This window comes from Campylobacter sp. 2457A, assembly GCF_020135895.1.
Taxonomy (GTDB): domain Bacteria; phylum Campylobacterota; class Campylobacteria; order Campylobacterales; family Campylobacteraceae; genus Campylobacter_D; species Campylobacter_D taeniopygiae.
Genome location: NZ_JACHTO010000002.1, coordinates 57,672 through 114,774, shown reverse-complemented (window position 1 = coordinate 114,774; position 57,103 = coordinate 57,672). Strand labels below are relative to the sequence as shown.

At 30.0% G+C, this 57,103-nt stretch carries 61 protein-coding genes and 1 tRNA gene (2 of these 62 only partly in view); 41 read left to right on the top strand and 21 right to left on the bottom strand.

Annotated features, from left to right (window positions below; genetic code table 11):
• Positions 1–481, top strand: partial view of an SDR family NAD(P)-dependent oxidoreductase gene (locus H2280_RS01425; protein ID WP_337215452.1) — the 3' portion only. 272 nt of this gene lie to the left of the window's left edge; the window shows 481 of its 753 coding nt (coding positions 273–753); its start codon lies off the left edge, out of view; it ends in the stop codon at positions 479–481.
• Here H2280_RS01425 and H2280_RS01420 read toward each other — a convergent pair.
• The 5 genes from H2280_RS01420 to dcd all read right to left on the bottom strand — a co-directional run bounded on the left by H2280_RS01420 (position 478) and on the right by dcd (position 5,360).
• Complete coding sequence (locus H2280_RS01420; RefSeq protein WP_337215451.1) at positions 478–1,254, bottom strand: AAC(3) family N-acetyltransferase; 777 nt, start codon at positions 1,252–1,254, stop codon at positions 478–480. The genes H2280_RS01425 and H2280_RS01420 overlap by 4 nt on opposite strands.
• A gap of 21 nt (positions 1,255–1,275) precedes the next feature.
• The gene (locus H2280_RS01415) at positions 1,276–2,601 is read right to left on the bottom strand and encodes a DUF4910 domain-containing protein (protein WP_337215450.1); all 1,326 of its coding nucleotides are present in this window, start codon (positions 2,599–2,601) and stop codon (positions 1,276–1,278) included.
• Positions 2,594–3,724 (bottom strand): UDP-4-amino-4,6-dideoxy-N-acetyl-beta-L-altrosamine transaminase, encoded by a 1,131-nt coding sequence (pseC, locus tag H2280_RS01410; RefSeq protein WP_337215449.1) that lies wholly within the window; start codon positions 3,722–3,724, stop codon positions 2,594–2,596. Before pseC ends, H2280_RS01415 begins: the two co-directional genes overlap by 8 nt.
• Positions 3,724–4,728, bottom strand: coding sequence for a UDP-N-acetylglucosamine 4,6-dehydratase (inverting) (gene pseB / locus H2280_RS01405; protein WP_337215448.1), 1,005 nt, complete (start codon positions 4,726–4,728; stop codon positions 3,724–3,726). Before pseB ends, pseC begins: the two co-directional genes overlap by 1 nt.
• Before the next feature lie 71 nt (positions 4,729–4,799).
• Positions 4,800–5,360, bottom strand: coding sequence for a dCTP deaminase (gene dcd / locus H2280_RS01400; RefSeq protein ID WP_137623587.1), 561 nt, complete (start codon positions 5,358–5,360; stop codon positions 4,800–4,802).
• 137 nt (positions 5,361–5,497) lie between these two features.
• Between dcd and accB the strand changes: the two genes are divergently transcribed.
• Together accB and H2280_RS01390 are read left to right on the top strand one after the other, a co-directional pair.
• Complete coding sequence (gene accB / locus H2280_RS01395) at positions 5,498–5,953, top strand: acetyl-CoA carboxylase biotin carboxyl carrier protein (protein ID WP_137623586.1); 456 nt, start codon at positions 5,498–5,500, stop codon at positions 5,951–5,953.
• A gap of 2 nt (positions 5,954–5,955) precedes the next feature.
• Entirely contained in the window at positions 5,956–7,287 is a 1,332-nt protein-coding gene (locus tag H2280_RS01390; RefSeq protein WP_337195940.1) for an acetyl-CoA carboxylase biotin carboxylase subunit, read from the top strand.
• A 29-nt stretch (positions 7,288–7,316) separates the two neighbouring features.
• Here the strand turns inward: H2280_RS01390 and H2280_RS01385 are convergent, their stop codons facing one another.
• The gene (locus H2280_RS01385; RefSeq protein WP_337215447.1) at positions 7,317–8,132 is read right to left on the bottom strand and encodes a hypothetical protein; all 816 of its coding nucleotides are present in this window, start codon (positions 8,130–8,132) and stop codon (positions 7,317–7,319) included.
• A 64-nt stretch (positions 8,133–8,196) separates the two neighbouring features.
• Here H2280_RS01385 and gltX point away from each other — a divergent pair, with 64 nt between their 5' ends.
• From gltX to H2280_RS01365, 4 genes are read left to right on the top strand one after another with little or no spacing between them, the layout of a single operon-like run.
• Positions 8,197–9,588, top strand: coding sequence for a glutamate--tRNA ligase (gene gltX / locus H2280_RS01380; RefSeq protein WP_137623583.1), 1,392 nt, complete (start codon positions 8,197–8,199; stop codon positions 9,586–9,588).
• On the top strand, positions 9,585–10,820 hold the full coding sequence (locus H2280_RS01375; RefSeq protein ID WP_337215446.1) for a malic enzyme-like NAD(P)-binding protein: 1,236 nt from the start codon (positions 9,585–9,587) through the stop codon (positions 10,818–10,820). Before gltX ends, H2280_RS01375 begins: the two co-directional genes overlap by 4 nt.
• Positions 10,817–11,446, top strand: a complete 630-nt coding sequence (gene upp / locus H2280_RS01370) for a uracil phosphoribosyltransferase (protein WP_137623581.1) — start codon at positions 10,817–10,819, stop codon at positions 11,444–11,446. The genes H2280_RS01375 and upp overlap by 4 nt, the downstream gene beginning before the upstream one ends.
• A gap of 2 nt (positions 11,447–11,448) precedes the next feature.
• The gene (locus H2280_RS01365; protein WP_337215445.1) at positions 11,449–12,120 is read left to right on the top strand and encodes an MqnA/MqnD/SBP family protein; all 672 of its coding nucleotides are present in this window, start codon (positions 11,449–11,451) and stop codon (positions 12,118–12,120) included.
• Here H2280_RS01365 and H2280_RS01360 read toward each other — a convergent pair.
• Positions 12,117–12,767 carry a potassium channel family protein gene (locus H2280_RS01360; protein ID WP_137623579.1) on the bottom strand — a complete coding sequence of 217 codons (651 nt, stop codon included), beginning with the start codon at positions 12,765–12,767 and terminating at the stop codon, positions 12,117–12,119. The genes H2280_RS01365 and H2280_RS01360 overlap by 4 nt on opposite strands.
• Before the next feature lie 9 nt (positions 12,768–12,776).
• Positions 12,777–14,120 carry a TrkH family potassium uptake protein gene (locus H2280_RS01355; protein WP_337215444.1) on the bottom strand — a complete coding sequence of 448 codons (1,344 nt, stop codon included), beginning with the start codon at positions 14,118–14,120 and terminating at the stop codon, positions 12,777–12,779.
• Positions 14,121–14,275: 155 nt separating this feature from the next.
• On the opposite strand from H2280_RS01355, the gene H2280_RS01350 reads away from it, so the two are divergent.
• From H2280_RS01350 to mnmH, 8 genes are all read left to right on the top strand, one after another.
• Positions 14,276–14,351, top strand: a tRNA-Phe gene (locus H2280_RS01350).
• Between the two features lie 93 nt (positions 14,352–14,444).
• Positions 14,445–14,588: a hypothetical protein gene (locus H2280_RS01345; RefSeq protein ID WP_171000070.1), complete on the top strand. Its 144-nt coding sequence runs from the start codon at positions 14,445–14,447 to the stop codon at positions 14,586–14,588.
• Position 14,589: 1 nt separating this feature from the next.
• Complete coding sequence (locus H2280_RS01340; RefSeq protein WP_337215443.1) at positions 14,590–15,294, top strand: tRNA1(Val) (adenine(37)-N6)-methyltransferase; 705 nt, start codon at positions 14,590–14,592, stop codon at positions 15,292–15,294.
• A complete protein-coding gene (locus H2280_RS01335; protein ID WP_137623576.1) occupies positions 15,284–15,658 on the top strand; it encodes a YkgJ family cysteine cluster protein in 375 nt (124 codons plus the stop codon). Before H2280_RS01340 ends, H2280_RS01335 begins: the two co-directional genes overlap by 11 nt.
• Positions 15,631–16,908: an ATP-dependent nuclease subunit B gene (locus H2280_RS01330; RefSeq protein WP_337215442.1), complete on the top strand. Its 1,278-nt coding sequence runs from the start codon at positions 15,631–15,633 to the stop codon at positions 16,906–16,908. The genes H2280_RS01335 and H2280_RS01330 overlap by 28 nt, the downstream gene beginning before the upstream one ends.
• Positions 16,893–17,603 carry an indole-3-glycerol phosphate synthase TrpC gene (locus H2280_RS01325; RefSeq protein ID WP_442862334.1) on the top strand — a complete coding sequence of 237 codons (711 nt, stop codon included), beginning with the start codon at positions 16,893–16,895 and terminating at the stop codon, positions 17,601–17,603. Before H2280_RS01330 ends, H2280_RS01325 begins: the two co-directional genes overlap by 16 nt.
• Before the next feature lie 9 nt (positions 17,604–17,612).
• Positions 17,613–18,098: an HIT family protein gene (locus H2280_RS01320; RefSeq protein WP_137622903.1), complete on the top strand. Its 486-nt coding sequence runs from the start codon at positions 17,613–17,615 to the stop codon at positions 18,096–18,098.
• Positions 18,088–19,092 (top strand): tRNA 2-selenouridine(34) synthase MnmH, encoded by a 1,005-nt coding sequence (gene mnmH / locus H2280_RS01315; RefSeq protein ID WP_337215441.1) that lies wholly within the window; start codon positions 18,088–18,090, stop codon positions 19,090–19,092. Before H2280_RS01320 ends, mnmH begins: the two co-directional genes overlap by 11 nt.
• On the opposite strand, the gene hemH is transcribed toward mnmH, so the two are convergent.
• The 3 genes from hemH to H2280_RS01300 are packed head-to-tail and all read right to left on the bottom strand — an operon-like array spanning position 19,082 to position 21,921.
• Entirely contained in the window at positions 19,082–19,987 is a 906-nt protein-coding gene (gene hemH / locus H2280_RS01310) for a ferrochelatase (protein ID WP_337215440.1), read from the bottom strand. The genes mnmH and hemH overlap by 11 nt on opposite strands.
• The gene (locus H2280_RS01305; protein WP_337215439.1) at positions 19,984–20,844 is read right to left on the bottom strand and encodes a Gfo/Idh/MocA family protein; all 861 of its coding nucleotides are present in this window, start codon (positions 20,842–20,844) and stop codon (positions 19,984–19,986) included. The genes hemH and H2280_RS01305 overlap by 4 nt, the downstream gene beginning before the upstream one ends.
• A 3-nt stretch (positions 20,845–20,847) precedes the next feature.
• Complete coding sequence (locus tag H2280_RS01300) at positions 20,848–21,921, bottom strand: DegT/DnrJ/EryC1/StrS family aminotransferase (protein ID WP_337215438.1); 1,074 nt, start codon at positions 21,919–21,921, stop codon at positions 20,848–20,850.
• Between the two features lie 113 nt (positions 21,922–22,034).
• Here H2280_RS01300 and alaS point away from each other — a divergent pair, with 113 nt between their 5' ends.
• The 3 genes from alaS to H2280_RS01285 are packed head-to-tail and all read left to right on the top strand — an operon-like array spanning position 22,035 to position 27,033.
• The gene (alaS, locus tag H2280_RS01295) at positions 22,035–24,569 is read left to right on the top strand and encodes an alanine--tRNA ligase (RefSeq protein WP_337215437.1); all 2,535 of its coding nucleotides are present in this window, start codon (positions 22,035–22,037) and stop codon (positions 24,567–24,569) included.
• Positions 24,563–25,114 (top strand): septum formation inhibitor Maf, encoded by a 552-nt coding sequence (maf, locus tag H2280_RS01290; protein WP_337215436.1) that lies wholly within the window; start codon positions 24,563–24,565, stop codon positions 25,112–25,114. Before alaS ends, maf begins: the two co-directional genes overlap by 7 nt.
• Positions 25,111–27,033 carry a penicillin-binding protein 1A gene (locus tag H2280_RS01285; RefSeq protein WP_337215435.1) on the top strand — a complete coding sequence of 641 codons (1,923 nt, stop codon included), beginning with the start codon at positions 25,111–25,113 and terminating at the stop codon, positions 27,031–27,033. Before maf ends, H2280_RS01285 begins: the two co-directional genes overlap by 4 nt.
• A gap of 139 nt (positions 27,034–27,172) precedes the next feature.
• Here H2280_RS01285 and H2280_RS01280 read toward each other — a convergent pair whose 3' ends face one another.
• Genes H2280_RS01280 through H2280_RS01270 form a run of 3 tightly spaced genes read right to left on the bottom strand, consistent with a single transcriptional unit; the run spans position 27,173 to position 29,529 of the window.
• Entirely contained in the window at positions 27,173–28,519 is a 1,347-nt protein-coding gene (locus H2280_RS01280; protein ID WP_337215434.1) for an ANL family adenylate-forming protein, read from the bottom strand.
• Positions 28,512–29,234 (bottom strand): SDR family oxidoreductase, encoded by a 723-nt coding sequence (locus H2280_RS01275; RefSeq protein ID WP_137622912.1) that lies wholly within the window; start codon positions 29,232–29,234, stop codon positions 28,512–28,514. The genes H2280_RS01280 and H2280_RS01275 overlap by 8 nt, the downstream gene beginning before the upstream one ends.
• A 1-nt stretch (position 29,235) precedes the next feature.
• Positions 29,236–29,529, bottom strand: coding sequence for a hypothetical protein (locus H2280_RS01270; protein ID WP_337215433.1), 294 nt, complete (start codon positions 29,527–29,529; stop codon positions 29,236–29,238).
• A gap of 622 nt (positions 29,530–30,151) precedes the next feature.
• Between H2280_RS01270 and H2280_RS01265 the strand changes: the two genes are divergently transcribed.
• The gene (locus tag H2280_RS01265) at positions 30,152–30,421 is read left to right on the top strand and encodes a hypothetical protein (RefSeq protein ID WP_337215432.1); all 270 of its coding nucleotides are present in this window, start codon (positions 30,152–30,154) and stop codon (positions 30,419–30,421) included.
• Between the two features lie 12 nt (positions 30,422–30,433).
• On the opposite strand, the gene H2280_RS01260 is transcribed toward H2280_RS01265, so the two are convergent.
• Together H2280_RS01260 and H2280_RS01255 are read right to left on the bottom strand one after the other, a co-directional pair.
• Positions 30,434–33,013, bottom strand: coding sequence for an ATP-dependent Clp protease ATP-binding subunit (locus tag H2280_RS01260; RefSeq protein ID WP_337215431.1), 2,580 nt, complete (start codon positions 33,011–33,013; stop codon positions 30,434–30,436).
• Positions 33,014–33,139: 126 nt separating this feature from the next.
• Positions 33,140–33,427 carry a metal-sensing transcriptional repressor gene (locus tag H2280_RS01255; protein ID WP_246023734.1) on the bottom strand — a complete coding sequence of 96 codons (288 nt, stop codon included), beginning with the start codon at positions 33,425–33,427 and terminating at the stop codon, positions 33,140–33,142.
• A 172-nt stretch (positions 33,428–33,599) separates the two neighbouring features.
• Between H2280_RS01255 and H2280_RS01250 the strand changes: the two genes are divergently transcribed.
• The 10 genes from H2280_RS01250 (at position 33,600) to H2280_RS01205 (ending at position 41,400) form a co-directional block, all read left to right on the top strand.
• Positions 33,600–34,916, top strand: coding sequence for a S41 family peptidase (locus H2280_RS01250; RefSeq protein WP_407920019.1), 1,317 nt, complete (start codon positions 33,600–33,602; stop codon positions 34,914–34,916).
• Positions 34,913–35,623 (top strand): phosphoribosylaminoimidazolesuccinocarboxamide synthase, encoded by a 711-nt coding sequence (gene purC, locus H2280_RS01245; RefSeq protein WP_137623565.1) that lies wholly within the window; start codon positions 34,913–34,915, stop codon positions 35,621–35,623. The genes H2280_RS01250 and purC overlap by 4 nt, the downstream gene beginning before the upstream one ends.
• A gap of 9 nt (positions 35,624–35,632) precedes the next feature.
• On the top strand, positions 35,633–35,878 hold the full coding sequence (purS, locus tag H2280_RS01240) for a phosphoribosylformylglycinamidine synthase subunit PurS (protein ID WP_337215430.1): 246 nt from the start codon (positions 35,633–35,635) through the stop codon (positions 35,876–35,878).
• Complete coding sequence (gene purQ, locus H2280_RS01235; RefSeq protein ID WP_137623563.1) at positions 35,878–36,522, top strand: phosphoribosylformylglycinamidine synthase I; 645 nt, start codon at positions 35,878–35,880, stop codon at positions 36,520–36,522. The genes purS and purQ overlap by 1 nt, the downstream gene beginning before the upstream one ends.
• Positions 36,519–37,715 (top strand): SH3 domain-containing protein, encoded by a 1,197-nt coding sequence (locus H2280_RS01230; RefSeq protein WP_337215429.1) that lies wholly within the window; start codon positions 36,519–36,521, stop codon positions 37,713–37,715. The genes purQ and H2280_RS01230 overlap by 4 nt, the downstream gene beginning before the upstream one ends.
• On the top strand, positions 37,693–38,397 hold the full coding sequence (locus tag H2280_RS01225; RefSeq protein WP_337215428.1) for a lysophospholipid acyltransferase family protein: 705 nt from the start codon (positions 37,693–37,695) through the stop codon (positions 38,395–38,397). The genes H2280_RS01230 and H2280_RS01225 overlap by 23 nt, the downstream gene beginning before the upstream one ends.
• The gene (crcB, locus tag H2280_RS01220; protein ID WP_337215427.1) at positions 38,385–38,753 is read left to right on the top strand and encodes a fluoride efflux transporter CrcB; all 369 of its coding nucleotides are present in this window, start codon (positions 38,385–38,387) and stop codon (positions 38,751–38,753) included. Before H2280_RS01225 ends, crcB begins: the two co-directional genes overlap by 13 nt.
• Positions 38,754–38,816: 63 nt before the next feature.
• Positions 38,817–40,646, top strand: a complete 1,830-nt coding sequence (gene htpG / locus H2280_RS01215) for a molecular chaperone HtpG (RefSeq protein WP_337215426.1) — start codon at positions 38,817–38,819, stop codon at positions 40,644–40,646.
• A complete protein-coding gene (locus H2280_RS01210; protein ID WP_337215425.1) occupies positions 40,643–40,951 on the top strand; it encodes a rhodanese-like domain-containing protein in 309 nt (102 codons plus the stop codon). The genes htpG and H2280_RS01210 overlap by 4 nt, the downstream gene beginning before the upstream one ends.
• An 8-nt stretch (positions 40,952–40,959) precedes the next feature.
• Positions 40,960–41,400, top strand: a complete 441-nt coding sequence (locus tag H2280_RS01205) for a hypothetical protein (RefSeq protein WP_337215424.1) — start codon at positions 40,960–40,962, stop codon at positions 41,398–41,400.
• On the opposite strand, the gene H2280_RS01200 is transcribed toward H2280_RS01205, so the two are convergent.
• The 5 genes from H2280_RS01200 to mltG all read right to left on the bottom strand — a co-directional run bounded on the left by H2280_RS01200 (position 41,397) and on the right by mltG (position 45,518).
• Positions 41,397–43,202 carry a peptidoglycan D,D-transpeptidase FtsI family protein gene (locus H2280_RS01200; protein WP_337195340.1) on the bottom strand — a complete coding sequence of 602 codons (1,806 nt, stop codon included), beginning with the start codon at positions 43,200–43,202 and terminating at the stop codon, positions 41,397–41,399. The two genes, H2280_RS01205 and H2280_RS01200, sit on opposite strands and share 4 nt — an antisense overlap.
• Before the next feature lie 6 nt (positions 43,203–43,208).
• Positions 43,209–43,508, bottom strand: coding sequence for a flagellar hook-basal body complex protein FliE (fliE, locus tag H2280_RS01195; protein WP_137623556.1), 300 nt, complete (start codon positions 43,506–43,508; stop codon positions 43,209–43,211).
• A 6-nt stretch (positions 43,509–43,514) separates the two neighbouring features.
• Positions 43,515–44,009: a flagellar basal body rod protein FlgC gene (flgC, locus tag H2280_RS01190; protein WP_137623555.1), complete on the bottom strand. Its 495-nt coding sequence runs from the start codon at positions 44,007–44,009 to the stop codon at positions 43,515–43,517.
• Between the two features lie 9 nt (positions 44,010–44,018).
• Positions 44,019–44,450 (bottom strand): flagellar basal body rod protein FlgB, encoded by a 432-nt coding sequence (gene flgB, locus H2280_RS01185; RefSeq protein WP_137623554.1) that lies wholly within the window; start codon positions 44,448–44,450, stop codon positions 44,019–44,021.
• Between the two features lie 66 nt (positions 44,451–44,516).
• Complete coding sequence (mltG, locus tag H2280_RS01180) at positions 44,517–45,518, bottom strand: endolytic transglycosylase MltG (RefSeq protein WP_337195339.1); 1,002 nt, start codon at positions 45,516–45,518, stop codon at positions 44,517–44,519.
• Here mltG and H2280_RS01175 point away from each other — a divergent pair.
• The 12 genes from H2280_RS01175 to H2280_RS01120 all read left to right on the top strand — a co-directional run.
• Positions 45,433–47,979: a YhdP family protein gene (locus H2280_RS01175; protein ID WP_337215423.1), complete on the top strand. Its 2,547-nt coding sequence runs from the start codon at positions 45,433–45,435 to the stop codon at positions 47,977–47,979. The two genes, mltG and H2280_RS01175, sit on opposite strands and share 86 nt — an antisense overlap.
• Positions 47,980–48,266: 287 nt before the next feature.
• A complete protein-coding gene (locus H2280_RS01170) occupies positions 48,267–49,166 on the top strand; it encodes a malate dehydrogenase (RefSeq protein WP_337215422.1) in 900 nt (299 codons plus the stop codon).
• An 89-nt stretch (positions 49,167–49,255) separates the two neighbouring features.
• On the top strand, positions 49,256–49,567 hold the full coding sequence (locus H2280_RS01165) for a 4Fe-4S binding protein (protein ID WP_137623550.1): 312 nt from the start codon (positions 49,256–49,258) through the stop codon (positions 49,565–49,567).
• Between the two features lie 9 nt (positions 49,568–49,576).
• Positions 49,577–50,701: a 2-oxoglutarate synthase subunit alpha gene (locus tag H2280_RS01160; RefSeq protein WP_337195338.1), complete on the top strand. Its 1,125-nt coding sequence runs from the start codon at positions 49,577–49,579 to the stop codon at positions 50,699–50,701.
• Positions 50,702–51,547: a 2-oxoglutarate ferredoxin oxidoreductase subunit beta gene (locus tag H2280_RS01155; RefSeq protein WP_337195337.1), complete on the top strand. Its 846-nt coding sequence runs from the start codon at positions 50,702–50,704 to the stop codon at positions 51,545–51,547.
• The gene (locus H2280_RS01150) at positions 51,544–52,104 is read left to right on the top strand and encodes a 2-oxoacid:acceptor oxidoreductase family protein (RefSeq protein WP_337215421.1); all 561 of its coding nucleotides are present in this window, start codon (positions 51,544–51,546) and stop codon (positions 52,102–52,104) included. The genes H2280_RS01155 and H2280_RS01150 overlap by 4 nt, the downstream gene beginning before the upstream one ends.
• 107 nt (positions 52,105–52,211) lie before the next feature.
• Positions 52,212–52,475 carry a DUF2018 family protein gene (locus H2280_RS01145; protein ID WP_137623546.1) on the top strand — a complete coding sequence of 88 codons (264 nt, stop codon included), beginning with the start codon at positions 52,212–52,214 and terminating at the stop codon, positions 52,473–52,475.
• A complete protein-coding gene (locus tag H2280_RS01140; protein WP_337195335.1) occupies positions 52,475–53,005 on the top strand; it encodes an exporting protein in 531 nt (176 codons plus the stop codon). The genes H2280_RS01145 and H2280_RS01140 overlap by 1 nt, the downstream gene beginning before the upstream one ends.
• An 18-nt stretch (positions 53,006–53,023) precedes the next feature.
• A complete protein-coding gene (locus H2280_RS01135; RefSeq protein ID WP_137623544.1) occupies positions 53,024–53,917 on the top strand; it encodes a polyprenyl synthetase family protein in 894 nt (297 codons plus the stop codon).
• The gene (gene hemA, locus H2280_RS01130; protein WP_337195334.1) at positions 53,917–55,212 is read left to right on the top strand and encodes a glutamyl-tRNA reductase; all 1,296 of its coding nucleotides are present in this window, start codon (positions 53,917–53,919) and stop codon (positions 55,210–55,212) included. Before H2280_RS01135 ends, hemA begins: the two co-directional genes overlap by 1 nt.
• A complete protein-coding gene (locus H2280_RS01125; RefSeq protein WP_337215420.1) occupies positions 55,199–56,908 on the top strand; it encodes a proline--tRNA ligase in 1,710 nt (569 codons plus the stop codon). Before hemA ends, H2280_RS01125 begins: the two co-directional genes overlap by 14 nt.
• Positions 56,905–57,103, top strand: partial view of an integral memnbrane protein gene (locus tag H2280_RS01120; RefSeq protein WP_337215419.1) — the 5' portion only. It continues 185 nt past the right edge of the window; the window shows 199 of its 384 coding nt (coding positions 1–199); the start codon lies at positions 56,905–56,907; its stop codon lies beyond the right edge, outside the window. The genes H2280_RS01125 and H2280_RS01120 overlap by 4 nt, the downstream gene beginning before the upstream one ends.

Here is a 57,103-nt window from a genome sequence, read left to right as displayed (position 1 = left end):
TGGAACTTCATGTGTTAAACCGCTAAGAATGATTGATATAGAAGAGGCGAAAAAAGTATTTGATGTAAATTTTTTTAGTTGTTTAGAATTGTTAAAATGTCTTTGCGATAAAAGAAAATCAGAAAATTTAAGTACGGTTTTAATTAGCTCGGCTTCTTTAAAAATGAGCATATCTTCAATGAGTGTTTATGATGCTTCAAAAGGTGCTCTTAATACCCTTACTACTAGTCTAGTAAAAGATTTTGCGAAATTTAACTTTAGGATTAATAGCATCTTACCTGCTCATGTTGATACAGAAATGACTCATAAGGCTTCTAATACTCGAAGCGATGGTTATAATCTAGAGCTTGAAAAATTATATCCTTTGGGTGTGGGCAAAGAAGATGATATTGCCAATCTATGTGTTTTTTTACTCAGTCCTTTAAGTGCTTGGATGAGTGGGCAAAGCATTGTTATGGATGGTGGCAGAGCTTTGTATTAATTAGCTCTAAAAATATGACCATCCTGTTTGTAAGCTTGAATTAAATCTTCATAAAACGCTTGAGCATCAATTAAATTTAAAAAAGTTCCACCAAAGGCTATTTTATTAAAATAAGATTTGTTTTCTAAAAATTTTATGATTTTTTCATCCGTTTCATAAGCATCAAGCTCTCTTACATAATATTGAATGCTTTTATGATAACTTTGGCCTTTTTCATCAATAATTAAGCCTTTAAATTCTTTAAAATACCTATAATCAACTCCAACTTTTTCCATAGGATAATGTGCAAAGGTAAAACAATCTTTATTTCCAAAATTTAAAATTTTCCCCTTATTTTTTACAAGAATAGCATAAAGACAATTTTCATCAAAACAAGATTCTTGTTCTTGATTTAAAAATAAATCTTCTTTAGCACCTTTAATCGCAAAGGAAAAAATAGGATCATTGGTTCTTTTTACCCCAGCTTGTTTTCTAAAAAATTCTCCTAAAGCTCCTACTGTACATTTTGAATTTAATTTATCATAAACTTCATTATTGCAAAAACTGTAAGTAAAAGTAGGCATTATCAAAGTTCCATTTTCTCCTATAGCTTCAAATAGACATTCTATCAGAGCATTTAAAAAATCTTTAATAGGTAAAAGCGGTATGCCAAAACTATAAATTTCATTGTGAACACAGATAATATCACCTTTTTTTACGCCTAAATTATATAGGGTTTTAATCAGATCATCTTGGGTGTATTTTTTATCTTGATATTTAAATAAATCTTTCATAAGAGTTCCTTTAGATGTAAATCAAGTCTTCATATTTGATGTTTTCAAAAGCTTAAATTCTAATATTTTCTCCAAAAGATCTTTAAATTCGTAAGCTTGCATATTTAAAATTTCAGCGATATCGATGATATCATTTTTACCATCACAATAAGCTAGAAAATTACAAGCTAAGGGGATATCATTGGCTGTGCTTAGTGTATGATAAAGCCCTCGTTTTCCAAGATTGGGTTCGCAAAAAATCGTATTTTCATAAATTTCATTGATTTCTAGATTTAAAATGATTTCTTGCATGGCTTTAAGTCCGCCTGCTAAACCTTTAGGACTGATGAAATTTAAATCATCTTTAGAATTATGATATCCACTATAATCACTATATCTTGTGCGACAAACTCCTACAACACCTAAATTCACAAGAGGAGCATTGTATTGTCTTTCATCAGATCCGCGGTATAAAAAGCTATATTCTTTAAAATTTTCTTTATTTTTTAAAGTGTGTAAAGCAACTTTATCTGAAAGGGTGTTTTGAGAGGGAGAATGCACGAGTGAATAAGCGTTATCATCACCTAAGCAAGAGAGCACAAAACCTGCCTTAGTGTGTTTTTGTAAATGTTTTAAATGTTTATGGATATAAACGATAGAACCTATGGTTTCAGGGATGATGACAAAACGATAATTATATTTTCTTTTTTTTAAATTTAAAAGCCATTTAGCAAGATAGATCGCTACTATTGGGCCACTTAATTCATTATTTGCCATTGATGGATGACAAAGATAAGAAGAGATTAAAATCTCTTCTTTAGAGTCTTGGGTGCTAGGGATGATAAAATCTGCGTAATTTAAAACACCATTTTCATCGTGCTTAGCATCAATAAAAACGCGGTATTTTCCTTGTTTGAGTTTTTTTCTTTCATTGTGTGTGATGCAAAATCCCCAACGCTTTTTATAATAACTCGTTACATAAGGAATAGCATCAGGTTTTTCTTCAAGTGAGTAAAGATGATTTTGCAATTCATTAAGTTCTATTTCTTTATCGATACCTTCACTGTAGTTTAAAACATGCAAATTATGCTTTTTAAAATCACAAATTTTTTCTCCATTAGGAGTGATGATATAGGCATCTTTTATATGCCATTCAGGTGGAACTATCCAGTCAAAAACTTTTGTTCCACTTTTAATGGAGTGAATTTGTAAAATACCCCCCCCCAGAGCATCATTTAAAATTTGCAAACTATCTCTAAAGCCTTGTCCTGTTATACTTCTGCAGATTGGGAAAAGTTCTTTAGCGAGTTCATACATCGCTTTGCCAGTATTTTCAAAATCAGCACTTTTAAAATCAAGGTTATCCACAATATCCCTTTTTAGTTTTTTCAAGTATATCAAACAAAGTATCTTTTACGAATTTGGCATCTTGCAAATTCATTTCTTGATGACAAGGGATGCTAAGTTCTGCTTTGTAAAAATTATCCGCATTTTCAAGTCTTATTTGCCCTAAAAGTTTTTGGTAAAAACTAAATTCATAAGTAGGTTTGTAATGCACCTGTACACCAATACCTTTATCTAGTAAAGCTTTAAAAATATCTTCTTTTTGACAATAAAATTCAGGAAAAAGCAAAATAGGATATAAATGCCTTGAGCTTTTTTTATAATCTTTGATTTTAATAGTAGAAAAATAAGGATTTCTTTCAAATTCTTTATCGTAAAATTGGGCAATTTTCTCTCGTTTTTCTAAATTGTGGTCTAATTTTTTAAGTTGATTGATCCCCAAAGCACAAGCGACATCGCTTAAGCGATAATTATAACCAAGATCAATCATATCGCTATTCCAAAGTCTTTTTTTAACTATACCATGACTTCTTAAAAGTTTGATTTTTTTTATAAGCTCTTCATTGTCACTTACAACAGCACCGCCTTCAAAGGTAGTGATAGGTTTTACCGGATGAAAAGAAAAAATGCTTAAATCGGCTTTTTTACCGACTTTTTCGCCTTTATAATAAGCCCCTAAGGCGTGACTTGCATCATCGATTAAGGGAATATTATAATCTTTACAAAGCTTATAAATTTCATCCATTTCGACACTATTGCCCGCGTAATCAACAACGCAAATCGCCCCTATATCATCGCTTTTTGTTTTCAATCTTTGTTCTATTTTTTTTTCATCGATATTGCCATCGCTTTTAATATCGATAAATTCAATCTTTGCTTCAGCCATTAAAGCTGCATTAGCTGTTGCCGCAAAAGTAAGAGGTGTAGTAAGAACGGTTTTATTTTTTACATTTAAAGCGCTATAGGCTAGATGCAAAGCTGAGGTGGCAGAATTTAAAACACAAGCATATTTTACACCCACATACTCACATAAAGCTTGTTCAAATTCTTCAACCTTTTTTCCACCGGTTAAAATTTCTCCCTTTAAGGCATCAATAACCGCTTCAATGTCGCTTTGATCGATATTTTGATGAGAATAGGTAAGCATTATTCAAATTCCGTATGATCGATGATATCTAAAAGATCTTTTTCACTCACCCATTCTTTATTGTTATCTGAGCTATAAGAAAAACCATCTTTAACTTTTTGTCCTTTTTCTCCTTTAGCATTAACGCTAAAATCACTTTTAACATTTGTAAATTGAATACTTGGGCTAATGACATAGTATTTGTTAAATTCATAAGTTAAATGACTATCATCGCTTGAAATCATTGTTTCATGCAGTTTTTCTCCAGGTCTAATGCCAATGATTTTTGTTTTCAAATCAGGCGCTAAGGCGTGGGCTAAATCTGTAATTTTCATTGATGGAATTTTTGGAACAAAAACTTCTCCACCATGCATAATTTCAAAATTGTTTAAAACGAATTTAACCCCATCTTCAAGGCTGATCCAAAATCTTGTCATTCTCTTATCTGTAATAGGCAATTCTTTAGCACCTTCTTTAATCAGCTTTTTAAAAAATGGCACTACAGAGCCTCTAGAACCTACGACATTTCCATATCTAGCGACGCTAAATTTTGTATTTTTATTTCCCGCGATATTGTTAGCTGCAACAAAAAGCTTATCACTTGCAAGCTTGGTTGCACCATATAAATTAACCGGATTGCATGCTTTATCTGTAGAGAGTGCGATACATTTTTCAACATTATTTTCTAAACAAGCATCGATAACATTTTGCGCACCGTTAATATTAGTTTTTATACATTCCATAGGATTATATTCAGCCACAGGAACATGTTTCATAGCAGCTGCATGGATAACAAAATCAACATCATTCATAGCATAACTTAGTCTTTCTTTATCCCTTACATCACCTATAAAATATCGCATACAAGGCTGATTAAAAGATATTGCCATTTCAAATTGTTTTAATTCATCTCTTGAAAAAATAATGATTTTATTCGGCTTGTAATTTTGGAGTAAAATTTTAGTATAAGCCTTTCCAAAGCTTCCTGTTCCACCTGTTATAAGAATATTTTTTCCGTTAAACATTTATCCTCCTTTATAAATATTTTTATTTCAATGTTTTTTAAGAATTTTAAGCAATAAATGTTCCATAAAATTTATTTTAAAATTCTAGGCAAGGTTATACCTGTTTGGGCTTGGTATTTACCTTTTTTATCGCGATAAGTTGTATCACACGCTTCATCACCTTGTAAAAATAAAACTTGGGCTATGCCTTCATTGGCATAAATTTTAGCAGGTAAAGGAGTAGTGTTTGAAATTTCTATGGTGATATGCCCTTCAAAGCCAGGCTCAAATGGGGTTACATTGACTATAATTCCACATCTTGCATAAGTGCTTTTGCCAAGACAAATAGCCAAAACATCATCAGGCATTTTAAAATACTCTATTGTTCTTGCTAATGCAAAAGAATTAGCCGGAACGATGCATTCATCACCTACAAAATCAACCACATTTTCCTCTAAAAAATTTTTAGGATCAACCACTGTAGAATTAACATTAGTAAAAATTTTAAACTCACGTCCCACGCGTATATCATAACCATAGCTTGAAAGTCCGTAGCTTACAACCCCTTTGCCTATATTTGCTTCACAAAATGGCTCGATCATTTTATGCTCAAGTGCCATTTTTCTGATCCAATTATCCGCTTTTAAACCCATATTTAACCTTAATTAAATTCTTTTAAGAGATTATAGCTTATTTTTTTATATTTTTAGGAATTTTTTGTTTTTTTAAAGTTAAATTTTAAGTTTTTCAATATAATACTAGATTAAGTTCTTAAAATCAGGAGAAATTTATGACAAAAGAAGAGATTAAAGAATTAGTCAATTTATTTGCAGAAGCTAATATCAGTAAAATTAAGATTAAAGAACAAGATGGTTTTGAAATTGAACTTGAAAGGGATATGTGTTGTGATATTCCAGCACCGGTTTGTCCTACGACTCCAGCTCCACAACCTATCAATGTGAATGTTGTGAATGAAACACATTCTTCTAATCATACAAAATCCAATAATCCAACCATTAATAGCCCTATGGTAGGGACATTTTATCAAGCTCCAAGCCCAGGTGCTGCTCCATTTGTAAAAGTGGGTAGTACTGTAAAAAAAGGCGATGCGATTGCTATTATTGAAGCTATGAAGATTATGAATGAAATCGAGGCTGAATTTGATTGTAAAATTGTAGAAATTTTAGTTGCTGATGGACAGCCTGTAGAATTTGGTATGCCTTTATTTACAGTGGAGAAATTATAATTATGGAAATTAAAAGCGTTTTAATAGCCAATAGGGGAGAGATTGCTTTAAGAGCTTTAAGAACCATTAAAGAAATGGGTAAAAAAGCGATTTGTGTGTATTCTGAAGCGGATAAGGATGCTTTATATTTAAAATATGCTGATGCGAGTATTTGCATAGGAAAAGCAAGAAGCTCTGAAAGCTATTTAAATATTCCAGCTATTATTACTGCAGCTGAAATTGCTGAAGCAGATGCCATTTTTCCAGGTTATGGTTTTTTAAGCGAAAATCAAAATTTTGTTGAAATTTGCACTAAACATAATATTAAATTTATAGGTCCTTCCGTAGAGGCTATGAATTTAATGAGTGATAAAAGTAAAGCAAAACAAGTGATGCAAAGAGCAGGTGTGCCGGTAATTCCAGGAAGTGATGGAGCTTTAGCAGGTGCTGAAGCGGCTAAAAAACTTGCTAAAGAAATCGGTTATCCTGTGATTTTAAAAGCTGCAGCGGGTGGTGGTGGCCGCGGGATGAGGGTTGTTGAAAATGAAAAGGATCTTGAGAAAGCTTATTGGTCTGCTGAAAGTGAAGCGATGACGGCTTTTGGAGATGGCACTATGTATATGGAAAAATATATTCAAAATCCACGCCATATAGAAGTGCAAGTGATCGGAGATAGTTTTGGAAATGTGATCCACATAGGAGAAAGAGACTGCTCTATGCAAAGACGCCATCAAAAATTAATTGAAGAGTCTCCAGCAATTTTACTTGATGAAAAAACACGTTCAAGACTTCATGAAACCGCAATTAAGGCGGCTAAAGCGATTGGTTATGAAGGAGCAGGAACTTTTGAGTTTTTGGTGGATAAAAATTTAGATTTTTATTTTATAGAAATGAATACACGTTTGCAGGTTGAACATTGCGTGAGTGAAATGGTTAGTGGTATTGATATTATCGAGCAAATGATTAGAGTTGCGGAAGGTTATACATTGCCAAAACAAGAGGATATTGTTCTTAAAGGACATTCTATAGAATGTAGAATCACAGCTGAAGATTCTCAAACCTTTTTACCTTGCCCAGGTAAGATCACAAAATACATCGCTCCAGCTGGACGTAATGTCAGAATGGAAAGTCATTGCTATCAGGATTATTCTGTGCCACCTTATTATGATTCTATGATAGGAAAACTTGTAGTTTGGGCAGAAGATCGCAATAAAGCCATCTCTAAAATGAAAGTAGCTTTAAATGAGCTTATTGTTGGGGGCATTAAAACGACTAAAGATTTTCATCTTGCTATGATGGATAATGAAGATTTTATTAAAAACAATTACGATACAAATTATCTCTCTAGACATTGATTAAATTTAGGATTTAATCCTAAATTTAATCATCTTAAATATTCTATATTTATCTTTGAACGTAATTTATCAAAATAATCTTGAATGTAATTTTGTCTTTGTTCGCTAACATAAGCGTTTAAAACATCATTTTTAACTTGTTCAAATTCTGGTGCTTGTATGCCACTTTTGCTTTCTACTTTATAAATTTGATAGCCATTTTTAGAATTTAAAATCGGAGAAAAATCACCCGTAGAAACTTGAGATAAAAGGCTTAAAAGTCTAGGATCTGCATTTTCTGGAGTTAAAATAGCATTTTCACCTTTAAGCATAGTTTTTTTACTACTTTTTAAAGATTCTAAAAATTTTATATTTTTAGAGGTGTAAATTTTTACAGCAATTTCTGTAAAAATACTGAATTTATCTTGATGCTGTTCAAAGAATTTTTTAGCACCTATATCGCTATAATCTATCTTAGCTGTACTAATTATTTGATCGTATAGTTTTCTTTTTTCTAAATCTTTTTTAAAATTTTCTCTAAATTGTTCGTAAGTTTGCCCTTTAGTTTTTAGATCAGCCTTAAGCATATCAAGTGTAATATTGTTTTGAGAAAGCATGTTATTAATAGCATTATCAAGCTCTAATTCACTTGTAAAAATTCCAAATTTTTTCATTTGAGATTTTTCCATTTTTTCATTGATTAAAACTTGCAAGGCTTCATTTTTAGAAAGATGCAATTTTTCCATTTTTTCATTGATATCATAAGTTGTAATTGGCTCTTTATCAACAACTATGGCAATAGCATCAATAGTGTTTGCACTTGCTAAATTTGCAAAAAAACAAAAACTTAATAAAATTTTTTTCATTTCAAACCTTTATTTAAGTGTAAATATCGCATTATATCAATAAAAATTTAAGAAAAGGCAAAAAATGGAAGAAAAACTTGTAACTCGTTTTGCACCAAGTCCTACTGGATATCTGCATATAGGAGGATTAAGAACCGCGCTTTATAGTTATTTGTATGCTAGAAAAAATAAGGGTGAATTTTTACTTCGTATCGAAGATACCGATCTTAAAAGAAATTCTAAAGAAGCCACACAAGCAATTCTTGAGGCTTTTAAATGGTGCGGGCTTGATCATGATGGAGAAGTGACTTATCAGTCTGAACGTTTTGATATTTATAAAAAATATATTCAAAAGCTTTTAGATGAAGGCAGGGCCTATTATTGCTACATGAGTAAAGAAGAATTAGAAGAATTACGCGCCAAACAAGAAGCAGCTAAAGAGCGTCCAAAGTATGATGGAAGATATAGAGATTTTAAAGGTACGCCGCCTCAAGGAATAGAGCCTGTTGTTCGCATAAAAGCACCGCAAAGTGGAGAAATTTGTTTTATGGATGGCGTTAAGGGTGAGGTTAAATTTAAGGTCGAGGATATTTTAGATGATTTTATTATTGCAAGAAGTGATGGAACGCCTACTTATAATTTTACCGTTGTCATTGATGATGCTTTAATGGGAGTTAGTGATGTTATTCGCGGGGATGATCATCTTTCTAATACCCCAAAACAAATCATTCTTTATGAAGCTTTAGGCTTTAAAATTCCAAAATTTTATCATGTGGCTATGATTCACGGAGAAGATGGAAAAAAACTTTCAAAACGTCATGGAGCTACTGATGTTATGGAGTATAAAGCTATGGGAATTTTGCCTCAAGCTTTACTGAATTTTCTTGTGCGTTTGGGTTGGAGCCATGGAGATGATGAAATTTTTTCACTTGAAGATTTAAAAAAACTTTTTGATCCAAATCACATCAATAAAAGTGCATCTTGCTATAATTTTAAAAAGTTAGAGTGGCTTAACGCACATTATATTAAAACTTTGCCTTTTGAAGAGATCAATCACCAACTTAAAGAGCTTGGATTTGATTTGTCAGTTTATGAAAAAGCAGAATTTTTACTTGATCTTTTAAGAGAACGTGCTAAAACTTTACTTGAAATTATCAGCGGGGCTAAAAGCATTATAGAAGTTCCTAAAAGTTATGATGAGCAAGCTGTCAATAAATTTGTAAATGAAAAAAATCTTGATTTATTAAAAAAATATGCAAATGAGTTAAGCAGCCAAAGTCTTGCGAGTGATTTTGAAAGTTTTACTAATGAATTCTTACAAAAAAATGATGTAAAATTAAAAGAACTTGCCCAACCTATACGCATTGCTTTAACCGGTACGGCTGTAAGCCCTAGTATTTTTGAGGTTTTAGAGTTTTTAGGGGTTGAGGAATGTAAAAAGAGAATGGAAATTTTTTCAAAAAGGATAATAAAATGAATTTAAAAGAAGAGGCTTTAAAATATCATTTGGGTGGTAAAGTTAGTATCACTCCTTTAAAATCAATGGACACAAGTCACGATTTATCTTTAGCTTATAGCCCAGGTGTAGCTGAGCCTTGTTTGGAAATTGCTAAAGATAAAGAATTAGCATATCTTTATACAAATAAGGCAAATTTAGTGGCTATTGTAAGTGATGGTTCTGCGGTTTTAGGACTTGGAAATATTGGAGCACAAGCTTCTAAGCCAGTTATGGAAGGCAAGGCTTGCTTGTTTAAAAAATTTGCTAATGTTAATGCTTATGATATAGAAATTAATGCTCATAGTGTTGATGAAATTGTTACTTTTTGTAAGGCTTTAGCCCCAACAGTTGGTGGAATTAATTTAGAAGATATTGCAGCACCAAAATGTTTTGAGATAGAAGCGGCTTTACAAGATCTTGGAATTCCTGTCATGCATGATGATCAGCACGGAACAGCGATTATATCGACTGCTGGGCTTATGAATGCGATGGAAATTAGCGGAAAAAAATTTAAAGATATTAAAGTGGTGGTAAGTGGTGCAGGAGCTGCTGGAATTGCTAGTGCTAAAATGTATCGAAATTTAGGAGTTGAACATATTGTTTTAGTCGATAGCAAAGGTGTGGTTAGTAAAGATAGAAATGATTTAACCCCGCAAAAACTTGAATTTGCTGTGGATTCTAAAGAAAAGACATTAAAAGAGGCCTTAAAAGGAGCGGATGTATTTTTAGGACTTAGTGCTCCAAAAATTCTTGATGATGAGATGATTTTATCAATGGCTAAAGATCCTGTTATTTTTGCCTTGGCAAATCCTATTCCAGAGGTTATGCCTGAAGATGTTGCAAGGCTTAGAAAAGATGCGATCGTGGGCACTGGAAGAAGTGATTACCCTAATCAAATCAATAATGTTTTAGGCTTTCCTTTTATTTTTAGAGGTGCTTTGGATGTAAGAGCGACTAAGATCACTGAAAATATGAAAATAGCCGCAGCAAGAGCCTTAGCTGATTTGGCAAAATTACCTGTGAGTGATGCGGTTAAAAAGGCTTATGAAATTGACTTTTTAGAATTTGGTAGAGATTATGTGATCCCAAAACCTTTTGATGAAAGAGTAAGGGCAGCAGTAAGCACTGCAGTAGCTGCAGCGGCGGTTAAAGATGGGGTGACTTTGATTAAGGAGTTTGACGAAAAAGCCTATTTTGAAAGTCTAAAATGAATAAAGTTTTTTGCACAAATCATCCTTTAATAGAACATAAATTAGGCCTTTTACGTGATCAAAGTACTAAGCCTTTTCAATTTAGAATGTTGATTGATGAAATTTCAACTTTTTTACTTTTTGAAGCAACTAAGGATTTGAATTTAAAAGAAATTCAAATCCAAACTCCTGTTTCAAATGCTAAGGTAAAAAAGCTAAATGAAAAAATTATGATTTGTCCTATTTTAAGAGCTGCTTTGGGTATGCTTGAGAGTGTTTTTAGATTGATTCCTGATGCTAGTGTAGGTTTTTTGGGTTTTGCAAGAAATGAAGAAACTCTTGAGGCGGATTTTTATTTTGAAAAAATTCCACAAGATGCAGCTAAACGCGTAGCCATTGTTATAGATCCTATGTTTGCCACGGGTGGAACCGCAATAGAGGCTTGTAAATTTTTAAAATCAAAAGGCGTGAAAAAAATTAAATTTATTTCAATACTTGCCACGCCTAAAGGAATTGAAAATTTTAGAAAAGTGCATGAAGATATAGAAATTTATGTGGCCGCTATTGATGAAAATTTAAATGAAAAAGGTTATATAGTACCAGGACTTGGAGATGCAGGAGATAGAGTTTTTAACACTCTAGGCTAATTATGATTTTTGGTAAATTTGATTATATTAATTTGTTGCCTTTAAGTGTTTATCTTAAAAAATATCCTTTACCTAATGGCTTTAAAGCAACGCTTTTTTATAAAAAAGGTGAGCCTAGTCATTTTAATAAGGAATTATTCTATCGCAGGGTTGATGGTTCTATGACTTCAAGCATTGAAAGCGTTAGAAAAAAATATAAAAATTTAGATGTTGGAATTTGTGCCAATAAAAAAGTTTTAAGTGTTTTGGTTGAAAAAAATTCATCCAAAGCTAAAGATCCTAGCTCGGCTACGTCAAATGCACTTTCTCAAGTTTTAGGCTTAAAGGGTAGGGTTATCATAGGTGATAAGGCTTTAAAACTTTATATAAAAGATCCTAATGCTTATATAGATTTGTGTGATTTGTGGTATAAAAAGACTAATTTACCTTTTGTTTTTGCCCGTTTTTCATGTATGCAAAAAAAGATTTATTTTTCTAAAATTTTAAATAAATTTGCTAGAGAAAAAATCAAAATTCCACAATACATACTTCAAAAATATGCTCAAAAAAAGGAAATATCAGCTAAAGATATTAGATATTATTTAAGTGAGATTATTTATTATAATATAACTCATAAGGAAAAAAAGGCCTTAAAACGTTTTGTTGATGCGGTTAAATTTAAAAAAGAAATTTAATACTCAAAATTTCTTAATTCCTTGACTGTTCCTAGTAGTATAATCACATCGCCACTATAGGCTATTGTTGTTTCAAAATCAGGCAATATTTCCCAATCATTATTTAATTTTTTATAAGCGATCACTCTCATATTTTGTGCAATATGCTTAAGTGAATTTCCAGCTAATTTTTCATCTACATTGATTTTAATAGCTCGAATGGTATTTGCTGATAAATCAAACACTTCAAATTCACTTTCTCTAACAAGAAATTCTTTAACCAATCTTTTTGCGCTTTCTTTTTCAGGATAAATGACTTTTGTAGCTCCAAGTTTGGATAAAATTTGCCCATGGATATTTGAAGTAGCTTTTGCGATGATATTATTAACCCCTATATCTTTAAGAGCCATTAAAGTAAGAATTGATTTTTCAACATTATCTCCAATACTTACAATAACCACCTCAACATCGTGAAACCCTGCTTCTTTTAAAGCTGTCACATTTGTAGAATCAAGTATATACGCATAACTTGCAGGATTAGATATATTTTTTAAAGCTTCTTCATCTTTATCAGCAACGATTACAGTATTTCCTGCAGAGATCAATTCTTCTGCAACGACTGATCCAAATTTTCCAAGACCGATAATTCCATAACTATTATTTTTCATAATTTGCCTTTATAGGTTGATTTTTCCTTCAGGAAATCTAATATGCATTGCTTTATCTTGTTTAAAAACAGAGAGTAAAAATGCAAAAACCCCAATCCTTCCGCTAAGCATCATAATAATGATAATGATTTTGCTTGGATTGGAAAACAAGGCACAAAGAGAAAGTGTTCCTCCATTGCCAACTGAAATTCCAACGGTTGCAAACGCTGACGAGGTTTCAAATAATAAAGGAAGGAAATTAAAATGAGATTCTAATAAAGAAAGCAAAATAACAGCGACTATGATATAAACTGCTGATCCTATTGCTATAACAAAAGCTCTTGATATAGTTTCTTGTGAAATTTCATATCCAAAGATCCTTACCCTTCCATCTCTAATACTCCAATATGCATAGAGTAAAAGTGTGATGACTGTAGTGATTTTCATCCCTCCAGCTGTGCCTCCAGGTGCTCCACCTATAACCATAAATAAAGAACCAAAAAATAAACTCGCATCGTTTAAATGATTGATATTTAGAGTGTTAAAACCTGCTGTACGGTAATTGATCGCGGTAAAATATGAACTTAAGATTTTATCAAATAAAGAAAAATGCCCCATTGTTTTAGGATTAGAATATTCTAGAGCAAAGATGATTAAAGTTGAGGAAATAATTAAAATAATAGTCGATAAAACAACAACTTTTGTATGCAAACTAAGACTAGGCAAACGTTTTTTTTGAAAAAAATAAAGCTCCACTAAAACAAAATATCCAAGACCTCCAATGATAATTAGACTAGTAATAATGAAGTTAATTGCAATATCATTTTTATAGGTGGAAATTCCATGTTCAAAAATACTAAAACCAGCATTATTAAACGCACTAATGGAGTGAAATATTCCAAACCAAAGAGCTTTTTTAAAATTCATATCAAGGGCAAATCGCATGGTTAAAAGCAAAGCACCTGCTAATTCTATAATAAAAATAAAAAGCAAAACTTTTTTAAAAAATTTAAAAAGTCCATCCATACTCGGATAAAATAGGGATTCTTTTAGTAAATTTCTACCACTAAATCCCACTTTTTTTCTTATGAGTAAATATACAAAAAAACCTATACTCATATATCCTAAACCGCCAATTTGGATGAGTATTAATATAATAATTTGTCCAAGAAGTGTAAAATCTGTCGCAGTATTTTTTACAACTAGTCCTGTCATACTGATAGCTGAAGTGCTTGTGAAAAAGGCATCAAGAAAGCTAATAGGAGTTGTACGAGCCCAACTTGAATACAAAAAGGCAGCTCCAATTAAAGCGATAATAACATAACCAGCTAATAAAATTTTAAAAGTTCGCCTATCTAGTCCAAATTGTTTCAAAAAAATCCTCATTCTAAATTTTAAAGCAAGAATTCTATCTGATAAAAACTTTAAGGCAAATAAATTTTAATCTTATATTTAAACTTAGATTAAAGAAAAAAAGATAAAATTACATTTTTTAAAACTTCAGCTTTAAAAAAGCGAAAATATTTTTTGGTTGGATAGCTCAGTCGGTAGAGCAGCAGACTGAAAATCTGCGTGTCGGCAGTTCGATTCTGCCTCTAACCACCATTTTCTTTTTACAAATCTTTCTTTAAATTTTTTAGCATAAATTTTAAATTTCTAGTGTATGATTTTAAGAAAATAAAATTTCAAGGTTTATTAATGAGATTATTGTTTCTTATTTTATTTTTAAATTTTAATCTTTTAGCGGAAAATTTTTTAGATTTTGCTAAAAACAATATTAAAAAAGAACAAAATACAAGTCAAGAAAATCCTACAAAACGTATTAAAATTCCTACTCATTAAAATGAAACAAGAAAATATTTTATTAGCACAATTAAAAGATGGCTATCGTTACAATAGTGATTCTTTAATTTTAGCTGATTTTATTTTAGAATGTGGGATAAAAAATGAATTATTGGATGTTGGATCTGGATGTGGAATTTTAGGCATTTTACTTAAAAAATTTAATGAAAAAATCAAGTTATCAATGATCGATATCCAAGAAAGAAATATACAACTTATCAAGCAAAATTTAAAATCCAATCATATAGAAGCTGAGGTTTTTTGCGATGATTTTTTAAATTTTAATACCCAAAAAAAATTCGATTTTATAGTCTCTAATCCTCCTTTTTATAGACAAGAAGCTTATAAGAGTCAAAATTTACATAAAAATATCAGTAAATTTCAATCCTATTTACCTTTGGATGAATTTATTTCTAAGGCAAATTCTATGCTTAAACCTAGGGGTATTTTGTGTTTTTGTTATGAGGTTTTAGCGTTTGATAAAATTTGTGTGACTTTAGAAAAGAAAAAGCTAAAAATGACTAAAATTTGTTTTGTGCATAGTGATAAAAATGAAAAAGCTAGACTTGTTTTGATTGAGGCTAGAAAAAGCGTAAAGTCTTTTTGCGAGATATTGCCCCCATTTTTTGTTTATGAAAATGGAAATTTGAGTCAAAAAATGCAAACAATTCACTCTAGGTTTATATTGGAAAGTTATGATTTTTAAAAAAGATTTTTCTTATTGCTTTGATGAAAATGCGTGTCAAAAATGTGGCGGAAAATGTTGCATTGGAGATAGCGGTAATATTTTTGCAAGTAAAGAGGAGCTTAAAAAATTAAGAGAATATTTAGGCTTAAGTGAGGAAGAATTTGCTTTAAAATATCTTAGAAAAGTGGGTTTTAAAATGAGTTTTAAAGAGGTTGAATTTGAAGGCGGATACGCGTGTATCTTTTTTGATCCTATAAATAGAAATTGTTCAATTTATGATTATCGTCCAATGCAATGTCGCACCTTTCCTTTTTGGGAATATTTTAAAACACATCAAGAGGAATTAAAAAAAGAATGTATAGGAATTACTTATTTATCTTAATCGCTATTTTATTGAGTGCTTGTGCCGGTTCTAAAACCGTCGTTGTTTATCCTGATTATAAAAAATTTAAAAGTAATGAATTTGATTTAAGGGTGATGAAAGCTTATAATTATGAGTATTTTCACCAAAATAAAGAAGCTAGAGATGAGTTTTTAAAGCTTTTTAAGGATTATAATAATACTCATTTTTTAGAAAATGCATTTTTAATTACTTTAGTCAATGATCTTGATCAAAAAAAAGAAATCAACAAAATAGCAAAGCCTTATTTAAATCAAAATGATAATCTTAAGCGTCTTAGTGCCCTTTATGATCTTAATTCTCATGATCTTAAAAATGCTAAAAAATTAGTGCAAGAGCTTTTAAAAAAGGAAAATAATGATCCAAGAAATTTAGAATTATATGGTGATATTTTAGTGAAGCAAAATGATCTTAAAAATGCTGCAAAATACTATCGTTTAGCTTATAATTATGCTTCAAATGAGGAAATTTTATTAAAACTTGTAAGCGTTTATGCGATTTTAAATAATACAGCTAGCATTAAAGAATTGCTAGAAAATTCTAGAAAAACAAATGGATGCACTTTAAAAACTTGTATTTTGCTTGCAAAAATTTATAACGATGAAAAAGATTATAAAGCTTTAGTAGAGGTTTATCTTCAGCTTTATGAAATCACTAAAAGTAAGAATTTTATTTTATCCGCGGTTGAGTTGCTTAATTCTGAAAATCAAGTCAAACAAGCTTTAAATATCGCTTTAGAATACAATTTGGATGATGATATTAAATTGTATTTATATCAAAAATTAAAATATTATAATCAAGCTAAAGATTTAAGTATGCAGGTTTATCAACGCACTCACAATAAAGAATACCTTTTGCGTGCTGCAGTTTTTGAATTTGAAGATGCGAGTTTAAAGAAAAAAATTACACCCAAAATCATACAAGCTGTAAAGGAAAAATTTGAAAAAGCGATTGATGAAAATACTAATGATTTGTATTTAAATTATTATGGATATTTACTGATTGATTATGATTTAGATGTTAAAAAAGGGATTAAATTTGTAGAACTTGCTTTGAAAAAAGATCCGCAGAATTTGTATTATTTGGATTCTTTGGCTTGGGGATATTATAAGCTTGGAGATTGTCATAAGGCTTGGGAAATTTTGAAAAAAACTTTTAAAGATAAAGAGTTTTCAAATTCTGAAGAAAGTAAAGCTCATATAAAGGCAATAAAAAAATGTTTAAAGCTATAAAACGAGATGAAATTTATAAAAAAATTCAAAAAGAACTTGAAGAGAGAAAAAAGATTTTACCCTATGATATGCTGGGTCGATCTTTAGCTTCAAATCCTTTTTTTCCTAAAGATGTGCATAAGGCTTTAAAAAGAATAGATCAAGAGATAAAATTGATCCCTCAAATTAAAGAGGATTTAAATCAAAATTTACCCTTGGCTCTAGAGAGTGAAAAAAAAGGAGCGGCTGCTCTTTCTATATCTACTTGGCCGTATTTTAATGGCGTGCTTGAAAATTTAAGTATGATACGTCGCTACACTCAAATTCCTTTATTAAGAGAAGATTTTATTATCGATGAGTATCAAATTTTAGAAACCTTAGTCTATGGTGGAGATTTTATTTTATTGATCGCTAAAATGCTAAGCGCTAAAGAGCTTAAAAAATTGCTTGAATTTGCAAGACATTTAGGACTTGAAGCTTTGGTTGAAATTTGCGATAAAGAGGATTTAAGCAAGGCGATTTTAGCTGGATCTGATCTTGTAAGTATTTGTAATGAGGATGAAAATTTTTCAAACTATGTGCAAGTATGTGAAAAACTCATAGGTCAAATTCCAAATTCTAAAATCATTATTGCTAGTGTTAATGATGAAGAAAATTTACAATACTTGCAAAAATTAGGTATAGATGCTTTTTTAATAAGCAATGTAAATCATTAAGGAAATTCAATGCAATACTTATACGCGCCTTGGAGAAGTGAATATTTTGAGAAAGAAAAGAGCAAATGTCCTTTTTGCGATTGTGCTAATAAAATAGATGATGATGAAAAATTAGGCGTTATTTTTAGAGCTAAGCATTGTTTTGCTGTGATGAATCGCTATCCTTATTCTGCGGGACATTTTATGATCATACCTTATTTACATGAAGAGCATATAGAAAATTTAGATGAGGCGATTTGGCAAGAAATGAGTTATTGGGTAAGAGAGGGGGTTAAGATTTTAAAAAACGAACTTCATGCAAGCGGTGTTAATATCGGGATGAATTTAAGTAAAGATGCGGGAGCAGGTATTGCGATGCATTGTCATTATCATTTGGTGCCTCGTTGGTTTGGAGATACTAATTTTATTACAACTATAGGAGAAACTAGGGTTTGTGGTACAGATTTAAAAGATGTGTATTATAAATTAGTTAATGCTTTTAACAATGTTAAGTGAATTAGAATTTGAAAATTTTAATCAAGAAAAATTTGATCTTTTAATCGATGCAAGAAGTCCGAAAGAATTTACCCATTCTCATCTTCAAGGAGCTTTAAATTTTTATGCTTTAAACGATGATGAACATAAAAAAATAGGGACACTTTATAAACAAAATCAGGCTTTAGCTAAAGCAGAGGGTGCAAGCTATATTTGTGCCAATATGGCTTGTCATATTCCTACTATCACTCAAGAATTTCGCATAGGATCTAAGGTTGGAATTTATTGCGCTAGAGGTGGATTGCGTTCTAAATCTATAGCGGTTATTTTAAGTGAATTAGGCTATAGAGTAGTACGTTTAAAAGGAGGTTTTAAAGCTTATAGGGCTTTTTTACTGAATTTTTTTGATCAAACTTTAAATTTGAAGTTATTTTCGCTTTGTGGAAATACTGGATGTGGAAAAAGTGAGCTTTTAGAATCTTTACCTCATGCCATTCATTTAGAAAAAATGGCAAATCATTTAGGATCTTCTTTTGGAAATATTTTGGGTGATCAACCCACTCAAAAAGCTTTTGAATCTTTACTTTTTGATAAGATTAGCAAGATTAATGATTTTGCTTTTATTGAAAGTGAAAGTCGTAAAATCGGAGAAATAATCTTACCTTTAAAGCTTTATGAGAGTATGAAAAATGCTTTTAAAATTTATTGTTTTTGTTCTTTGGAAAATCGCATTAAAAGAATTGAAAAATTTTATAAAAATAAAATGACTTCTTTAAAATTTAAAGAATGTGTTGCAAAAATTACTCCTTATATTAGTGCCAATTTCAAGCAAGATTTGCTGCAAAATTATGAAAAAAAAGAGTGGAATAAACTTATCACAATGCTTTTAGAATATTATGATAAAACTTATAAACAGCCAGAAAAAATAGATTTTAAACTCAATACCGATGATATTTCAAAGGCTAAAGAAGAGCTTTTGAATTTTTTAAAAATTAAACATAGAATTAATTTTTAAGAGATTTTAAAATAAAATCAATAAATTCATCACTATCGTTTGGACAAGAAATTAATGCATAATCTTTAGCAGCTAAATGTCTGTATTCCATACCTAGTTCAAAGATAGTTTCAGAGCAATCAATACAAAAAGATATAGGATAAATTAAGGCTTTATTTTTAAGTTTTGCCAAAATATCGCTTGTGCTAGGTTCTAGCCATTTTACAGGCCCTAGCTTAGACTGATAAGAAAGAATGATTTCGTCAAAATGATTTTTGAGTTTTTCTTTTAAAATTTGAATATGCTCATTAATATGCTTTTCATACAAATCTCCTTTTTGTATAAGAGAAATTGGCAAAGAATGGGCTGAAAAAATAAGAGTTTTGGTATCAAATTGATTTTTTTTATCTAAGATATGAGAAATAATCATTTGATTATAATTTGCATCTTTATAAAAAATATCCATTATTTTAATCTTGCTAGTGATGTTTAATTTTTCAATTTCTCTTTGCAAAACTTCAAGTGAAGAAGTTACCGTGGTGCAAGAGTGGTGAGGGTAGAGTGGATAAAGGATGATTTCATCTTTTGAATTTAAGGAATATTTTTTTAAAACCTCATTAGCGTAAGGCGGGACGTATAAATTGACAAAATCAAAATTAAATTCATTTTGTAAGGAATTGAGTTTGTGACATAAATTTTGTGTAATTTCGTTTAAAGGAGATTTCCCGCCCATTTTAATATAATTTTTTTGCATGGTTTTGGTGCGTGATAAGGTTATCATCCAAGCCACAAATCGCCTTAAAAATCTATTTTTAATTCCTAAGATATAAGGATCATTAAACATATTTTTTAAAAAAGTTTTACAATCTTCTAAATGAGTGGCTCCGCCCATGTTTAAAAATAAAACTAATTTCAATTTTCTTCCTCTAAGATTTTTTGGACTTCATAGGCATCATCAATGTTTGCTAGGAAATGTTCTTTATTGTTGATTAAATTCGCTAAAGCTTGATGCTCACTAAATAAAGGAGAATTTTTTTCTATTTGAATTTCTTTGCCGTCTTTAAGCAATTTAAAATCAGCCAAATTAGCCTCAAAAAAATGATTTTCTGTTATAAGATGAATTTTTCTAAGCTTTAAAGAGCAATTCCAACTTTGATGCAAAGAAGCTATAATCCCTTCAAGCTCACAAGCTAAGATACTTTCACTTTCTCTATTTTTATCTTGAGTAAAACGTTTGATAATCTTGGTTTTTGTGATATTTTTTTGGCTTAAAAAGCGAATCAAATCAAGATCATGCACGGCTAGATCATGTAAAATCCCAACATCATTAATTCTTTGTGGATAAGGTGAAAATCTTTGTATGTTTATACTGATAATTTTTTCATCTTTTAAATTTTGTTTTAAGGCTAAAATAGCAGGATTAAAACGCTCACAAAAGCCCACAGCTATTTTTTTATTTTGTGCTATTTGTTTTAATTCTTCAATTTGTGCTAAATTTAAAGCCAAAGGTTTTTCTATAAGCAGTGCTTTTGCAGAGTTTAAAACTTTTTTTGCAATATCTAAATGTGAATTTGTAGGCGTTGCGATAATAATAATATCATTATTTTGTTTTATAAATTCATCTAGATTATCGAAAAAAATATTGTCAAATTGGCTTAAATTTGAATTTTGATAAAGATCAAATAGGGCATTGATTTTAAAATGAGAATTTCTAGCAAGTTCATTGAGATGATTTTGCCCCATTTTACCAAGGCCTATTATACCGATTTTCATTTTTTAATCCTTGAAAAGATCAATAACTTGCTCTTGTTCTTTTTCTTCTAAAAAAGCTGAAAAAGGTAAAGATAAAATACGCTCACTCACATAGCTTGAATTTTTAATTTCTAAATGATTTGTCTCTTTAAAGCAAGGTTGTTTATGAAGCGGGGTTGGATAATGAATAGCATAAGGTATATTGGCTTTTTCAAATTTTTGCAAGATATTTGCTCTATTTTCCACTAAAATGCTATATTGTGCATAAACACTTTTAGCATTGCTATCGATTTTTGGAATCACGCAGTTTTTTAAATTTTCATTATAGATTTTGGCTAGAATTTGTCTTTTTTCAATTTCTTGTTCAAGATGTTTTAATTTCACATTTAAAATAGCTGCTTGAAGGGTATCAAGACGTGCGTTTATACCTATAAATTCATGCTTGTAACACTCGGTTTGTCCGTGATTGAGTAAAATTCTTATTTTTTGTGCTAAAGCATCATCATGGCAAAAAATGGCTCCTCCATCTCCATAAGCACCCAAAGGTTTAGATGGAAAAAAGCTGGTGCAAGAAATAGGTGCAATAGAGCAAGATTTTTCTCCTTTAAAATTTGCACCAAAACTTTGTGCCCCATCTTCTATAAGAGTGATATTTTTACTTTTTAGCATTTCATTTAAATTTTTTAAATCACTCATTTGCCCAAACATACTCACAGCAATAACCGCTTTTGTTTTAGATGTGATAGCTTGTTCTACGGCTTTAAAATCAAGATTGTAATTATCAAGGTTGATATCCACAAAAACAGGTTTTGCGCCCACTAATGCTACAGCTTCAGCTGTTGCAATAAAAGTAAAATCAGGAACAATCACTTCATCATTTTCTTTAATATCTAAGGCTCTTAAGGCTAAATACAAAGCGCTAGTTCCACTTGAACACCCTATGGCGTGTTTAATGCCTACAAAATTGGCTAAATTCTTTTCAAATTCATTCAGTTTGAATCCGCCTATAAAAGAAGAGCTTTGTAAAACGCTTTGAATTTCAGCATCAATTTCATCTTTATAAGTTAAATATTGTGCATTGAGATTAATGAAATTCATATATACCTTTGCATTTTTAAGAGTTTTTAAATATTTATTGTAGTTTAGTTTTACTTAATTTAAAGTAATTTTGGTATTATATGATTTTATAAAAATTCTTTTAGGAAGTCTTTATGGATATTAGAAAAGCTTATTTGGATTTTTTTGCTTCTAAAGGACATGAAATCACCCCTTCAAGCCCTTTAGTTCCTGATGATGCAACTTTACTTTTTACTAACGCAGGTATGGTACCTTTTAAAAGTATTTTTACTGGAGAAATTCCGCGTCCAAATCCTCCAAGAAAAACAAGCTGTCAAACTTGTATTAGAGCGGGTGGAAAACACAATGATTTAGATAATGTTGGCTATACAGCACGCCACCATACTTTTTTTGAAATGCTTGGAAATTTCAGCTTTGGAGATTATTTTAAAGAACAAGCGATTTCTTATGCTTGGGAATTTGTTACTCAAATTTTAAAACTTCCTAAAGATAGACTTTATGTAACCGTTCATCAAGATGATAATGAAGCTTTTGAAATTTGGCAAAAGCACATAGAAAAAGAAAGAATTTATAAATTTGGAGATAAGGATAATTTTTGGCAAATGGGCGATACAGGCCCTTGCGGTCCTTGCAGTGAAATTTTTTATGATCAAGGCGCTGAACATTTTAATAGCGCTGAAGATTATATGGGTGGGGATGGAGATAGATTTTTAGAGATTTGGAACCTTGTTTTTATGCAGTATGAAAGAAGTGCTAATGGAACTTTAAGTCCTTTACCAAAGCCAAGTATTGATACAGGAATGGGTCTTGAAAGAGTTATGGCGATCAAGGAAGGAAAATTCAGTAATTTTGATAGTTCTTTATTTATGCCAATTATTGATGAAATTTCCAAACTTTGTAAAAAAGAATATATATATGAAAGTGGTGCAAGTTTTAGAGTGATCGCTGATCATATACGCTCTAGTGTGTTTTTACTTGCCCAAGGGACAAATTTTGATAAAGAAGGTAGAGGCTATGTTTTAAGACGAATTTTGCGTCGCGCTCTAAGACATGGTTATTTGTTGGGATTTAAAAAGCCTTTTATGTATAAATTAGTTGATATAGTTTGTCATTTGATGGGAGATCATTACACTTATTTAAATGAAAAAAAAGAATTTGTTAAAGAACAAATTAGGCTTGAAGAAGAAAGATTTTTAAGCACTATAGAAAATGGAATTGAAATTTTTAACGAAGAGCTTAAAAACACTCAAGAAATTTTCAGCGGAGAAGTTGCTTTTAAGCTTTACGATACTTATGGTTTTCCGCTTGATCTAACTCAAGATATGCTTAGAGAAAAAAATCTTAAAGTGGATGAGGAAAAATTTGAAACCTTAATGCAAGAGCAAAAAGAGCGTGCCAAGGCTTCTTGGAAAGGAAGTGGAAGTAAAAATGCGAGTGGTGATTTTAAGATTTTACTTGAAAAATTTGGAGAAAATGAATTTGTTGGTTATGAAAAAATAGAATGCGAAACTAAAATTCTTGCTCTTTTAGATGAAAATTTTAAAGAAATTTCATCCCTTCGGGGTAAAGGTTGGGTGATGCTTGAAAAAACGCCTTTTTATGCAACGAGCGGTGGACAAAGTGCTGATGTGGGATTTTTAGATGATTGTGAAGTTTTAGACACTCAAAAATTCTTTGGACTTAATCTTAGTTTTGTAAATGCTAATAAAGAATTAAAAATCAATGATAATATAAAAGCAAAGATTGATTTTGAAAAAAGAGAGCAGATTGCACGTCATCACTCAGCAACCCATCTTTTACATCATGCTTTAAGAGAAATTTTAGGCAGTCATGTTTCTCAAGCAGGTTCTTTGGTAGAATTTAATAAATTAAGATTTGATTTTACCCATCCTAAAGCCTTAAGCAAAGAAGAGCTAGAATGCATTGAAAAAAGAGTCAATGAAATGATTATACTTTCAAGCGATGCAGTGCTTGAAAGTATGTCTTTAGATGAAGCAAAAAAGAGCGGAGCTATAGCTTTGTTTAATGAAAAATATCAAGATAATGTTCGCGTATTAACTTTAGGAGAAAGTAAAGAGCTTTGTGGTGGAACTCATGTTTTAAATACAGCACAGATTGGTAGTTTTTATATCGTTAAAGAAAGTGGCGTGAGTGCGGGCATAAGACGCATAGAAGCGGTTGTATCTAAAGCGGCTTTAAAATTTGTAAAAAGTCAGCTTGATGAAATGGCTAAAATCAAAGAAGAATTAAAAAATAATGATGTTTTAAATGGGATAAAAAAACTTAAAAACGAAATTATTATCTTAAAAGAAGAATTAAGAAATTCAAATAAAACAGAATTAAAATCAAAAAATATTAATGGGATACAAATTTGCGTTGAAAGTATCCAAAACGGCGATATTAAAGCTATGATTGATGATTTTAAAAATAAATTTAGTAAAGCTGTGATTTTACTTGCTCAAGTAAAAGAGGGTAAAGTTCTTCTTGCAGCTGGAGTAAAAGACACTCCTTTAAAAGCTGGAGTTTTGGTTAAAGAAGCGGCGCAAATTTTAGGTGGAAATGGTGGTGGAAGAGATGATTTTGCCACAGCAGGGGGTAAAGATATAACTAAACTTGATGAAGCTTTAAAACAAAGCTTGGATCATATAGAAAAAGCAATTCAATGTTAATTCTCGCATCAAGTTCTTCTTCGAGGGCAAAATTGCTCCAAGAGGAAAATATTGAATTTAAGCAAATTGCTTTTGATTATGATGAAAATTTAAATAAAAATATTTTAGCAAGTTTATATGTTCAAAATGTCGTTCTTCAAAAGGAAAAACAATTTTTTGCTGCTTTTGAAAAAGATTTTTTAAATGAAACTGTGCTTTTTGCTGATAGCATTGTCTGTATAGGAGATAAAATTTTAACCAAAGCAAAGGATAAAAATGAAGCTTATGAAATGCTCACTTTACAAGATGGTAAAAGTGCAAGTATTTTGAGTGCTTTTTTATTGGTTAATACTCAAAAAAGAGTTTTTTCTCTTTCTAAAACAACGCTCTATTTTAGAGAATTTGATAAAAATGCCTTAAAAGATTATGTAGAAAATAATCTTTTTCAAGGTAAGGCAGGTTGCATTATGCATGAAGGTTTTCATGGGCAATTTATAAAAAAACAAATAGGAAATTCAAGTACAGCTTTAGGGCTTGATACCCAAACTTTAAAGGCTTATTTATGAAAATTTTAAGATATATTTTTTCATTTTTTGGTTTATTGTTAATCGCAGGTGTTATTTATGTTGGATATCTCTTTGCAAGTGTGGATACTCAAGATTATACCTTTAAAGAATATAAACCACCGCTTACAACGCAAATTTTTGATCGAAATGGAAAATTAGTCGCCAATATCTTTGAACAGCATCGCTTTTACGCAAAGTATGATGAATTGCCTCCGCGTCTGATTGAAGCTTTAGTGGCGATTGAAGATACGAGTTTTTTTGAGCACAATGGTGTTAATATTGATGCTATTTTTAGAGCAGGATTGAAGGTGATAAAAAATGTTGGTAAGCCTGTAGAAGGTGCTTCTACTCTTACTCAACAACTTATAAAAAATACAGAATTAACTCCAGAAAAAACCATCACAAGGAAAATCAGAGAAGCTTTACTTGCCTATAAAATTGAAACCTTACTAACCAAAGAACAAATTTTAGAAAGATATTTGAATTTTATCTTTTTTGGACATGGATATTATGGCGTAAAAACTGCTGCACAAGGCTATTTTCATAAAAATTTAAGCGAATTAAGTCTTAAAGAAATTGCAATGCTAGTTGGTATTCCTAAAGCACCAAGCAGCTATGATCCAACTAAACATTTAGATCTTTCTATTTCACGGGCAAATAATGTTTTAACAAGAATGTATAGTTTAGGTTGGATTTCTAAAAGTGATTATGATAGTGCTATGAAAGAGGTGCCTAAAATTTATAATGATACCTTAACACAAAATGCCGCTCCCTATGTTGTTGATGAGGTGATGAAGCAACTTAGTTCTAGTATTAAGGATTTAAGAACGGGTGGTTATAAAATCACTTTAAATATTGATTTAGATGTTCAAGAAATGGCACAAAATGCTTTAAAATTTGGTTATGATGAAATTGTAAAGCGTGATAAAGATGCAAATTTAAGTACTTTAAATGGTGCCATGGTGGTTGTTAATCATCAAAGTGGTGATGTTTTGGCGCTTGTTGGTGGAGTGGATTATGAAAAAAGCAATTATAACCGTGCTACTCAAAGTATGCGTCAGCCAGGAAGCTCTTTTAAGCCTTTTGTGTATCAAGTAGCGATTAATTTAGGTTATTCTCCTATGAGTGAAATTGCGGATATTTCTAGAATTTTTTCAGGTGGAGGTAAGGTTTGGAAACCTAAAAATGATGGTGGAAAATTCCTAGGTTTGATCACTCTTAAAGAAGCTTTAACGCGTTCTAGAAATCTTGCCACGATTAATCTTGCACTTGATATCGGACTTAATGTGCTTTATTCTAAATTGATGGAATTTGGTTTTAAGGATATTCCGCCGAATTTATCTATAGTTTTGGGAAGTTTTGGAATTTCTCCTTTGGAGTATTCTAAATTTTATACTATGTTTGGAAATTATGGGGTGATAAAAGAACCTCAAATTATAAGACAAGTTCAAGATAAAGATGGCAAAGTGATTATGAAATTTGACTCAAGTGAACATAGAGTGAGTAATCCAGAACAAAGCTTTTTAGTGCTAGATATGATGAGAAATGTTGTAGAAAGTGGTACAGGTCGCAATGCTAAGGTTAAAGGTATAGATATAGCTGGAAAAACGGGAACGACAAATAAAAATGTCGATGCTTGGTTTTGTGGGATTACTCCAGAGATTGAAGCATTGATTTGGTATGGAAATGATAATAACAAGCCAATGCGTTATACAGAAAGCGGAGCTAGAACTGCGGCACCAGTATTTAAGGACTTTTTAACTCAATATATAGAGAAATTCCCAAATACAACAAGAAAATTCAGCATTCCAAATGGAGTTTATCAAGGAACTTACAAAGGCAAAAGTGCTTATTATACAGATAAATCACCTTTGCCAAGAAATAATATTAATTTAAATGAAAATGAGATTTTGTTTTAAAACGAAAATAAATTGAAGTAAGATTGAAATATAATAAAAATTAAATTGGATTATAAAACCAATTTAATTTAAAATTTTTAAAAGTAAAAGTATATATTTTTAAAAAAATAAAATTGTTATAAAAAATAAAAATTGCTTATTAATTTCTTACTTTTTTAAATCTTTCGCTAAATTCTAGTTTTTCGACAATCTCTATTTTGGTGGGAATTTTATAATTTGCTAATTTATCTTTACAAAATAATCTAATTTCTTTTTTGAGTTCTAAAGAATTTAATGTTTTTCCTTGTTCTAGAACTATCTTAGCACACACGCTTTGTCCGGTAATAGGATTTTTTTGAGAATATACTAAACAATCTTGAATAAAAGGAATTTGCAAAATTATTCCTTCGACTTCTTGAGGTAAAACTTTTTCTCCACCAACATTGATTATTTCTTTGTTTCTGCCTATGATCTTTATATATTCTTCGCCATTTTCATGAATAACTTCAACTAAATCTCCAGTTGCAAAATATCCCTCGTTATCAAAAGCAGAATTGTCAGCGTTTAAATATCCTAAACTTTGAGTATTACTCTTTATAAAAAGCTCATTGTTGATAATTTTATAATCAACATTTTCAAGTTTAATAAAATCTTTATAACTTTTTGTTTGTGCAATACCTATTTCGCTTGTGCCAAATGTTTGAAGAAATTTAACTTTAGGAAATACTGTTTTTAATTTTTCCAATAAAGCCTCAGACATCTTTTCAGTTCCATAAGTAATTAACCTTAAAGAGCTTAAATCGTATTGTTCAACCGCATTAGAAATTAAGAATAAATTGAGCAAAGACGGAGAAGCTGGCAGCAGCGATATTTTATATTTTTCTATACTTTCTGCCAATAAATCAACATTTTTTCTATCTTTTATTGCTATACCACAAGCATTCATACTCAAACAATTTAATAAGGTATTTAATCCACCAATATGATCAAACATTAGAAAAAGAAGCATATTGATATGTTTGTATTTTTTATCAATATAAGAATTAAGTATTTTTTGTAAATCATGTACAATTACTTTTGGTTTTCCAGTGCTGCCACTTGAAAATAAAATTAACCCCGCTTTATTTTGACTTGTCAGTTTTTTAATAATTTCATGCTGGGTTAAATTATCTTGTTGATCATTGAAACTAATTTGTCCATCTTTAAATAAGATATCGCAATTAATTTCTTTTAATTTATTATCAATTTCTTTTTCATCAATCAAGGGAATGGCGATTTTGTTTAATTCTATGCAAGCTAAAAATAAAGCCACGCTATCACAATCATAGTCGCCCATAATTGCAACTAATTTACTATTAGTTTTGCTTTTTAAAATTTCAATTTTATTAAGGGTATTTTCGCGTAATTGCTTATAGGTATAATGTTTATTTTCATAAATTAAAGCATGATAATCTTGATATTTTGAGCTAAATATCTTTTTTAAAAAATCATTGCTAAATTCAGCCATTAATGCCACCTAAGTAAAGAATTTGTCCTGTTATAAAATCACTCTTTTCATCTATAAAAAAATCAACAACATTAATCACATCTTTAACTTCACCAAATCTTTTTATAGCTTGTTTATTTAATAAATCATCAATTTTATTTTTAGGAACATTTTTTATAAGATCCGTTGGAACTGGAGTAGGGCCTATAGCATTGCAAGTGATGCCAAAAGGACTTAATTCTTTAGCGCAAATTTGAGTAAGACTGCAAATAGCTGCTTTTGAAGCTGCATATATAGCCTCGCCTTCTAATCTTAAAGGAGTAGCTACTGTAGAAAAATTGATAATTCTATAAGGCATAGAAGTATTTTCTTTTTTGTAAGTTTGACTCATAATTTTAGCCACTTCTCTTATAAACAAAAAACTACCAAAAAAGTTAGTGTTAAAAATATTTTCTACACTCTTATTAGGCGTTGTTAATAGGTGATTCATCGAGGCTATACCTGCGTTATTGATCAATATGTCTATTTTTTTAAATTCTTTTTTGATATTTCTAATCATATTGACAACTGACATTTCATCGCTAACGTCTAATTCAAAATGTCTATAGTTTGGATGGTTTATGCTAGCCTTGCCTCTTGAACACCCGCAAACAATATGATTTTTTTCTAAATAATACTCACTAAGTTCTTTACCTATGCCTTTTCTGGTTCCAGTTATAACAATAATTTTTTGCATCTTATTCTTCAATTTTTTGTATAATATATTCTGCTAAAGAATCAACATCTTTAAATGGAGAATTTCTAGAACTCATCATTTTTTCATCTGCTAAAATTATGTCTTTTTTAAATTCTTCACTCAAAATTTCTTCTAAATCAGAAATTAAACTAACTAAAGCCAAAGAATCTAAACATCCACCAAGTCCGTTGTAAAGCTTTGTTTCGGAATTGACAGATTTTAATTCTTCAATTTCATAATCATTTCCATAATTAAGCAACGCATTTATTATTAAAGTTTGAATTTTTTCTTTCATTTTGATTTAACCTTGTCTTTTAAGAATTATTTTGTACCATTATAACAAAATTTAACTAAAATTAATGATTAGATCTTATAAAAGCGAGTTAAAGTATGAAAATATAGCTTTAATCGATGCAAATAATGGTAGAATTATGGGTGGATTAGAAGTTGGTTCAAACTAAGATAATATCAATTTTACAAATTTATTTTTAGACTCGATATCTGCTCTATATAAACTTTATTCTTTAAAAAGAAAAGAAAATTAAGGTGTGCTTAAAAAAGCAGATTATTTAGTAATAAAAGTTAATATTATATAGATATATTAATACTTTTGATATTTTAAATTAATGCAAAATAATAATATTGGTTGTTATTTGATTCTAAGATAAAACATGATTGAAATGCAAATATCATACAATATAAAGCTAAAGTATAGATATTAATAATATTGTAAATAAATTTAATCTTAATGATTTTTTATGAATCCTGATTGCTTTCATATATTGACTTCTATAAATGTATAAATTTGGAAAAAATATTGCTAATAATATTTCTTGTTTTCATTTTTCATGTAAAAATAAACAATTTAATCATCAATTCGAAATAATAATTACTTCTGATGAGTAGGTTTTATAAGAATGCCTTATGTTTTATCTTATATAAAAGATAAGCACAAACAAGAACAAAAAATTTATAAACAAAAAATAAAAAAAGATCCTTCTTTAAAATTACCTCCTTTAGAATCTTATACTGATTATAAGGAAGCTTTAAAATTTAAAGAACATTTATCTTATAGACTAGGAGAAGCTTTAATAAGGGCTAATAATAATTGGTACGGGGGGGGGTATATCAAATTGTGGTTTGAGATAAGAAAACTAAGGAAGGAATTTAAAAAATCAAGAAAGTAGAAATTTCTACTTTCAATTTTGTATTTTTTTGATCACAATTTCATCATTTTCAGCATCGATTAAAATGTTATCGTTTTCGTTAAGTTCATCAGCTAAGATCATATCGCTTAATTTATCCTCTATCATATCATAAATAGCTCTTTTTAATGGTCTAGCTCCAAAGTCAGGATCAAAACCATTTTTTGCGATTAAAAGCGCTCCATTTTCGCTTAAATTTGCTTTGATACCTTTGTTTGATAAACTATTTTGTAAATCTTTAAATAAAAGCTTTACAATTTCATAAGCCTCATCTTGTCCTAAAGGATTAAAAGTAATGATATCATCTAAACGATTTAAAAATTCAGGTTTAAAGAAATTTTTCAATTCATTTTTGATCGCATTTTCTTTTTCTTCTCCATTTAGCGTCATGATTGCATTTGAAGCGATATTAGAGGTTAAAATAATAATGGTATTTTTAAAATCCACCGTTACGCCTTTGCTATCTGTTGCTCTTCCATCATCTAAAATTCCTAAAAGCACATTAAAAACATCTTTATGAGCTTTTTCAACTTCATCAAATAAAAGAACGCTATAAGGTTTTCTACGTACCGCTTCGGTTAGTTCTCCACCTTCTTCATGCCCTATATATCCTGGAGGCGCTCCTAAAAGTCTTGAAACGCTATGTTTTTCCATAAATTCACTCATATCAAAGCGTATCATAGCCTTTTCATCATCAAATAAAAATTTTGCCAAAGCTTTGGCCGATTGAGTTTTTCCTACTCCAGTTGGTCCTAAAAATAAAAAACTTCCTATAGGTTTATTGTCTGCATTAAGTCCTGCTTTATTGCGTTTAATGGCTCTTGCTAAAGCATTTAAGGCCTTATCTTGTCCTATAACGCCTTCTTTTAAGTGTTTTTCAACCTCTAAGAATTTTTGTTTTTCAGAAGTAAGCATTTTCTGTACGCTAATACCTGTCCATTTGCTCAAAATTCCAGCGACTAAGTCTTCATCCACTTGATTTTTAAGCAAAACGCCATTTTCGCTCATCTTTTTCCATTTTTCCTCTAAGTTTTGCACTTCTTTTTCGAGGCTAGGAATTTTTCCATATTCTAATTCAGCCGCTTTTTGAAATTCGCCTTTATTTTTAGCTAAATTGGCTTCATTTTTTAAAAGATCAATTTCTTTTTTCTTGACACTGATTTCGTTAAAAACACCTTTTTCATTTTCAAATTGTGAATTTAATGCGCTTTGTTTTTCTTTTAAATTAGCTAATTCTTTGATGATTTCCTCTATTCTTTTTTCATTTTTTTTATCATCTTCCATTTTTAAAGCTTCATTTTCAACTTCTAAAGTTTCAATATCTTTTCTTACTTTTCTTAAAGAACTAGGTTCGCTTTCAATTTGCATCTTAAGTTCAGCGGCGGCTTCATCGATCAGATCAATAGCTTTATCCGGTAAAAAACGATCCGCTATATAGCGTTTTGAAAGTTTAGCAGCTGCGACTAAAGCACTATCATTGATTGTAACATTGTGATGAATTTCTAATTTTTCTTTGATACCCCTTAGCATCGCTAAAGCTTCATTGATGCTAGGTTCAGGAACATTAACAGGTTGAAAACGGCGTTGTAAAGCCGCATCTTTTTCAAAATATTTGCGATATTCTTTCAAAGTGGTAGCGCCTATGGTATGAAGTTCGCCTCTAGCTAAAGCAGGTTTTAAGATATTGGCTGCATCCATACTCCCTTCACTCGCTCCAGCTCCTACTATGGTGTGAATTTCATCTATAAATAAGATGATATTTTTATTTTTGATCACTTCGTTAACTACCGCTTTTAGACGATCTTCAAATTCGCCGCGGTATTTTGCACCTGCTATTAAAGCACTCATATCAAGCGCAATGACTCTTTTATTTTGCAAAGAAGTTGGCACATCTTTTTTAACTATTCTTTGTGCTAAAGCTTCAACAATTGCGGTTTTTCCAACTCCAGGTTCTCCAAGCAAAATAGGGTTATTTTTAGTTTTGCGGATAAGAATTTGCATGAGTCTTTCTATTTCTTCTTCTCTTCCGATAACTGGATCTAGCTCTCCTTGAGTTGCTTTTTGAGTTAGATCAATACCGAATTTATTTAAACTATCTAAAGTTTCATCGCTTGTTTTACTATCAACCTTTCTTCCGGCTCTTAAATTTTGTAATTCTTTTTGAAATTCTTTACGATCTAAAAACTTAGATAAAATTTCTTTAATCGGATCCTTTTCGCTTTCACTAATAAGCCAAGTATCTACAGATAAATAGCTATCCCCATTTGCATTCATTAAGCCTTTGGCTGTCTCCAAAGAATTGATAAATTCATTTGAAAATTTGATATTTTCTTTATTCACATTTGAGCTTGTCGGTAATTTAGAAATTTTGCTTTTAATTTCAAGTTCTAAAGCTTCTTTAGAAATATTTAATTTATTAAGTATTTGATTAAGCAAACTTGAGCTATCAACGCATAAAGCCCAAAAAAGATGCAAAGGAACAATTTCATTATTTTTAGAATATATTGCTAAAGATGCTGCACTTTCAACATTTGAAAGCATAGAGTCTGTTAAATAATCTTGTATATTTGCCATATTGATTCCTTTTTTTATTAATTTATATAAAACGTATTATATAACTTTAGTCATATAATGTCAAGTTATTTTATAATATTTTATAAATATATTTAAGTTCATTTTTATAAAGTTATAGTAAAAACGCTATTTTACAAACATATCAATAGCTTTATTAAGATCTTCTATGCTTTGTTTATTTTCTTCAGAGCATGTATGATGGATGCAATGAGCTAAATGTTCTTTTAAAACAGCTTTTGCGGTATTATTAACCGCTGCTTTAATAGCGGCAAGTTGTATTAAAATTTTGCTACAATCCTCATCTCTTTTTACCATGTTTTTAACTGCTTCTAAATGTCCAATTGTTCGACTAAGTCTATTACTGATCGCTTTAATATGTTTTTGTGAATGCTGATGTTTTTTTATATTTTGCATTTATCTTCCTAAAAATCCTTTGATTTTTTAAATTAAAATTTTAAAATCATTCTAGCATAAAAAATAAAAGAAAACGCAATGTAAATTTTTATGTGTTTAATTTACAATTTCTTAAGCATTTTTTATTAAAATTTACTTTTAAAAATATGAAAAAATTTTAATGGAGTTTCACTTGAAAATAAAACGATCTTTAGCCACTTTAATAGGTTTTATAAGCTCTTTGGCTTTTTGTGTTTTTTTTGTTGGAAATTTACACGCCAAAGCTGACGATAATAAAAAACTAGAACAACGCTTGCAAGCTTTAGATAAGCTTACAAAAACTTTAGCTATAGTTGAACAATATTATGTTGATGATGAAAATATAAGTGATTTGGTGGATAAATCTTTATCCGGACTTTTGAGTAATCTTGATGCACATTCTTCTTTCTTAAATGAAAAAGATTTTAATGATATGAAAATTCAAACCAATGGTGAATTTGGAGGACTTGGAATTACGGTAGGCATGAAAGATGGAGCCTTAACTGTTGTTTCTCCTATGGAAGGAACTCCTGCGGATAAAGCAGGAATAAAATCAGGCGATATCATTTTAAAAATAAACAATGAAGCAACCTTGGGTATGAATTTAAATGACGCTGTAGAAAAAATGCGTGGTAAGCCAAAAACTGAAATCACTTTAACTATTTTTAGAAAAGGTTCTACTAAGCCTTTTGATGTGACTCTTATGAGAGATATTATAAAAGTTGAGAGTGTTTATGCAAAATTGATCCAAAAAGAAAATATTTTATATTTAAGAGTGACTAATTTTGATAAAAATGTAGTCGATTCTGCAAGTAAAGAGCTTAAAAAATATCCTAATGTTAAAGGGATTATTTTAGATCTTAGAAATAATCCTGGCGGACTTTTAAGTCAAGCTATAGGATTAGTTAATTTATTTGTAGATAAAGGTGTGATCGTTTCTCAAAAAGGACGCATAGCTAGTGAAAATCAAGAATACAAAGCAGAAGCAAAAAATAAAATTTCTAATGCTCCTTTAGTGGTGCTTGTCAATGGTGGAAGTGCTAGTGCGAGTGAGATTGTTAGCGGGGCTTTGCAAGATTTAAAAAGGGCTGTGATTGTTGGCGAAAATACTTTTGGAAAAGGTAGTGTGCAGCAAATCATTCCTATTAATAAAACCGAAGCATTAAGATTGACTATAGCAAGATATTATTTGCCAAGTGGTCGTACCATCCAAGCTATAGGCGTAAAACCGGATATTGAAGTTTTTCCTGGAAAGGTAAGCACTCAAGAAGAAGGCTTTAATCTAAAAGAAAGCGAATTAAAACAACATTTAGAAAATGAACTTCAAAAAACTAATGATAAAAAAGAAGAGAAAAAAGAAATCAAAAATGATAAAAACATCATTACATTAAAACAAATTTATGAAGATGCGCAATTAAAATCTGCTATTGATGCGGTGAAAATTTTAAACATTAAGGAGGGTGCGTTATGACAAAAAAAGATTTAATGTATGAGGGAAAAGGAAAGAAGCTTTTTAAAACCGATGATGAAAATTTATTAATCAGTGAATTTAAAGACGATTTAACAGCTTTTAATGCTGAAAAAAAAGGGAATGAAAGCGGCAAAGGGGCTTTAAATTGTAAAATCAGTACAGAAATTTTTCATTTGCTTGAAAAAAATGGCATCAAAACTCATTTAGTTGATCGTATCAGTGATACCGAACAATTGGTAAAAAAATGCAAAATCATCCCTATAGAAGTAATAGTGCGTAATGTTGCTACAGGTTCGATCGTAAAAAGATTGGGCTTAGAGGATGGTAAAGTTTTGCCTTTTGCTTTGGTTGAATTTTGCTTAAAAGATGATGCTTTAGGCGATCCTTTTATCAATGATGATCATTGTTTGATTTTAAATTTAGTTCAAAATGAAGCACAAATTCAAGAGATTAAAAATATCGCTAAAAAGATCAATTCCATCTTAACTCCATTTTTTGATTCTAAAAATTTAAGATTAATTGATTTTAAAATAGAATTAGGTTTAACTAAAGATAATGAACTTGTTTTAGCTGATGAAATCAGTCCAGACAGCTGTAGATTTTGGGATAAATTTAGCAATGAAAAACTAGATAAAGACAGATTTCGCCAAGATTTAGGTAGCGTAAAAGTCGCTTACGAAGAAGTTTTAAAAAGAATTTTAAGTTAAGGTATATTGATGAAAATAGTGGTAAATATTTTTTTAAAAAATGGAGTTTTAGATCCTCAAGGCAAGGCTATTGAAAAGGCCTTGCATTCTTTAAATTTTAACGAAGTTAAAGAAGTGAGAATGGCCAAACAACTCATCATTGATTTAGATGAAAAAGATGAAGTAGGAGCTAAAGAGCGTATTGCGAAAATGTGCGAAGAATTGCTGGTTAATAATGTGATTGAAGATTATGAACTGAGTATAAGCGAGAAATAATGAAAGTAGCAATTATTCGATTTCCTGGAACAAATTGTGAATTTGATACAGAATATGCATTTAACAAACTTGGAGCTAAAACTGAAATAATCTGGCATGAGCAAAAAGAATTTACAGCTGATTTGGTTGTTTTACCTGGTGGATTTTCTTATGGAGATTATTTAAGATGTGCAGCGATTGCTAAACTTGCTCCTGCCATGCAAGGTGTTTTTGAGCACGCTAAAAAAGGAGGCTATATTTTAGGAATTTGCAATGGATTTCAAATTCTTTTAGAAAGCGGCCTTTTAAAAGGCGCAATGAAGCACAATGAAAAACTAAGCTTTATTTCAAAAAATCAAGATTTAAAAGTGGTTTCAAATCAAAATGTTTTTTTAAGAAATTTTCAAAAAGATGATATTATTAATTTGCCTATTGCACACGGAGAAGGAAATTACTACGCAAAAGAGGATGTTTTAAAAGAATTAGAAGATAAGGACTTAATCACATTAAAATATCAACCAAATCCTAACGGTTCTGTTTGTGATATTGCTGGAATTTGTGATGAGAATAAAAAGATTTTTGGTCTCATGCCACATCCTGAAAGAGCTTGTGATAGTGTTTTAGGTAATGAAATAGGTTTAAAAATGTTAGAAGGTTTTATGTGAGAATATTATTTTTTATATTTTTATTTTCTTGTAGTCTTTTTGCTCAAAAAGAAATTTCTGTTTTTGATGCTCAAAAGGTGCAAAAAGAATTAGAAAAATTACCAAAAGAGGAGCAGCAAATTTATCAAAATATTGCTCCAAGTGATGAAAATACTGATATCGATACGAGCAATGTTGAAGATCCTTTTATCCCGCAAAGCTCTTTGGTGCTTACTAATGATGAGTATCCGCACAAGGTTTATGTTGGAGAAGCTTTTCCAATTACCATTCATGCAAAAACAACTGAAAATACTAATTTTGATTTTAAGATTAATCTAAAAAAGAACGATGACTTGCTTTTTCTAAATCCTGATGCAAAATGGAAAAATATACAAGGCGAGTATGTAACAACTTTATGGTTTGAAGCTAAAACTTCTAATGCCTCTTTAGAGCAAATTTCAATTCAGTTACTTAGAAATGGAGAAGCTTTTCAGCAATCTACTTTAAATTTAAATCCAATCAGATATGAAATCACACCAAGTGATAATCATTTTTCACACCTAGTAGCAAGTTCTTTGGAAGTAAAAAAGATAAAAACTAAAAATTTTGATAATAATAGCATCATTGTTATGCTTGAATTAAATGCTACCAATACAAATCTTAAAAGTTTTTATATCGATGGTGTCCAAAAACAAGGAGTTGAAAATTTAAAAGGTGATTTTAACGCTTCTACCGGTTTTTATTACGCTTTATTTCCATCATCTAAAACCCATTTTGATTTTTCTTATTTCAATAAAGATACTAAAAGTCTTGAAAATATGAGTTTTAGACTTGTTATTAGTGATGATGAAATTAGCACTCAAAGTGATTTAAATCCTACCAATAAAGATTTTAATATTTATAAACAATATGCACTTTGGTTTTTTACATTTGTTTTTGCACTTGTATTTGTGTGGAGAAAAAATTATATCATTTTAGTTTTAGCAATAGTATGTTTTGTATTGAGTTTTTTCATAGATACAAGCGTAAAAAGCGGTATTTTAAAAGCAGGTTCAAGAGCAAGAATTTTGCCAACAGAGCCTTCAACTTTTTTCTATACAGCTCATTCTAATGAAAAAGTTAAAATTTTAGGAAAAAGATTAGATTATATTAAAGTAATTCTTGAAAATGGCCAAATAGGATGGGTACTTCGTGAAGATTTACAAAAAAATTAAAGCTTTATATTTTTGGTTTTTTTTTATTTTTAGTATTTTAATTGTAGTATGTTGCTTTTGTTTTGTAAATTCGCAAAATACCCTTTGGAAAATTCGTAGAATTTGGGCTAAATTTCAAAAATATACTATTTTTTACAAAACTGAGCTTGTGGGTGAGTTTAATCCTAGCGCAAATATGATTTTAATGAATCATCAAAGCGCCCTAGATATTATTGCTTTAGAGGAATTATACCCTAAAAATTTATGCTGGATTGCAAAAAAAGAACTTGGAGAAATTCCACTTTTTAAAATCACTATAAAAAAACCAAAATTGCTTTGTATCGATAGAAAAAATCCAAGAGATTTAGTGCGTGTATTAAAAGAAGCCAAAGAAAGACTAAATGAAGATAGAGTTTTAGCCATTTTTCCTGAAGGAACGCGTTCAAAAACAGCAAAAATGCTTAAATTCCAAAGCGGAGCTAAAGTTTTAACTGAAAAGTTGAATTTGAAAGTTCAGCCTATTTTGATTGTAGATTCTGCTAAAATTTTAGATACGAAAAGTTTTAGCGTGGGAAGTGGTGGAAATTTAAAGATTATTTGCATGGATTTAGTGGATACTAGCGATGAGAGATGGCTTGAAAATACTAGAAAAAAAATGCAAGAAATATTAGATCAAGAAAGAATGAAATCATGCTCAATATGATTTTAATTGTAGGCATAGGCGGCTTTTTGGGTTCTGTATTTAGAATGTTAAGTATTAATTTTATCAATAAAATTTTTCCACATGCTATTAGTTTTGGTACTCTTTTTGTAAATATTTTTGGCTCTTTTGCTATAGGACTTTGTTTTTCTTATGCACAAAATAAAGGTTTATCGCCATTACTTAAAAATTTTATCAATACAGGATTTTTAGGAGCTTTTACAACTTTTTCTACTTTTTCTTATGAAAATTTAATGCTTTTGCAAAATGGAAATTATTTTCATCTTTTTCTTAATATTGTTTTTAATGTCATTTTGTGTTTATTGGTAGTTTGGCTTGGTTTTGTAATTTTTAAATAAATTTTTTTACAATTATGTATTTTTTGCTAAAATAACGCATTTGAAAAATACAAAGGAGAAAAAATGCAATTTCAAACTGAAGTTAATCAACTTTTACAATTGATGATTCATTCTTTATATTCAAATAAGGAAATTTTTTTAAGGGAGCTCGTCTCTAATGCTAGCGATGCTTTAGATAAATTGAATTTTTTAAGCGTTAGCGATGATTCTTATAAGAGCTTAAAATTTGATCCTAAAATAGAAATTACAATAGACAAAGATAAAAAAACTTTAACCATTAGTGATAATGGTATAGGTATGAATAAAGAAGATTTGATTAATAATTTAGGAACCATTGCAAAGAGTGGCACAAAAAGCTTTTTAGAGAATTTAAGCGGTGATGCTAAGAAAGATTCTCAACTTATAGGGCAATTTGGTGTTGGATTTTATTCTGCTTTTATGGTGGCAAATAAAATTGAAGTTTTAAGTAAAAAAGCTTTGGATGACAAAGCTTATCTTTGGACTTCTGATGCAAATGGTTATGAAATTGAAGACGCTAAAAAAGAAGAGCAAGGAACCACAATCACACTTTATTTAAAAGATGATGAATTTACTAATTCTTATAAAATTGAAAGCATTATAGAAAAATATTCAAATCATATACAATTTCCAATTTTTATGGAAAAAGAAGAGTATATCCCTGCTAAAGAGGGCGAAACAGAAGGAAAGAGTGAAGTAAAAATCACTCAAATCAATAAAGCTAATGCTCTTTGGAGAATGCAAAAAACAAGCCTTAAAGCCGAAGATTATGAAAAATTTTATGAACAAAATTTCCATGATTCTAATAAGCCTTTATTGTATCTTCATACCAAAAGCGAAGGAAAATTAGAATATAGTTCTTTATTTTTCATTCCAAAAAATGCTCCTTTTGATCTTTTTAGAGTGGATTATCAAAGCGGACTTAAACTCTACGTAAAACGTGTTTTTATTAGCGATGATGATAAAGAACTTTTACCGACTTATTTGCGTTTTGTTAGAGGGATTATTGATGTTGAAGATTTACCATTGAATGTAAGTCGTGAAATTTTGCAAGAAAATCAAATTTTAAAAGCAGTTAAAGAAGCGAGTGTTAAAAAAATACTTAGCGAACTTGAAAAATTAAAAAATAAAGACAAAGATAAATATTTAGATTTTTTCAAAACCTTTGGAAAAGTTTTAAAAGAAGGGCTTTACGGTTTTGGAACAGAAAAAGAGAGTTTATTAAAACTTATGTTTTATAAGAGTACTAAAGGTGAAAATTTACGTTCCTTAGAAGAATATAAAAATGACTTACAAAAAGATCAAAAAGAAATTTTTTATATTACAGGAAATAATGAAAGCCTACTTAGGAATTCACCTTTATTAGAAGAGTATAAACAAAAAAATATAGAAGTACTTTTAATGGATGATGAGATTGATTCTTTGGTTACTCCTATGCTTGGAGAGTATGAAGGGTTAAAATTTGTAGCCATTAATCAAGTTGAAGATAAAAACGAATTAAGTGATGAAGAGAAAAAAGAATACGCTCCGCTTGTGGCTAAATTTAAAGAACTTTTAAAAGATGAAGTTGAAGATGTAAGATTAACCAGTCGTTTAAAAGATAGTCCAAGCTGTATTGTTTTTGATAAAAATAAACCTGATTTTGCTATGCAGCAGCTTTTAAAGCAAATGGGACAAGAGCAAAATATAAAGCCTATCTTAGAGATCAATCCAAAACATGCAATTTTCTCAGGACTTAAAAATAATGAAACATTCTATAGTGATATTGCAATTTTAGTATTAAATATGGCTAAACTTAGCGAAGGCATGGGGATTGAAAATGCTTCTGAATTTAATACAAGTTTGGCTAAAATCATCACGAAGGCTTTTTCATGATAGAAAATATTCCAGCTAGTGTTTGGACAAAACAAGATTTAAGCGAATATCAAATTTTTGATGTTCGCACTCCTTTGGAATGGGAAGAAGGTGTATTACCTAATGCTGAGCGCGTTTCATTTTATGACCATAAAGGATTTTTAAATGAAAATTTTTTGCAAGAATTTCAAGCTAAACAAAAATCTGATAAAAAAATAGCTTTTATTTGTCGCAGTGGCCATAGAAGTATGTTAGCTGCACAGTATGTTAAAGATCGGCTTGGTTTAGATAGCGTGAATTTAGATGGTGGAATGTTAGCGCTTTAAGGAAATCAATGATAGGGATATATTTATTAATAGTTGCTTTGTCTTTTTTATTTCTTTATTTTGCTGTGAAAAAATTAATTTTAAATGTTGATAAAAAAGCGTTATTGGAGCCTATAAAGATGGATATTTATCCAGAATTTTGCGAAGTAATTAATGATAAAATCAGAGCTTTTAAGGATCGCATAGAAGAAATGAAATTGAAAAATCAGACTGATAAAGATCAATTTTTAGAAAAACTTAGTGATGCAAGTAGAGAACTTACCTTTATCCAGACAATGAATTTGAGTAATAAAAATAATAATATTTGGGAAAATGAGCTTTTTGAATTTTTAGAAAAATTAGAAAATATTTTGATTCATTTTTTAGAAAACGGCAAAGAGGAAGCAGAAGATTTAAGAGAATTCTTAATGCAAGAATTCCAAAGATTAAAATCTAAATCAAACGATTAATTTTTAGTCGTTTGATTGTTATCAAGTACCGGTTTTAAAAAATCTTCATTGATTAAAATATTAACCACATCTTTAAACATTGGTAAAGCACTTTGAGCCGCATAATAACTATAAGGCTTAGTAGGGTTTCTCACTAAAACTCCTACGGTATAAGCGTGTGTAGCATCATTGGCAAAACCAAAAAATGAAGCGTTGTAACGGTTTGAGGTATAACCTTGCCTCTCAGCAATTCTAGCTGTTCCTGTTTTACCTCCTAAAGTAACTCCTTTTGTGAAAGCTTTTCTTCCAGTTCCTTTTTCGATAACGTCGATTAATATTCTTTGCATAAGTTGAGCTGATTGTGGATTTAAAATAGCTTCTTTTTTTATATCATTATCTAAATTAACAAAACGCCCATCTTGATAATATTTTTCTGCCAAACGCGGAGTAATATAAACTCCATTATTGTTAAAAACATTATACGCAGCCAGTAATTGCATAAAAGTAGTCTTAAGTCCATAGCCATAGCTTAATACCGATTTTTCTATTTCTCTTAGATGTTTAGGGTTTGGAATTTCTCCTTTTTGTTCATAAGGAAGATCAATACCGCTTTTATCTCCAAAATTGAAGGTTTTTAAACCCGTGATAATTTCTAAATTGCTAAGTCTTTGCGCAATTTGAATCATACCTATATTTGAAGAATATCTTATAACCTCCTCAGCGGTCATTTTATCCATTCTGTGATCATCTCTAATGGTAAATCGTCCTAATTTATAGGATCCACCATAAGTATCAATGATTTCATCAAGAGTTATTTTATTAAGTCTTAATGCGGTGATAAAAATAAAAGGTTTGATTACCGATCCTGCTTCATAGCCGTATTCAATAGCACTAGCATTTAATACCGATAAATCTTTGCTGCGATTTTCGGGATCGTAACGTCTTGAGCTTGCTAGAGCTAAAATTTTTCCCGTTTTACTATCCATAACTCCTACGATAATTTCATTAGCCTTTAGATCTTCATTGCGTTCATCGATGGCTTTTTCAATACTTTTTTGAAGTTTTAAAGAAACATTAAGATACAAATCACAACCATTGATTTTTTTTTGCTGTAGTGATTTTAAATTTAAAATGATATTTCCGCCGATATCTTTTAAACCTTGAATTTTTTCATTTTGCAAGGGGCTTAAGCATTGATCATAGTATTTTTCTAAGCCTTTAACACCGATATTTTTTAAAATCCCGCTTTCTGGATCCAAGACAACTTTTGTATAGCCTATGGCAGGAGTGAGTGCATCGTGTGACATATAAATTCTATCTTCTTCATGTTCGATAATATTTAAACCTCTGGTTTCAACTTTACCAGCACTATTAGTAAATGCTTTAAAAAATCCTTGTATGTATAATTTTTTTGCAAGATCCTTAAGATAGTTAGCTTGCTTGGAGTCTAAATTTTGAGAAAGGATGAAATTATAAGAGCGTTTTTTTTGATTTTGCATTCTTTTTTTTATATCTGTAATTTCTTTATCGCTAAATCCACTATAGATTTGAAAAAGTTTTAAAAAAAGATCAAATTTATCTCTATCGATACTCCTTAGATCAATTTCAGCACGATAAATTTGCTTTGAGGTTGTAACGGTAAAATTATCTTTTGTGATAATATTGCCACGCAAAGCTAAAGAATATTGATCTTTTTCGGTATTAGGAATATGGCGTTTAGAAGTGAGTATAAAGGTTGAACTTAAAAAAATAATCATGAACAAAAGTGCCATGCAGTAAGCAAAGGCGACTTTTGAAACGCGATTTTTTTTATTTTCTTGCATAGAAATTTAAATTTGAGTTCTTGTAATTTCTTTATAGGCACTAATGGCTTTATTTCTAACCTCTAACATAAATTTCATACTGCTTTCAGCTTTAGTAATGGCAATAGCAGCTTGGTGCAAATCTTTAACTTGTCCCGTGGCAATATCTGTCATAGCAGCTTCACCGGTTTTTTGAGTTTTATTTAAATCATCAATTTCATTTTTAAGCATTTTGGCAAATTCATCGCCAATATTATTTTGTTGTATATTTTGGTTTGAATTTGTTTTTGAAATATTATTTAATCTTAGATCATTAATATTATTCATTCGTTATTATCCTCTTAATAAATCAATTGCACTTTGCGCGATAGTTTTTGCACTTGTAAAAGCACTGACATTGGCTTGATAAGCTCTTGTTGCCTCAATCAAATCAGCCATTTCAATTACAGGATTGATATTAGGATAAGCCACATAACCTTCAGCATTTGCATCAGGATTACTTGGATCGTATTTCATTCTAAAATCTTTATCATCTCTTACAACTTTATCCACGACTACACTTTGAATAGCTGGTTTAGCTTCTTCTGGAGAGTCAGGATCGTTTAAAGGATTTTCATATTTTAAAAAATTATTATCCTTGCTAATTTGTTCGTTTAAAAGTTTATCAAAATCTGTCGCTTTAAAGATCACTTCGCGTCTTCTATAAGGTCCGCCTTCTGCTGTTCTAGTTGTATTTGCATTAGCTATATTAGAGCTAATAACATTCATTCTAAAACGTTGAGCACTTAAACCATATCCGCTGATATCAAAATCACTTAAGTATGCCATAATTTACCTTTAACTTAATTTAGAACTTGCATCAAGTATGGAGCTAAATATACTACTTTGTTTTCTTAAAACTCCATCAAGAGCTGTAATCATAACTGTATTTTTACTCATTTCTGTAGTTTCAACATCTAAATCTACAGTATTGCCATCATTTCTTGCTAAGTGTCCATCTCTTAAATAAATGGTTGATTTATTAGGATCTGGAAATTTCCAAGGTTCTTGATGTCCTTTTTCTGTTACGGCTAATTTTAATTCTTTATCATCACTCTTTTTAAAAATTTCATTAGCACGATGTATTAGAGCAGTTTCAAATTCTATATCTCTTGATTTATAAAAAGGAGTATCGACATTTGCAAGATTAGCATTGATCAATTGATTTCTAAGATTTCTACCTGCTAAAGCACTAGTAACAAGTTCTTTTGATTTAAATGGATCAATCATCTTTTATCCTTTTTATTTATAATTTTACAAATTAACAAGCAAATATCGTTCCAACTTTTCAAATTTTTATCTGTTTTTTTGTAAATTAATGGCTTTATTATGATCGTTTAAATTGCTTGTAAAAATATGAACTCCAGTGTTTTTATCGCGTACAAAATATAAATAATCCGTTTTTGCCGGAAAAATAGCTGCACGAATTGCAGCCAAAGAAACATTACAAACCGCTTCTTTTGGCAAACCTTCAAATTTATAGGTGTTATAAAAGGTTTTATCTTGTCTGATTCTTTGAGGTGTAACTTTTTCATGAGAATAAATACCATAATTTAAAGTTCCATCCATTTGTAATTTCATACCTTTTTTAAGACGATTATAAATCACACTTGCAACTATAGGCATTTCTGATTCATTGGCGGCTTCTTTTTGAATAACAGAAGCTGTGATGATATATTGATGCCATTTTTTGGGATTATATTGTCCAAAAATTTTTTTAGAAGTGGTTTGATTTGATTTTTCAGAAATAGCAAGTAAATTTTTTATCAATAAGCTTTCTGAAATTCCTTTTGGAATTTCATAGGTTTCTGGTAAAAAAACTCCTTCTAAGTAAGGAGCTTGTTTTTGAAATTCGGATAAAAGTATTTCTTTATTAAGTCCTAATTTTTTGGAAACTTGATCTAAAAAAACAACGCTTGTTTCTCCAGGGATTAAAGTGATTGTTTCAAGTGCAGCTTTAGCTACGGTTAATTTGTATAAAAATTCTATTCTGTTTAGTTTTTGCGTACTCATATTAATCCATCCAGATTGTGGGTGCCCTAAAAAAAATAAAATATATTTGTCAATAATACTCATTTCATATTTTTTTTCTTTAAGATATGATATAATCTGAGTAATAGAGCCTTTTGGTATAAAAATAACAGAATCGCTTTTTAAAGGTTGAGTTAAATAATAACAAATTCCCAAAATAAATATCAATAAGAAGTTACGCATGAAAAAGAAAATATTATATACACTAGCAGTATTATTTGTATTATTATCAATTATATTTTTAGTGCTGAAAAACGGAATATTCATTTCTAGTATCCAATTTGATTTTTTAAAAGTTCAGCAATTATATATTAAATTAGATAAAAAACTTATTTTTCGAGCAAAAAATATTGTTTTAAATATTAATGATACTTCAAATGATAATTCTGATTTTGATTCTAAAACCTTACTAAAGGTAATGAAAAATTTAAAATATTTATATAATTTTGTTGAAGAGGTGGATATTGAGAATTTATCTTTTAAGAATCAAAAATTAAAAATTTTATTTAAAGATGGTGATTATTTTATAGATAGCGACGATCTTTTTTTGAAAGCTTCTTTCACTGTGAATAAGGGTGATTTATTAGGAATGATTAATTCCTTAAAACTTAAAAAATATGATTTGAATTTAAATGGTGTTTTTGAAATAAAAACAAAAAGTAATTTTTATAATTTGAATTTAAATGCGAGTGGCAATAATTTGACTTTTAAAAGCACAATCAGTTATAAAGATAATAAATTGCTTTACAAAATTAATGATCTTAATGCAACAAATATACAAAATATAGCGACTATGATTAGAAAAGATTTTACCTTAAATAAAACTTTAGAACATTGGATATTTAAAAATGCTGTTGGGGAATTTTATCATTTGGATTTTTTGCAAGGCTTTATAGATTTTAAACAAAATAATTATTATTTAGACAATATAAGTGCTTTAGGATATGTTAATAAAGTTAAAGTTCGTTTAGAAGATAATATGAATGCTATTGAAATTCCAAGAGTTGATTTAAATTTGAGTCAGCAAAAATTGGATTTTCAATTTAATAAGGCCTCTTACAATGGATCAGATTTGAGTAAAAGTGAAGTTTATTTGTATGATTTTTTTGATAAAGAAAAGGCTGGAATTTATTTGCGGATAAAATCAGATAATTTAAAATTAGATGAAAAACTTGAAAAAGCTTTGCAAAATTATCATCTCAACTTGCCTTTTTATCAAAAAAGTGGATCTATTAAAACCGATTTAGAGCTTAAAATCGATTTTCATGATAAAGGTCAATTTCTTCATAATGGAATTTTTTATTTAAATAATGCCAATATATCTTTAGCCGATATGAATATTTCTAAGGGTTTGATTAGATTAGTGCAGGATAATTTAAGTATAGAAAATGCCGATGTGGAAAATCAGTACTTCAAAGCCAATATAAATGCCAAAATCAACCTAAAAGAAAAACAAGGAATTTTTAATACTCAACTTTATAAATTGTATTTTGATGATGATTTGTTGGATATTAAAAATCAAAATATTACTCTTAATTTGGATTTTAATCAAGATGTATTGACTATACCAGAATGGAGTTTGATAGCTAATTTTAAAAATGGATTAGAAATTAATTTAAATAATCCCAATATTTTAATTTCCTATTCTAAAGTTCTCAAGGATTTTGGTTTTAACGAGGCTAAAAGTGTTTATTTTAAAACTTTAGATTTTAAAGATTTTGATTTGCAAGCCCAAGATGTAGGTTTTAATCATAATTTATTTATCAATAATCAAACACCTTATAATAAAGATAGTTTTAGTGTTGTAAGAAAAAATGATATTATATATATTAATACTCAAAGTGATCTTATAAGTGCTACAATATCTTCACTTAAAAAAGAAATACAGGTAAAAAATTTAACTTATGTTTATAAGAAAGAAAAAGATTCTTCAAATAGTTTTGATATCAGTAAAAATAAACAAAATATTATTTTTGGCGGGGCTAATTGTGCTTTAGTATTGGCTGATATGAATAAAACTTTAGCTTTTGATAAATTAGAAGCAGATCTAAATGCAAGTGTTTTAAATGTGCAAGGTTCAAGAGGAGGTACAAATTTAAATTTTTACTATAGTCCGGATGATTTAAAGCTTTTTGTTAAAAACATAAACGATCAATATTTAAATGAATTTTTACAAAAACAAGCAGTGCAAGATGGAATTTTTAATTTAAGTGTTGTTGGAAGTGGAGTTGATTATTTTGATGGAGAATTTGATTTTAAAAATACTTTTGTGAAGGATTTAAAAGGTGTTAATCAATTGATATCATTTATAGATACGGTTCCTAGTTTATTGATGTTTAAAACTCCAACCTTCAATCAAAAAGGTTTAAAATTTCAAAATGGAAAAGTTATTTTTAACCGAAAAAAAGATTTATTGAGTTTTAGTGCTATTAATTTAAATGGAGATAGTGTTGATATTTATGGATTAGGTAGTGCTAATTTACGTCTTGATACTATAGATTTAAATTTGGAGTTAAAAACTTTAAAATCAGCTTCTGAAACTATTTCAAAAGTTCCAATTTTAAATTATGTTATTTTGGGAAAAAATCAAGAAATAAGTACAAATATCAAGGTGGATGGAAAGCTCGATGATCCAAAATTTCATACCCAAATTTTAAGTGATACTTTAAAAACCCCATTTAACTTGATTAAAAATATTATACAATTGCCTAAAAATTTATTCGACTAATTAAAGTTTATTTTTAAATGAAAATAAACTTTAAATATATCTTTGCAATTTTTTCTATTTATAATATACTTTTAATAGTTAAAGATAATAACTATTTAAAAACTATACTCTATATAAGTTTTTGGTAATTATTATCACGCATTTTTATAATTTTTTTATTTTAATTTTTATTTATATTTAAGATTATTTAATTTATCAAGTAGATTAAAATAAAATCTATATGTTACAAAATTACTCAAAAATTAAAAATTAATTAAAAATATACACAATATAAAATTAGGATGAAAATGAAAATTACAATTATCGGTTCAGGAAATATTGGTTCAAGTCTTTCTTATGGTTTGATTTTGCGTGAATTAGCTCATGAAATTGTTATGATTGATATCAATGAAGAGTTATTGATCGCAAAGGAATTAGAATTATCTCAAAGCATAGCTGCTTTTAATTTAGATATTAAGTTAGTTTGTACTCAAGATTATGCACATACTAAAAATTCTGATATAGTTATTTTTAGTGCGGGTTTTACTCGAAAAGAAGGGCAAAGTAGAGAAGAGTTATTAAAACTTAATTCTGATATTTTACTCACTTGCGCAAAAGAGATTAAAAAATTTAATCCCGATCCCCTTTTTATCATTCTAACTAATCCGGTAGATTTATTGCTTAATATTTTATATCAAAGCAATCTTTTTTCGTCTAAAAAAATTATTGCCATGGCGGGAGTTTTGGATAATGCGCGTTTTAAATACGAGTTGGCTAAAAAATTAAATGTTAAAATGCCTAGTATAGACACCAAACTCATAGGTTTTCATAATGATGATATGGTTTTGGTTAAATCTCATACAAGAATTAATGGTAAAAATATAGACGAGTATTTAAATGAAGAAGAATTTGAAGATTTAGAAAATGAAGTTAAAACAGGTGGAGCCAAGGTTATTAAATATCTTAAAACTTCGGCCTATTTAGCTCCTTCTAGTGCTTGTATTAGAATGATAGAATCGATTAGAAGTGGAGAATTTCTGCCTATGAGTATAATCTTAGATGGGAAATTTGGGATTAAAAATAAAGCTTTTGGAATGATGGCGAGATTAAGTCTTGAAGGCGTGGTTGAGATTATGGATATTGAATTAAGCACCAAGGAAAAACAAAAATTAGAATTATCTTTACTTAAGCATCATTATAGGGAATAAAATTAAAAGTGATTTTAGAAATTTCTTAGTTGAGTTTGGATTATTTTGGATATAATAAATCAAGAATAAAAATTAAAAAAGGAAAAATAATGAATATAAAAGCTCCAAAAGATACTCCAGTATGGGTAGATGAGCATCGATGTAAAGCTTGTAATATTTGTGTAAGTTATTGTCCAGCAGGAGTTTTAGCCATGCGTGATGATGTGCATGCTGTTTTAGGACAAATGATAGAGGTAGTACATCCAGAATCTTGCATAGGTTGTACTGAATGTGAAACGCATTGTCCTGATTTTGCTATTATGGTGGCCAAAAGAGATGAATTTAAATTTGCCAAACTTACACCAGAAGCTAAAGATAGGGCTTTAGCGGTTAGAAATAATCAATATAAAAAATTAGCTTAGGAAAAAATAATGAGAGAAATTATAGCAACAGGTAATGTTTTAATTGCGCAGGCTGCCATTGATTGTGGTTGCAAGTTTTTTGGAGGATATCCTATTACACCAAGTAGTGAGATTGCCCATGAGTTAAGTCATCTACTCCCAGCTAATGATGGAACTTTTATACAAATGGAAGATGAAATTTCAGGGATAAGCGTTGCTATTGGTGCGGCAATGAGTGGGGTAAAAGCTATGACAGCAAGTAGTGGCCCAGGAATTTCTTTAAAAGCAGAACAAATCGGACTTGCATTTATAGCTGAAATTCCACTAGTGATAGTCAATGTTATGCGTGGGGGGCCTTCAACGGGCTTACCAACTCGCGTAGCGCAAGGGGATTTGTTTCAAGCAAAGGCTCCAACTCATGGGGATTTTGCAAGCATAGCTATCGCACCTGCTTCGCTTGAAGAGGCTTATTTAGAAACTATTAGAGCTTTTAATTTGGCTGAAAAATATATGACACCTGTATTTTTACTCATGGATGAAACAGTAGGGCATATGAATGGTAAAGCGATATTACCTGATTTAAAAGATATTAAAATTTATAATCGCAAAAAATTTGAAGGCGATAAGAAAGATTATAAACCTTATGCAGCTGGTGAAAATGAAGCTGCAACGCTTAATCCTTTTTTTACAGGCTATCGTTATCATGTAACAGGACTTCATCATGGTGATATTGGTTTTCCAACAGAAGATGGCACCATAGTGAAAAAAAATATAGAGCGACTTATGGGTAAAATTAATAACAATCGTGAAGATATTTGTACTTATGAAGAGTACATGCTTGATGATGCTGAATTTTTAATCATAGCTTATGGGAGCGTAAGTCGATCAGCAAAAGAAGCCATTCAAAGACTTAGGGAAGAAGGAATTAAAGTAGGTCTTTTTCGTCCTATCACTCTTTATCCTGTAGCGGAGAAAAAAATAGCTAAAGTGGTGAGTCAATTTGAAAAAGTTATGGTTACGGAATTAAATATGGGTCAATATCTTGAAGAGATTGAAAGGGTGAGCTTACGCCGTGATTTTATCAGTTTGCATCGTGCAAATGGCCGTCCTATCACCCCTAGTGAAATTATTGCTAAAGTGAAGGAGAATATATAAATGGCATTTAATTATGATGAATATTTAAGAACTGATAAACTTCCAACTCAATGGTGTTGGGGTTGTGGAGATGGTGTTGTTTTAAAATGTATTATCCGTGCAATTGAAAAACTTGGTTGGAGCATGGATGATGTATGTCTTGTTTCAGGGATTGGTTGTAGTGGCAGGATGAGTTCTTATGTCAATTGCAATACTGTGCATACTACACATGGTAGAGCTATTGCTTATGCAACGGGAATAAAATTAGCAAATCCAACCAAACATGTCATTGTGGTCAGTGGAGATGGTGATACTTTAGCAATTGGTGGAAACCACACTATACATGGTTGTCGTAGAAATATAGATTTAACACATATAGTGATCAATAATTTTATTTATGGTCTTACAAATTCGCAAACTTCTCCAACCACACCAAAAGGTTTTTATACCGTAACTGCGCAATTTGGAAATATTGATCCAAATTTTGATGCTTGTGAATTAACAAAAGCTGCAGGAGCTTCATTTGTTGCAAGAGGAAATGTGATAGAGGCAAATAAGCTTGAAAATTTAATCTATAAAGCTTTAGCGCACAAAGGTTACAGCTTTGTCGATGTTTTTTCAAATTGTCATATCAATCTAGGAAGAAAAAATAAAATGGGAGAAGCAACTGCAATGCTTGATTGGATTAAAAATCGTGTTGTAGAAAAAGCTAAATTTGAAAGTATGGATTTTGAAGAAAGAAAAGATAAATTTCCAACTGGGGTTTTACATGAAGATAATTCTCAACCAGAATATTGTCAAGCTTATGAAGAAGTGCGTCGTGCAGCCAAAGAAAAAAGAATGGTTGATTTAGGAGCTTTAAAATGAAATATCAATTAAGATTTGGCGGTGAAGGCGGACAAGGAGTGATCACTGCAGGAGAAATTTTAGCTGAAGCGGCAATTAAGGAAGGACGTCAGGCTTTTAAAGCATCAACTTATACTTCTCAAGTAAGAGGAGGTCCTACAAAAGTAGATATTATTATAGATGATAAAGAAATTCTTTTTCCTTATGCTGTAGAAGGAGAAGTTGATTTTATGCTTTCAACTGCTGATAAGGGCTATAAGGGTTTTCGTAGTGGTGTAAGAGAAGGAGGGATTATTGTTGTAGAACCTAATTTGGTACATCCTGAAAATGAAGACTATAAAAGATGGCAGATTTTTGAAATTCCAATTATTACTATAGCTAAAGATGAGGTAGGGAATGTTGCAACGCAATCTGTTGTAGCTTTAGCCATTGCTGCTTATATGAGTCAATGTATTGATTTGGATGTTTTAAAAGAAACAATGTTGCATATGGTTCCACCAAAAACTCGCGATGCGAATTCAAAAGCTTTTGATTTAGGTGTTAAATACGCCAAAGAGAGTAAGTCTGTTCAATTATAGTTTTTTGGGGTTTTACCCCAAATTTTATTAATTAAAAATTTTGCAATTTAGCTACTTTTAACGATTAAAATTTTATAATCAAAAACTTACTATTTTCAAGGAAAATAATGGATATCTTTGATGAAATGTTTAATAAAACCCCTAAAGAAAAATTTTTAGAAATCATACAAAATGGTAATTTGGGAGCCTTAGAAAAAGTATTTGAAAATTTTTTCGCTGAATATATAAGTATGATTGAGCTTTTGGAGAAACAAGGCTTAAATGAAATAGATGTTAAAAATTTTATACTTGAAAATGGAGATTTAATTAAACAGAGATTAGATGATATTTACATAGATTTGGGTGCCCAAATTTTAGGACATGAGGGTTAATGCAAAGATTGTTAAAATTATTTTTTGTCTTATTGTTTATTTTGGCGCACGAGAGTCATTTAAACGCGGCTCCAGTCTTTGAATATACTTATAAATTTGTTCTTAAAAAAGATCAAAGAGCAAGTGTGCAAATTAAAGAAGTTGGCTATGAGGATAAGGTTCAAAATTTTGATTTTTATTGGACTTTATTTGATAATACAAACATCATCGTTCAATCTAAATTTCGTAAATATCCAAGGCAATTTGTGATGAGTTTGCGAAGAAATTTGGATTGGGTTACTCAAACTTTAATTCCTGATTATACAAATCCACATATAGATAGAGCAAGGCTTATTTTAGAATTTAGTGGTTATAATAAGGGTTTAGCAACTTTTACAGTGTATATTGAAGATAAGGAGTCTCGTGTGATGGTAGAATTTTTAGATCCGAGAAAAACACCACTTCCAAATCCACCGCAAAATAATCAAGTTGTCCCTATGATCGATCTTAACCAACCACAAGTTAAACCATTGACAAGTTGGGATAAATAGCAAAAAAAGGAATTGAGTGTGCAAGTAATAGATGATTTGATACAAAAATTTTTAAAAGAGCTAAATTATCAACCTATATTAGAAATGCTTTTGCATGTTAAATCAGGGAAGAAATTGCGTTCTAAATTACTTTTAGCCATTTCAGGGGAAAGTAAAGAGGCAATAAGCATTTGTGCGACTATTGAGCTTATACATTTAGCAAGTTTGCTGCATGATGATATTATTGATGAGAGCGAGTTAAGAAGAGGGGTAAAATCCGTTAATTCAGAATTTGGGACAAAAAATGCTTTAATGCTAGGAGATATTTTATACTCTAAAGCTTTTTATGAATTAAGTCAAATGAACACTCAATTTGCAAACATTATTTCTGATGCAGTTGTCAAGCTTTCTATAGGTGAGCTTATGGATGTTAATTTAAGTCAGGATTTTAACACCGATAAAGATAAATATCTAAGTATGATTTATAATAAAACAGCAGTTTTAATTGAAGCGAGTGCAAGATGCGGAGCTATTTTAGCTGGTTTGGATGAAAAATCTTTTGGAGAATATGGAAAAAATTTAGGACTTGCTTTTCAGATGATTGATGATATTTTAGATATTAAAGGAGATGAAAAAACACTAGGAAAACCTTCTATGGCAGATTTTAAAGAAGGAAAGGTTACTTTGCCTTATATATATCTTTTTGAAAGTTTAGATGAAGAAGGAAAAAAACAATTAAAATCAATGTTTAAAAAAGATTTAAACGAGCAAGAAAAAATATGGATAAATACTCAATTTAAAGAAAAAGAAATTTTGGAAAAATCAATTTTGGAGGTTAAAGAATACGCCAAAAGAGCAATTGATGCTATAGAAGAATATTCTAATCAAAAATTAAAAGATATTGTTAAAGCAATGATAGATAGGAATTTTTAATGTATTATTGCGTTTCTTTTACTCATAAAAATACCGATCTTTCTTTAAGGGAAAAATTAAGTTTTACAGATGAAACAAAAAAGTATGAATTTTTACGCATGATTAATGCACATGAAAATATTGAAGAAAGTTTGATAATTAGTACCTGTAATCGTGTGGAGATTATTGCTTTTGTTAAAAATGCTTGTTCAGAATATATTATTAAAACTTTAGCTTTGTTATGTGGTGTCAATCAGGATGAGTTACTAAAAAAAGCTGATATATTTGAGGATAGCGGAGCGATACACCATCTTTTTTCAGTAGCAAGTTCTTTAGATAGTCTTGTTGTGGGTGAAACTCAAATTGCAGGACAAATTAAAGATGCTTTTTCATTTTCTCTAAAGAATGAATTTTGTAAAACTCATATTTCAAGGGCATTGCATTGTGCTTTTAAGTGTGCTGCTAAAGTCCGAACAGAAACTCAAATTTCAAAAAATCCTATTTCAGTTGCTAGTGTTGCTGTGGCTAAAGCAAAGGAACTTTTAGATTTAAGTCAAAAAAAGGCTGTGGTTATAGGAGCTGGAGAAATGGCTGAACTTGCAGCTAAGCATTTGATTGCTGGTGGAGCTAAGATTATTATTTTAAATCGCGATATGCAAAAGGCTAAATTACTTTGTGAAAAATTAGAGGGTTTGCATCAATACGATAGTTTGGAAAATTTAAAATTGTATTTAAACCAGTATGAACTCTTTTTTTCAGCTACTAATGCGACTCATGCTATTATTACTAATGCTTTAATCGAAGAAGTTCCTCATAAAAGATATTTTTTTGATATTGCAGTGCCACGTGATATTGATATTAAAGAAAATGATAAAATTTTTGTTTTTGCCGTTGATGATCTACAAGCTGTTGTCCAAAAAAATTTAGCCTTAAGGGAGAATGAAGCACGTATGGCTTATAGCATTATAGGGCAAGAAACATCGGATTTTTTTAGATATTTAAATGATTTGGCTTTAAATCCAATTATTAAAGCTATACGTTTAAAAGCAAAAGAGTGTGCAGATAAACAACTTGACATTGCTTTAAAGAAAGGTTACTTAAAACATTCAGATAAGAATGAAGCAAGAAAACTGATCCATCAAGTTTTTAAAGCTTTTTTACACAATCCAACTGTAAATTTAAAACACCTTCAAGGAAAAATTCAAAGCGATACAGTGATTAATGCTATGCGTTATGTTTTTGATTTGAAAAATAATCTTGAGGGTTTAAATCAATACAAATGCGATTTTAACATGGAGAATAATGATGAAATTTAGTCAATTATATGCACCAAGCACAAAAGAAACGCCTAAAGATGCAAGTTTGCCAAGTCATATTTTTTTAGTTCGATCTGGTTTTGTTGAACAAATTGGTAGTGGGCTTTATAATTTTTTGCCTTTAGGGAAAAGAGTTTTAGACAAAATTCGTGCCATAGTTAAAGAAGAAATGGACAAAGCTGGCGCACAGGAAGTAAATCTTAGTTTTGTTACTCCAGCTAGTTTGTGGCAGGAAAGTGGGCGTTATAATGTTTTTGGAAAAGAACTTTTGCGTTTTAAAGATAGAAAAGAAAATGATTTTGTTTTAGGGCCAACTCATGAAGAAGCGATGGTTTCTTTGGTTAAAAATAAAATTACAAGCTATAAGCAACTTCCTTTGCATTTGTATCAAATCGGTTGGAAATTTAGAGATGAAGCGCGTCCGCGTTTCGGGCTTTTAAGATGTAGAGAATTTTTAATGAAGGATGGTTATAGCTTTCATAAAAATGAAGAAGATTTGACACGTGAATTTGATTTGATGTATGAAACTTATTCTCGTATCTTAAAAAGAATGGGATTTGATTTTAGGGCTGTTGAGGCTGATAGTGGAGCAATAGGTGGAAGCGGCTCTAAAGAATTTATGGTTTTGGCAAAAAATGGGGAAGATGATATCTTGCTTTGTGAAAATTGTGATTATGCTGCGAACATTGAAGCAGCAACAAGGGCTAAAAAAACTTGTGATAAAGAGCGCCCAGAAGCTAGTTATGCGAGTAAATTTCACACCCCTAATATTAAAAGTATTAAAGAATTGGCTGATTTTTTTAAGATTGATGAATTTTATACTGTTAAGGCGGTTGTAAAAAAAGCTATTTACGAGAATGAAAGCAAATTGGTTGTATTTTTTATACGTGGATGTGATGATTTGCAAGAGGTTAAAGCACAAAATGCTTGTAAGGCTTTAGAGCTTATTGATGCGGATGAAAGTGAATTACTTGATGCGGGATTAGTTCCTGGTTTTATCGGATTTGTAGGCCTAAAAGATATAGATTTTTATCTTGATCAAGAGCTTGAAAATGAAAAACAAATGATTATTGGAGCTAATGAAAAAGATTATCATTTAGTAGGAATTGATGTTGTTAATCTCAATAAAGATCGTTTTAAGGATTTGGTAGAGGTTAAAGAAAATGATTGTTGCTTAAAATGTGGCGCAAAGCTAAGAAAAAGTAAGGGTATAGAAGTAGGGCATATTTTTAAACTAGGACAAAAATATTCTAAGGCTATGAATGCACATTTTTTAGATGAAAATGGAAAAACTCAAGCATTTTATATGGGGTGTTATGGAATCGGGGTTTCTCGTTTGGTAGCTGTTGCTATTGAGGCTGGTCATGATGAAAAAGGTTGTATTTGGAATCAAACTTTGGCTCCTTTTACTATCGATATCATCATTTCAAATATAAAAGATGAAGAAGCTTGTGAATTTGCACATCAAATTTATCATCAATTGCAAGATTTGGGTATCGAAGTTTTGCTTGATGATAGAAATGAACGTTTTGGTGTGAAAATGAATGATTTTGAATTAATGGGTTTTCCTTATGCCTTAGTGATCGGTAAAGGATTGCAAAACAATGAAATAGAACTCATACAAAGAAAAAATCTAAGCAAAGAAGTGATTAAAACAGAACATATTGTAGAAATTATAAAAAAGAAAATATTATGAGTTATAAGCTTAAATTAAGTCCTTTATTTGCCGTAGAAATTATTTTCAGCCTATTATTTATCGTCTTTTTTGGTTTTGGAAATTTTTTAATTTTTATTTTAGCAAGTATGGTATTTGGTGTAATACTTTTAGGAGTTTTTTGGAAAAATATACTTGAATTTCAAATTTTAGGCTTTAAAAACATGCTAACACAAT

What these genes read in the sequence shown, in the direction of transcription:
- dcd (WP_137623587.1), bottom strand. Translation starts at nt 5,360, where the DNA reads ATGGGTTTAAAAGCGGATAATTGGATCAGAAAAATGGCACTTGAGCAT.
- maf (WP_337215436.1), top strand. Translation starts at nt 24,563, where the DNA reads ATGTTAATTCTCGCATCAAGTTCTTCTTCGAGGGCAAAATTGCTCCAA.
- fliE (WP_137623556.1), bottom strand. Translation starts at nt 43,508, where the DNA reads ATGAATAATATTAATGATCTAAGATTAAATAATATTTCAAAAACAAAT.
- H2280_RS01385 (WP_337215447.1), bottom strand. Translation starts at nt 8,132, where the DNA reads ATGAAAAAAATTTTATTAAGTTTTTGTTTTTTTGCAAATTTAGCAAGT.
- H2280_RS01125 (WP_337215420.1), top strand. Translation starts at nt 55,199, where the DNA reads ATGATGAAATTTAGTCAATTATATGCACCAAGCACAAAAGAAACGCCT.
- H2280_RS01365 (WP_337215445.1), top strand. Translation starts at nt 11,449, where the DNA reads ATGATTTTTGGTAAATTTGATTATATTAATTTGTTGCCTTTAAGTGTT.
- purC (WP_137623565.1), top strand. Translation starts at nt 34,913, where the DNA reads ATGACAAAAAAAGATTTAATGTATGAGGGAAAAGGAAAGAAGCTTTTT.
- crcB (WP_337215427.1), top strand. Translation starts at nt 38,385, where the DNA reads ATGCTCAATATGATTTTAATTGTAGGCATAGGCGGCTTTTTGGGTTCT.
- H2280_RS01330 (WP_337215442.1), top strand. Translation starts at nt 15,631, where the DNA reads ATGTATAGGAATTACTTATTTATCTTAATCGCTATTTTATTGAGTGCT.
- H2280_RS01170 (WP_337215422.1), top strand. Translation starts at nt 48,267, where the DNA reads ATGAAAATTACAATTATCGGTTCAGGAAATATTGGTTCAAGTCTTTCT.
- H2280_RS01160 (WP_337195338.1), top strand. Translation starts at nt 49,577, where the DNA reads ATGAGAGAAATTATAGCAACAGGTAATGTTTTAATTGCGCAGGCTGCC.
- H2280_RS01325 (WP_442862334.1), top strand. Translation starts at nt 16,893, where the DNA reads ATGTTTAAAGCTATAAAACGAGATGAAATTTATAAAAAAATTCAAAAA.
- H2280_RS01300 (WP_337215438.1), bottom strand. Translation starts at nt 21,921, where the DNA reads ATGAATTTCATTAATCTCAATGCACAATATTTAACTTATAAAGATGAA.
- H2280_RS01200 (WP_337195340.1), bottom strand. Translation starts at nt 43,202, where the DNA reads ATGCAAGAAAATAAAAAAAATCGCGTTTCAAAAGTCGCCTTTGCTTAC.
- pseB (WP_337215448.1), bottom strand. Translation starts at nt 4,728, where the DNA reads ATGTTTAACGGAAAAAATATTCTTATAACAGGTGGAACAGGAAGCTTT.
- H2280_RS01285 (WP_337215435.1), top strand. Translation starts at nt 25,111, where the DNA reads ATGAAAATTTTAAGATATATTTTTTCATTTTTTGGTTTATTGTTAATC.
- gltX (WP_137623583.1), top strand. Translation starts at nt 8,197, where the DNA reads ATGGAAGAAAAACTTGTAACTCGTTTTGCACCAAGTCCTACTGGATAT.
- H2280_RS01205 (WP_337215424.1), top strand. Translation starts at nt 40,960, where the DNA reads ATGATAGGGATATATTTATTAATAGTTGCTTTGTCTTTTTTATTTCTT.
- flgB (WP_137623554.1), bottom strand. Translation starts at nt 44,450, where the DNA reads ATGATTGATCCATTTAAATCAAAAGAACTTGTTACTAGTGCTTTAGCA.
- mnmH (WP_337215441.1), top strand. Translation starts at nt 18,088, where the DNA reads ATGTTAAGTGAATTAGAATTTGAAAATTTTAATCAAGAAAAATTTGAT.
- H2280_RS01270 (WP_337215433.1), bottom strand. Translation starts at nt 29,529, where the DNA reads ATGAAAGAAAAAATTCAAACTTTAATAATAAATGCGTTGCTTAATTAT.
- H2280_RS01145 (WP_137623546.1), top strand. Translation starts at nt 52,212, where the DNA reads ATGGATATCTTTGATGAAATGTTTAATAAAACCCCTAAAGAAAAATTT.
- purQ (WP_137623563.1), top strand. Translation starts at nt 35,878, where the DNA reads ATGAAAGTAGCAATTATTCGATTTCCTGGAACAAATTGTGAATTTGAT.
- H2280_RS01265 (WP_337215432.1), top strand. Translation starts at nt 30,152, where the DNA reads ATGCCTTATGTTTTATCTTATATAAAAGATAAGCACAAACAAGAACAA.
- H2280_RS01255 (WP_246023734.1), bottom strand. Translation starts at nt 33,427, where the DNA reads ATGCAAAATATAAAAAAACATCAGCATTCACAAAAACATATTAAAGCG.
- upp (WP_137623581.1), top strand. Translation starts at nt 10,817, where the DNA reads ATGAATAAAGTTTTTTGCACAAATCATCCTTTAATAGAACATAAATTA.
- H2280_RS01280 (WP_337215434.1), bottom strand. Translation starts at nt 28,519, where the DNA reads ATGGCTGAATTTAGCAATGATTTTTTAAAAAAGATATTTAGCTCAAAA.
- H2280_RS01320 (WP_137622903.1), top strand. Translation starts at nt 17,613, where the DNA reads ATGCAATACTTATACGCGCCTTGGAGAAGTGAATATTTTGAGAAAGAA.
- H2280_RS01155 (WP_337195337.1), top strand. Translation starts at nt 50,702, where the DNA reads ATGGCATTTAATTATGATGAATATTTAAGAACTGATAAACTTCCAACT.
- mltG (WP_337195339.1), bottom strand. Translation starts at nt 45,518, where the DNA reads ATGAATATTCCGTTTTTCAGCACTAAAAATATAATTGATAATAATACA.
- H2280_RS01345 (WP_171000070.1), top strand. Translation starts at nt 14,445, where the DNA reads ATGAGATTATTGTTTCTTATTTTATTTTTAAATTTTAATCTTTTAGCG.
- H2280_RS01335 (WP_137623576.1), top strand. Translation starts at nt 15,284, where the DNA reads ATGATTTTTAAAAAAGATTTTTCTTATTGCTTTGATGAAAATGCGTGT.
- H2280_RS01305 (WP_337215439.1), bottom strand. Translation starts at nt 20,844, where the DNA reads ATGAAAATCGGTATAATAGGCCTTGGTAAAATGGGGCAAAATCATCTC.
- pseC (WP_337215449.1), bottom strand. Translation starts at nt 3,724, where the DNA reads ATGCTTACCTATTCTCATCAAAATATCGATCAAAGCGACATTGAAGCG.
- H2280_RS01150 (WP_337215421.1), top strand. Translation starts at nt 51,544, where the DNA reads ATGAAATATCAATTAAGATTTGGCGGTGAAGGCGGACAAGGAGTGATC.
- accB (WP_137623586.1), top strand. Translation starts at nt 5,498, where the DNA reads ATGACAAAAGAAGAGATTAAAGAATTAGTCAATTTATTTGCAGAAGCT.
- H2280_RS01420 (WP_337215451.1), bottom strand. Translation starts at nt 1,254, where the DNA reads ATGAAAGATTTATTTAAATATCAAGATAAAAAATACACCCAAGATGAT.
- htpG (WP_337215426.1), top strand. Translation starts at nt 38,817, where the DNA reads ATGCAATTTCAAACTGAAGTTAATCAACTTTTACAATTGATGATTCAT.
- alaS (WP_337215437.1), top strand. Translation starts at nt 22,035, where the DNA reads ATGGATATTAGAAAAGCTTATTTGGATTTTTTTGCTTCTAAAGGACAT.
- H2280_RS01275 (WP_137622912.1), bottom strand. Translation starts at nt 29,234, where the DNA reads ATGCAAAAAATTATTGTTATAACTGGAACCAGAAAAGGCATAGGTAAA.
- H2280_RS01375 (WP_337215446.1), top strand. Translation starts at nt 9,585, where the DNA reads ATGAATTTAAAAGAAGAGGCTTTAAAATATCATTTGGGTGGTAAAGTT.
- H2280_RS01390 (WP_337195940.1), top strand. Translation starts at nt 5,956, where the DNA reads ATGGAAATTAAAAGCGTTTTAATAGCCAATAGGGGAGAGATTGCTTTA.
- H2280_RS01260 (WP_337215431.1), bottom strand. Translation starts at nt 33,013, where the DNA reads ATGGCAAATATACAAGATTATTTAACAGACTCTATGCTTTCAAATGTT.
- H2280_RS01175 (WP_337215423.1), top strand. Translation starts at nt 45,433, where the DNA reads ATGAAAAAGAAAATATTATATACACTAGCAGTATTATTTGTATTATTA.
- H2280_RS01165 (WP_137623550.1), top strand. Translation starts at nt 49,256, where the DNA reads ATGAATATAAAAGCTCCAAAAGATACTCCAGTATGGGTAGATGAGCAT.
- hemA (WP_337195334.1), top strand. Translation starts at nt 53,917, where the DNA reads ATGTATTATTGCGTTTCTTTTACTCATAAAAATACCGATCTTTCTTTA.
- flgC (WP_137623555.1), bottom strand. Translation starts at nt 44,009, where the DNA reads ATGGCATACTTAAGTGATTTTGATATCAGCGGATATGGTTTAAGTGCT.
- H2280_RS01210 (WP_337215425.1), top strand. Translation starts at nt 40,643, where the DNA reads ATGATAGAAAATATTCCAGCTAGTGTTTGGACAAAACAAGATTTAAGC.
- purS (WP_337215430.1), top strand. Translation starts at nt 35,633, where the DNA reads ATGAAAATAGTGGTAAATATTTTTTTAAAAAATGGAGTTTTAGATCCT.
- H2280_RS01360 (WP_137623579.1), bottom strand. Translation starts at nt 12,767, where the DNA reads ATGAAAAATAATAGTTATGGAATTATCGGTCTTGGAAAATTTGGATCA.
- H2280_RS01340 (WP_337215443.1), top strand. Translation starts at nt 14,590, where the DNA reads ATGAAACAAGAAAATATTTTATTAGCACAATTAAAAGATGGCTATCGT.
- H2280_RS01140 (WP_337195335.1), top strand. Translation starts at nt 52,475, where the DNA reads ATGCAAAGATTGTTAAAATTATTTTTTGTCTTATTGTTTATTTTGGCG.